Consider the following 57,671-nt stretch of genomic DNA (forward strand, 5'->3'; position numbering starts at 1 on the left):
TGGCGTGTTGCCCGATGTAGATCGGGATGCTGCCGGCGGGGAGCGCGGTGGGTCTATCACGCCACCGGAGGTGCGGGAAGTAATTTTGGCTACCGACCCCAACACCGAAGGGGAAGCGACGGCAAGCTATTTGGCGAGGCTGCTGCGGGATTTCCCCGGGTTGGTGATCTCCCGCCTGGCGAGTGGGATGCCGTTGGGCGGGGATTTGGAATTCGTGGATGAGCTCACGCTGTCCCGCGCATTGACTGGGCGGCTGCGGTTGTAGCGGAGGTCCGCCACCACAGCGGGGGTCGGCACCCACCCTGCCTCCGCGCTAGGCCAAGCGTTCCTTGCGGAGTTGCTCCACCACCGGAATGTCCAAGGGTTCGAGCTCTTCGATGCCGATGCCCATGGCTTTGGCTAGGAGGAGGTCGGCAAGCTCGGGGTTGCGGGCGAGGACGGGACCGTGCATATAGGTGGCGATCACACTGCCCTGCACCGCACCTTCGGCACGTTCTTGGCCGGCGGCTTCGGGGTTTTCGGCGACGGTGTGGGCGTCCAAATTGCCCACGCCGCGGGCGACTCGGCCTAGGGGTCGCGCATCGGGGCCGAGAATCGTGGCCCCCATATGGTTAGCAAAACCGGTAAGCGGGGCGGTCAGGCCGGGCAGGCCGGAAGGCGTTGTTTGCACTTCGCCGATGGTTCGCTGGGCAAGGCTGCCAGTCGTGGCGTCGATAAGCCCGAGCCCATCGACGACGCGCCCGCCCGCCCGGAAGGATTCGCCCAGTACCTGCAGGCCAGCGCAGATCGCCAGCACCGGCGTGCCTTGCGCTGCGGCGGTGCGAAGCCCAGCCCCAGCGGAACTGAGTAAATGGCTCGCCGCAAGGATCTGGGCGGTGTCCTCGCCGCCGCCGATGCAGTAAATATCCAGGGAGGCGGGGACTTCGGTGCCCAGCCGGGCAGGTACGATTTCGGCGTCGATGCCGCGCATGCGGGCGCGTTGCCGCAGGACAAGCGCGTTGCCATCGTCACCATAGGTGCCCAACACGTCGGGGAGAACCAGGCCGATTTTCAGTGTGCTCATTTTGCCAGCAGGCCTTTCTTCAGGTCACGGAACGCGGTGTAATTGGCCAGCACTTCGACCCGTCCCGGCTCGCAGGCACGGATTGCATCCACCAAACCCGGCACCAATTCGTGGCTGATACCGGCGTAGGTCAGGCGCACGGCGAGGTCTGTTCCGCGCTCCCCGGAAGCGACAACGTGCAGGTCATCAAACGATTCGAAGTATACGTCCCAGAGCCACGACAGGTCTTCGCCGTCCGCGACTTGCCCGTTGACCGCGATGACCAAGGAATCCGCCGTCCGATCCACCATGGAAAGAGCCTCTTGCCAGCCGGCCGGGTTTTTGGCTAGCAGCATGTGCACGTCGCGGCCCTCGAAGGGGATGGTGGAATAGCGTCCGGCAACGTCGGTCACGGAACCCACCGCTACTAGCGCGTCCGCAATGGGGATGTCAAAGGCCGCGGCCGCCGCGATGGCTTGCGTCGCATTGCCACGGTTCGCCCGCCCCGGTAGCGAAAGATGAAGCTCGTGGGAACCTTCTGGCGAAGACAGTGCGTCCTCGGTGACGGACCATGTGGGGGTGGGCCTGCGGAAGGGGCGGCCGTCGCTAAGCGGGACGGAAGAAAACCAATCATCCCCTTGGCGCACGATATGCCCGCCGGTGCGTGGGCAGGAGGCGGAATCCCCGGTCCAGCCGGCGCCGGCGGAAACCCACACAACATTGGGGGCGTCGAAGGCCACGGAGGTGACTAGTACGTCGTCGCAATTGGCAATCACCGTCATATCCGGATGCTTCTCCACGCAGGAGCGCAACGCACGTTCGAGCTTGTTAATCTCGCCCACCCGGTCGAGCTGGTCCCGCGTGAGGTTCAGCAGCACCAGCACCTTCGGGTTCAAGCGATCCGCCACGGCAGGCACGTGTAATTCGTCGCACTCCAGTACCACGTGGGAGGCATCCTTGCCTGCCATCAGGGCGGAAATAATGCCCGCATCCATATTGTCGCCGCCGTCGTTGGTAGCTACCGTGTGGTGGCTACGCAGCGCGGAGGCCAGCATGCGGGTGGTGGTGGACTTGCCGTTCGTGCCGGTCACTAAAGCAACGGGTCGGCCGCCGCCCAGGTGATTCATAATGTTCGGGTCGATCAAACCTGCGACGAGGCCGCCGATCATGCCGCCAGCGCCGCGCCCGGTGAGCCGAGATGCGCGGGTAGCTAGCGAGGCTGCAGCCTGAGCGGCTTTCGTCCGCAAGCGGGAGGGATTCAACTTCATTCCCAACATTGTAATGCCCTTGTGCAGCTGTCAGGAACGCCCAAGAATTAGGTTGCGGGCGTGCCTTTTGCCACGTCGCGGGCTAGCTGCAGAAATTCGGCATCCGAGACGAGGGGAATCCCTTTTCGTTGCGCGTGCATCGCCTTCCCCCGCAGGTTTTCGGAGTGATTGCACACAACGACGCTGGTGGTGCGCGTCAGCTTCTCCGAATACGCCAGGTTCGCATCCACCGCGGCGCTGATCACCGTGTTCGGGTCCATGCGGATCTCCGGCGTGACCACCACCTCCATGCCTTCTATCAGCTGGTTGCCAGGAATGTAGACGCCGGGGTTGGTAAAGCGCCGCGCAATATCCGGTGCATCGGTGCGAACGTTGCTGCGTTGCAGCCCAAAGCGATCCGCTCGCATTTCCGCGGGATCGCGTTCCGTAAGCTCCCCTTCGCGTAACAATAGAAATAGCCGCACCAACAGCAGCGTTTCCTCCCGCGCCACGCTCGCCGGATCCTGCTGTGCCCTGCTTATCGACGCCGCGGCATCGTCCGGGCCGCACCCCATCCGGTGCGCGACGGCACGCAGCCGAGTATCCGGCAATGCGATGTCTCGCCGACGCACGCTCGCCAACGTATCCACAATGCTCGCGGGTTTCGGGATGTGCCCAGTGTTTCGCCGCGGGCGGCGACCCCGGCGATTCCGGTTGCGGGAACGACCCCGGCTTCGCTGCTGCTTGAGGGCCCGCCGGGTTTCAGAAACCAAAAAACCCCAGGTCCGGGGCCCATGGTGCACCACCAGCGTGCGGCCATCCAGCAGGCGATCTAAGGCTCGAATCAGCTGCTCCATGCGCTTGCCCTCGGCCACATCCTCCGGGGTAAGCCCATGAAGATGCTTCGGTCCCGGATCCGAATCCGTGTTCACTACGGCGTGGAATTCGTCGACTGTGGTGCCATCTTCGCTGAACGTCACGGCGTCGATAGCCACGATGCGCGAGGTGGACGGGTGAATCCCCGAAGTTTGCACTGTCACCGCAACGTAAGGTGCCCGCGCGATTGCCCGAGCGCGCGCCGCCTCCCGAGCAGCGCGCCGCGCCTCACGCTCCTCAGGCGATAGCTGTGGTTTGCTCGCCTGAGGGGAGGTGTGTTCAGAAGTGCTCATTCCTTCAACTCTAATGCGCGCATTCTAAATTCAAAACGCGGGGCAAACGCGCTCCAGCCTGCAGCAAACCCAACACCACTAGTGCTGCTGCGAATGATACTGTGCCACCCGAAGCAGCTCCCCATACGCGCGTTTCAGCGTCACACACGCGGCATCCTCCGCCGCCGTCAACGCCGACAACGACTCCGAATGCGCCCACTGCATCCGCTGCTGAGCTGCATTCGCCACATCCCACATGTTCGCTTGCGGCGCCAACCCCAGCTTCTCCTGCAACGTATAACCCATGATCAGGCGCTTAATCTCGGGGATGAGCGTTGCCTTCGGATTCGCTTCCTGCACCGCCTTTAAATCCAACAATAGAAATGCGTTGAGCAGGCGGGGGTCCGAACGCATCGTAGACACTAGGTTCAAAATATGCTGCTTCGGTTGCATCCGAAACGCCAAACTCTCAATATCGCTGACAATACGGCCCGCGCGGTGCGTGGTGGCAAACTCCCCAAAACGAGTCACCAACAAGTTTCGCAATTGCGGCACCCCCGACTTTGCGGTCGCCCACTCGTTGAGCTCGCTGGCGCCCCGGCGTGCCACATTGCGGGCGCGGAACAAACCGTATTCGCCAATCAGGCGAATAATCCGTTGGCAGGACTCGCGCAGCCGCTCATCGTCCGCATCCGCCGAAATATGACGAATCAAATCGAATTCCGTGGCGTTTGCGAGGTGCGCCATTGCGCGAGCGTCATACTCCGTAATCGCTCCCGTGTGCGAAGTTTCCGCAAGGAGTCCAGCGACGGGCAGCACCGTCAGCACGGATTCCTCCAGCTGGCGCGCAAGCACCTGCGCATGTTCATAGGCATGCTCGAGAGGGTCTCGTTCCCCGAGCGCGCCTTCGCCAAACGAATCCGCGCGCGACAACACGCCCAATGTATTCAATGAGGTGAACCCTAAGTCCTTTAAGAACTTCACCTCGTCCATGCGGGGAGTCGCGTCGAAGAGGAATACCGCGGCGTCGGCATCCACCGACATGGTTTTCGTCTGCTCAAAACCATCAATCAAAATCCGGCGCGTGCGTTCCTCATTCTCCACAGTGAGCGTGGCCAACCCGGGGGTATCAATAAGCGAAAATTCCCGAATCGAGGCGGTGGGCATCCAGCGGTCAATGAAGCTAATTTTCTCCACCGGCGCCGGCAACTCAGCTGCTTTACCTCGCTGAATCGCGATAGGCAGCCGCGAACCATCCGTCAACACCGCCTCAGCCCGGTCCGGGGCGCCATACTGGAACACCGTCACCACGTTCGTAGCCTCAAGCGCGGCTGTTTCCGCGACGGGCGCCCCAATTAGCGCATTCACCAGCGTGGACTTACCCGACTTGAGGCGCCCCACCACCACAATCCGCGGCGGAGCCTGCAGGGTGGCCCGGATTCGCTGCGCTTGCTCCGACAACTCTGGGCTCAAGCTCCCCAAATAATCAAGCGCCTGATTCAGCGCGGTAGACATCACGTCCATGGCAACTCTAACTACGCCTTTCTTCCCAGGTGGAAGCCTGTTCCTTGTACACCTCGATCGTGGCGTGAGCGATCAGCTCTTTAATCATCGCCTCCGAAGTACCAATGTTCTTCTGGACGATCTGCAAGTTCTTTTCTAAAGTTGCGCAGCGCTTTTCGCGGCTCGCCTTATCCGCCCGCGCAACCTTCTCCGCTTCCTGGATTTGCTTCTGGGTGGCCTCCATCATTTCCTTGAGGTTTTCCCGATAGCGCAGCTGGATAGCCGGGCGGGCGTTTGCAATCGCCGCTTCCAAAATTTTCGAGGTGAGCACCTTGGCCGTGCCGGTGGTTTCCTTCAACCAATTCAGCAAGTTTGTTTTCCCGGAGCGCATGGCGCGGAAACCCACGTTAAACGCAACCCAGCCGACGCCAACGACGGCGCCGATACCGGCGAACGTCACCACGCTACCGATCAGCCCGCCAAGAACGGAGCCGCCAGATACGCCCATCATGAGCATCATGGGGTCCAGCAAACCCTGACTTTTGTGTTGTACCTCCTGGGTTTGCAATTGCTTGCCCACGAACGCGGAGCTGACCTCGTTGCGGATTTCCTCCCAGTCCATCTCGGAAGTAAACCGCGGGCGCACGATTTTGTGCTCCAACTCGTAGGAAAAGTAGTTCATTGATTCGGCGATGGCGACGTGAAAATCCCGTTCCATTTCGGAGGTGAAATACTGCGGGTTTTTTCGCAGCACCGCCATGCCTTGCTTCTGAATCCGCTCGGTCCAGTTTTTACGGATATCGTCCAGCCGTAGTTCGAGCTGCTCCATGGTCGCCTGGCGGATGAGCGTCAGGTCACGCCCCAAGTAGTAGTCCCACGTCTCGCCCTGTTTTTTCAGCTGGTTGAGCTCCTCGAGCCGTTCGGAAAGCTCCGGCACTGCGTTTTCACCGTCGCGCAGGATCTCGATGCGTTGCTTCAAATCCTCGGAGAGTTCGCGCAGGCCTTTCACCGCGATGCGCAAGCCGTTGGCGAGCGGTAAAAACTCGGCGATCTGGAACTTGCTTTGTATCAGCGAGTACAGCTCGTTCATCCCGGAAAGCTCGAGGACCTGCTGGCGGTGCGGGCCCGGTGTCATTTCCGCCGCGACCACGGCCAGCAGGCTGGACACACCAACCACCGGAATGTCTCGCCCGATGTGGGTGCGCAGCAGGCGCTTGTTTTCCGCGACGATTTCTTCCCAACGGATGAGGTGCTTATCCGTTTTGGTCACGGCAACGATAATCGCCTCGACGTTTGACCCGGTGTCTTTGATAAAGTCCATCTCCGGTTTGGTGATGGTAGTGGAGGCGTCGCACACCACGATCACCACGCACGCCTGATCGATGGATACTTTCGCTAACGCGGACAGTTTCGGATCAAGCCCACCCACACCGGGGGTATCAATGACGGTGACGTCTCCCAGCGGCATGGAGCGAATCGGGATCGTCGCGCGCGTGGGGAGTGATTCCGTCTGCTGGTCGGCGCTTTGCATATTTTCCGCGTTGATCCACGCGCCGAGCTCCGAGTGCGCGATGATTCGCTCACCGTCTGGGTAGAACAGGCATGCTTGGCCTTCCCGCAGACCGTCGGTTTCCGCAGTGAGCGCGATGGGGGTTGCGGTGGTGACGTTTACCCCCACGGGTGAGGCGTTACGCTTACCCACGATGGCGTTGACTAAAGAGCTTTTGCCACGTTTGACCTCACCGACCACAACAATGGACCGCGTTTGTTGCCTTGCCGACGCCCGCGTCATGGCAAGGTTGCTGAGTTCGTCGTAATCGTATTGCCGAAGGATCTTATTGGTGATCGCGGTGAGGAGCTGATTGGCGCGGTTTTCCACATCGCTGCGTTCAGCGCTCTGGCTTGGATTACTCGGTGGGTTCACAACTTTCACTTCCGGAGATGACGCAGTTCGTTCATTCACCATAGCGAAAACTCTGTAGGGGTGTAACCTTTCAACAACTAGTTGCATCCAATCCTTGTATGAGGCTCATGTTTGCCTAGAGTCCGTAAAAGTTTGGATTCCGAAAGAGGAGACGTAATGAACAAGCTGAAGTTCAGCATGGTGGCCGTTCTCAGCGCAACGATGCTGACCGCTTGCAGCTTGCCTGACAGCTTGACTGGGTTAGTGCCGGGGATGAGCAACAACACCAGTGAAGCCCCGGCAAGCACCGAAGAAACTGCCAAGAAACCAGAGTTCGATTACGGTGGTTACGACACAAAGCCGAAAAAGATTCTCAAAGACACTGACGCTGAGATCACTCGCTCCGTGGAATCATTCGTGCTGGGGGAGTACGTGCCGCTGCCCTATGAAATCGACGGGATTTTCACGGAAAGCAGAGGCGCTTACACCGTGTTCAGCGCCAAAAGCTTAGCGATTCACCTGAGCAGTAACTTCGTGAAAAAGCTGGAAGAATACCGACCCCTGTACGGGTATCTGGTGGCGGCGGGGTCGAAAACAGAGAAGATCCAAGACCCGAGCTTCGGCATCAACCATGCGGTGATCCGTTTCGAAGACCCCGACACCGCGCGGCAAGCCGCAGCGGCGCTTCACACCGAGGCCACCACGGTGGGCAGCGTGTTCCTAGAAAGCGACCCGCCGGCGCCACGTACTCAGGTGGAAATCCCGGGCTTGCCCAATACGCTCGCTTCCTCGTCGTTCAACGAGTACGACAGCACCACTTCCTACATGGCGTTTACCCCGCACGAGGAGTACGTTTTCTACACTTGGGCATCCGCCCCGCAGAGTGAGGAGGCACGGAACGGCGAGTTCGTGAAAAAGGCCTATGAGCTGCAGATCCCACTCCTGGAACAGTTTCCGTCAGTGAAAACGAGCGCAGGCTTCGGCAAAACCGAGGAGTTCCCCTCCATGGACCCAGGCGGGATGGTCATTTACGCGGTGCAACCACGGCCCGAAGACGACAAAAAGAACGTGCCGGGTTCGTTCGGCCCCCGCGGCATCGCCGGCCGGTTCAATAACTCAAAATTTATTCACGATACCCTCGTGCAATCCGGCTCCCAGCACAACGGCAAGGTGGAATCCTACGTCTTCCGGGCGGACAATGACTTCGGCGCCCGCGCCATCTTCAATGCCTTCGTTTCCGACAATCTGCAAAGCGGCAGCGTGGAATACGACGAACCGCAAGGTATTCCGGACACCCAGTGCACGGTGGAGGAATCCAACAGTGGCCCGCAATACTCGTGCTATGTGATCAACGGCCGTTACGTTGGGTACGTTTCCGAAAGCGCCGACACCACCAAGGAAAAGCAGGAGGAGGCGAAAAAGAAGACCTCGCAAAAACTCGCCGCCCAATACGAGATTTTGAAGCAGGCGGATCAAAACGCCGGCAAGCCCGAGCAGTAGCGCATCGCGCGCTGCCGTGGTGCTGCTCCCACACGAGATAGTCCGCACCCTACTCGTGGGGGAGCATTGCCGAGTTGTACTTTTGCGCATATATCTGGCTTTTCTAGGCAGCTGCGGGATCTGGTTTTCCACTCGAATTCATAAGCTTGGGTTGTAACAAAACTTGGAGCAGGTGCGTCTAATGTTGTGAAACGGGTGTCAAGCCCTAGAACAAACATGGGAAAGGCTACAACGATGTCGCGGAATCACTGGACAATCGGAATTGACTTTGGAACCTCAAATACGGCGGCGGCGCACACGAATCCGGTGAAGGGGACGGTCGAGGCCGTGAATTTGAGCCACGACCGCACGACGATGTCGTCCTCTGTGTACGTGGAGTCCCCCGAGCAGATAGACGTTGGTGACGTTGCCATTAATAAGGCTGAATCAAATCCCGCGGGGTTTGTGCCGGCACCGAAGCGCGTGATTCCGCAGCAGATGTTCCAAATTAATGGTTACGACGTCCCATCCTCCATGCCCGTAGCAGCAGTACTGTCCTCGGTAGTACAGCGCGTATCCCGCGAACATGGAAATGAGCAACCCTCCGAATTAGTACTTACGCATCCGGAAGCTTGGTCTTCCAATGAGATTAAAGTTCTGCTCGATGCTGCCGCCCAATTGGGTCTTTCGGCGGCGAAAATTACTACAATTTCTGAGCCGCAAGCGGCGGCGCATTATTATTCGCAGGCGAAAAGTCTTGACCCGGGCGAGCGCATTGCCGTGTTCGATTTCGGCGGGGGCACGCTGGACATTGCGGTGCTACAGGCCAACGACGGAGGCACGTTCGACGTCATTGCGGCCCGCGGCGATAACACCCTCGGCGGCAAGAATTTTGACGCGTTGATGCGCACCTGGCTCGACCGCCAGTTGGATGATAGAAACCCAGAGCTGTTGGACTATTTCCGCACCCAGGCGCCCCTGCAGGAACGCCACGCACTGGAGGATTCCATTCGCCGCGCTAAGGAGCTGCTCTCCGAGGCTTCCTACGCAACCATCGTGGCCAGTGGTCGTGCCGGCACGGAGCGATTCCAAATCACCCGCGCCGAATTCGAGGAGCTGATTTCCCCGGCGTTGAACAAGGCGGAGGAACTCACCGCAAACACCCTTGCAGACGCCGGGATTCACGGCCCAGAGGACCTCGTGGCGTTGTACCTCACAGGTGGATCCTCGCGCATCCCGATCGTTCAGGAGCGGTTGAAAAAGTTCGGCACCCTAGCCACCCTGGATGACCCCAAGACAGTCGTGGCCCAAGGAGCAATCTCCGCGCTCGGGCCGATCGTGCGCGGCATGACCCCGCAAAACATGGGCGCACCCGCCCCCACTGCCGCCGGGCCATTTACGGCGGCCCCAAACGCAGCACCAGCGTACGAAGTACCACAAGGTAGCGGTTGGATGGCGCCGCCCCCAGGCGCACCAACACCGCCCCCACCGCCGGCGCCGAATGCCGCGGCGCCGACGCGCAAAGGGCCGTCAGGCCGGACGCTGGGAATACTCGCGGCTGCCGTTATCGCGGTACTGGTTATTGCCGGCATCAGCGCTGTGCGTTACTTCGGTTCCGGCGACACAGCAACCACCGAAACCTCAGCAACCTCAGCAGGCGGAAACGAAGCCACCAGTGCTAACACCAGCGCCGAGCAAACAACACAAGCCGACGACGGCAAACTCAGCAGCCTCGAGGCAGTGATGGCCGCTCTGCCCGCCGAGCTCAAAACTTCAACCGAGAAATGCCAAATCGACGGCACCAGTGACAACGGCAACCTCAAAGCTCGTTGCGCAATTAAAACAATCAGCGACGATGACAAATACTTCGCGCGTGGAAACGAATACGACACGCCGTACATCACCTTTACCATCGACCCGCATGAGGCAAATTACGAAAAACGCAGAATCCTTGATGGCGTATTTGAAGATCGTGGGCAGGAAAACAAAACCGTGGAAAACGCCGATAAAACAGCAGCGTTGCACTCCACCGGGCCCGGCGTGAGCAACGACTTCACCGCCCACTACGCAAACACTGATTCCGGGCTGATGGTAGTAAGCTACGACTTTAAAGATATCGACTCTGCGGAGGCGTACTTCACCACCAAAGGTTTACTGTAGCCCCGCACGTATCGACGCCCAGCGAAGGTTGACGCAAGCAACCCGCTGGGCGTTTGTGTTGTTTCCGGCCTCGGGCAGGGGAGTTTCTCTGCCGCCATCCGTTGCAATCTCAAAAATGTGCCGTTGAACTGGTAAAACGAAGAATTTGATTATCGGGTGTAACTTTTCCGGGAGGCTGGGGGTCTAAGTAGTGTCAAGCAAACAGGGAAACCTGGAAATCGATAGCAAGGAAGGCATCATGACTAACCCATTCGAAGGCATTGCAAATAGGTTTGGATCCTCCGAAAACACCGGCTCCTCGGGCAATCCGGAGCCAGCCGCCCCGGCCCCCGCTCCAGAGGCGCCAGTTTCTGAAGCTGCAACTCCGGAAGCGCACGCCGAAGGTGCATCGGGCCAGCCGCAGGATGAAATCCGGGTGGAAGATCCTTCCGGCCGAGTGCAAAACCACGTGTCCAGCCGCGATGTGGACGCCGACGGCAGCATTGATGTGGTGCATTCTGTTGAAGACGGCACCCAGAACATCAACTATTTGAGTGCTGAAGGGGAAGTGATCCTCACCGATGTGGACGCCGACCATGACGGGACGTTTGAGACGGCGCGCATCACCACCGCCGACAATGTGATCGCATCCGGAACTGACCTCGACAATGATGGCGACGTGGACTTGGTGAGCTACGCGGACGGTCGTTCCGGGGTGATCTTCCAGGAAGACAGTATCGAAGACGGTGTGGTTACCTCCTCTCGCATCGATGTCGACGGTGACGGTATGACCGATATCGAACTAGTGGATGAGAACATGGATGGCCATTTCGAAAAAGCAGGTGCGGACTTCGACATGGATGGTGATGCGGACGTGGTGTACCGCGACGTCAATAATGACGGAAACTTCGATTACGCCTCGTATGACTCCAACAACGACGGAGTCATGGACACAAACCTAGATTCGAACGACTACGGCGGTACTGGCTTGGGCGACGCGGAAGACTTCGCCGAAATCGCCCACTATGAGAGTGACGAAAGCGCAAGTACCTTCGATTTCGGCGGCGACGACATGGGTGATCCCACCGTCGGCATTTAGTGCAGACTCGCGTCCTTCGGTTGAGAAATTAGGCAGGCGCTTCGCAAAGGCGCGGCCACACCGAAGGACGTTGATCTTCATTTATAAATAGATTTAGTATTGTGGCGAGCGAGAGTAGGCAAGGAACACCATGGACGAACACGTAGGGTACGACGACAATGACGGATTGAACTCACTTTTTACCTCCGGCGACACCGCTGAAGACCCGTTGTACGTAGACGAATACTCTGGCGATAATCCTGTAAGTCCCGGCATCGAACCCGGCATCGAATCTGGCATCGACCCAAGCGTGGATTATGCGGATGATTCGGCGGTGGATGTCCCAGACCTCGGCGACGTCCCGGATCTCGCCGAGGACGAAGAGGTGCAATTGACAGACCCCAGTGCGGAGTTAGACGCTCCGCCGCCCGCACCGGAATCCGATGCGCCTGAAGAAGACGGCGTGTACGGCAGTGCCCACGAGTGGAACTCGGATTGGTTTTACCAGCAGGTAGATGGCTATTGCGGCCCGACATCTGCGGCGATCATCATCAACGAATACCACGATGCTGGCATCGCCGACCCGGAGTATATGGTCAACCAGGCCTACGAGCTGGGCCTCACGGACGATATTTCGCAGGGCATGTACATGCGGGACGTGCAAACGTTGCTGGAGGCTTCGGGTGTGCCGTGTGAGAACGTCAATAGTTCCATGTCGGATTTGGCGCAGCGGCTGGAGGATGGTTACGGCGTGATCGCATTCGTTGACGCCGGCGAGGTCTGGGGCCTACCGGAAGATGCGACGACGGAGGATGATCGTTCGGACCACTTCCTCGTTGTAACTGAAATTAATACTAATACTGGTATGGTGACGCTTGCGGACCCCGGTAGCCCCGACGGCAACGGGATGCAGATTCCGATCAGCGAGTTTGAGGATGCTTGGGCCGACAGCAACTACGAGATGATCGCGACAACGGCGGCTGACCCAGAACTTGGCGGAGCTATCAATGAGAATCAGCAACTCGCCATCGCTAATGTCACACGCGGCGACGTTATCCAATAACGTTGCAAGAAAGTCTTCGTACACGAGTTTAAGTGGAGGCAATGATGTCAAGCGAAGATAAGGTTCCCCCGGAGCCTGATCTGTCGGTGCCTGAAGGCGCGCTCGACCCCGCGCTGTGGGGCCAGCTTCTTGAACAAGCCTTCGACATGTCGGTGGCTGATGTGGACGCATCCATCGTGCCCGAGTTCGACGAGTTTGCTGACGTCCAGCTCGCAGACGACTTCTTTGCCGACACCCTCGACTTCGACGAAGACTACACCGACGACGACACTCTCGACGACAGCCCCCTCGACACCCCGCTTCTCGACGACGCGTTCGACGACGCCGACGATACGTTTGACGCGGCAAGTAGCGACGTCGATACGTTCGCGATACCATACGACGATCCTGTCGAAGGTTTCGACGATTTCGCCTAAACCCCGGTGGTCCTGCAGCGGGAAAACGCGGCAGTACTACTGGCGTCGGCGCGAGGTGCGATAAGGTGGGTTGGTGCGGTAGTCAGTGTTGGTGTGGATGAAAGTTCTTGAACTATGAGCGATGCGGAACTGTTGAGTAGGGCACGCGCGGGGGACCAGCGCGCCTTCGCTGAACTGGTTACCCGCTACCGGCACATCGCATGGAGCGTGTGCGTACGCATCACCCAGCATCAACAAGACGCCGAAGACGCCCTGCAAATCGCCCTCGCATCCGCTTGGCAAAACCTGTCAAAATTCCGCGGCGAAGCCAAGTTCGGCACTTGGTTCTACCGCATTGCCAGCAACTCTGCCATGGCGTTGGTGCGCAAACGCAAACCAGTGCACTCCATCGACGACGCCACTGAAGACGGCTACGTTATCGAATTGGAGGACTTCTCCGCCGCCTTCGAAGACCGCCTCGCCGACCAAGATCGACTCACTGCCGCATTGCAACAACTCACCGACGAATCCCGCGAAGCCCTCGTCCTCGCGGAAGTCGCCGGGTTGTCCTACGCGGAAATTGCGGTGCACCAGCAAGCCTCGCTTTCGGCGATTAAAGTGCGGATTCACCGGGCGAAAAAGAAACTCGCTGACATGCTCTGACACGCCGCAGATACGCAAAAGCCTCCCGCAACGGGGTGATGTGCGGGAGGCGAGCGAGTGGTTAGGACAGAGCGCGATTGACGGCCGAGGTGACGGCCTTCAAGGACGCGTAGGTGATGGAACCAGCGATGCCAATGCCCCAGTGATTCTTGCCATTGATGCTGGCCAGGACGTAGGCGGCGGCTTCGGCATCATCACCGGCAGTGCGGGCATGCTGGGTGTATTCCTGCACCTCAACATCAATGCCCAACGATTCCAACGCATTTGCGTAGGCCGCGATGGGGCCGTTCCCGCGGCCGTGAATGGTGATTTCTTCGCCGTTGAAGTCGAGATGGGCGGCGATGCTGGCGTGGTCGTTTTCGGTTTGCGCGGCGTCGACACGCATGGAGATTTGCTCCACAGGTGCAATGCGGTCCAAGTACTCGGTGGCGAAAATATCCCACATGTGCTTCGAGCTCACCTCGCCGCCCTCGGAATCGGTAACGGCCTGGACCACGGAAGAAAACTCAACCTGCAAGGGGCGCGGCAAATGAATGCCATGGTCGGTCTTCATAATGTACGCCACACCGCCCTTGCCGGACTGGCTGTTCACGCGGATCACAGCCTCGTAGTCGCGGCCGACGTCCTTTGGGTCGATGGGCAGGTACGGAACCTCCCACTGCTCGCCACGCAACTCTTCCCACGCCACATCCGTGTGCGTGCCGCCAGGGGTCACCCGGGCCGCCATGGCGTCCAAACCCTTGTTCACGGCGTCCTGGTGGGATCCGGAGAACGCGGTAAACACCAAGTCGCCGCCGTAGGGGTGGCGCTCCGGAACGCGCAGCTGATTGCAATACTCAACAGTGCTGCGAATTTTACGGATGTCGGAGAAGTCGATCTGCGGGTCCACGCCTTGGGTCAGCATGTTCAAACCTAAGGTGACCAGGCAAACATTGCCGGTGCGTTCACCATTGCCAAACAAGCAACCCTCAATGCGGTCCGCACCTGCCATGTAGCCCAGCTCCGCAGCAGCCACGCCTGTACCCCGGTCGTTGTGGGGGTGCAAGGAGAGGATAATGCTGTCACGGCGCTTCAAATTCCGGTGCATCCACTCGATGGAATCCGCGTACACGTTCGGGGTAATCATTTCTACCGTGGAGGGCAGGTTAATGATGATCGGATTCTCTGGGGTCGGATCCATTACCTCAACGACAGCGTCGCACACCTGCTTGGCAAACTCCAGCTCCGTGCCCGTGTAGGACTCCGGGGAGTATTCCCAGCGCCAATTCGTATCCGGGTAGTCCTTGGCGATGGTCTTGATCAGCTCGGCGGCGTCCGTGGCCAGCTTCTGAATCGCGGGCTTGTCCTTCCGGAACACCACGTTGCGCTGCAGGATCGAGGTGGAATTGTAGAAGTGCACAATGACGTTCTTCGCCCCCTCGCAAGCCTCAAACGTACGGCGAATCAAATGCTCGCGCGCCTGTACCAATACCTGAATGGTTACATCGTCCGGAATGCGGTTTTGTTCAATGATCTCGCGGACGAAGTCAAAATCCGTTTGGGAGGCCGAAGGGAACCCTACCTCAATTTCCTTGTACCCCATGCGGACCAACAGGTCGAACATGCGGCGCTTGCGCTCCGGGCTCATGGGATCAATCAGCGCCTGGTTGCCGTCGCGGAGGTCCACCGCGCACCACTGCGGGGCGCGATCGATGACCTTATTCGGCCACGTCCGATCCGGCAGCTCAATCCGTTCAACTTCGGTGAAGAATGGTTGGTAGCGGTGGACCGCCATGTCGGATCCGCGTTGCTTATTCCACGGGGCTTGGCCTTCTGCTCGGGGCCCGGCCGGGGTGCTGATTTCGGTGGGCGCGGAGATAAAGGATTCATTCAGAGCCATTTTGGGGGAGTCCTCACATGTAGGTGGAGCAGTGCACGGTCGGCATCAGTGAACTCCGCGACGGGATGCCGGCCGTATTACATGAGGCTCGCCCCGCCGCGGCACAGAAGAAGGAGATTGTGTGCACGCTGCATGTGTCGAAGCATACACTAGCCGACCGCTAGGTGAGACATTGTGTCCCAAAAACTTTTGTGAGCCTGGTTGCCCAAGGCCGCGACCAGCGTCGATTCGGGAATGCTAGGCGGCGCAGTGGCGGGACAGGGCAACCGCCGCCGCCAACATGGCGATCAACGACGCGGCAATCCAGATCCAGGACCATCCGGTAGCTTGGAACTTTTCGCCCAGCACCAAATAACCCAAGATAAACGCAACGATCGGGCCCGAAATGGTCATTGCGGGAAGGGAGTTCTCCAACGCATCCGCGTGAAACGAGGACTGTTGGATTGCGGTGGCTAACGTGGCGCCGATGATTACCGCGAGCGGCTCCCAGTTGGTGACCAGCCCGATGGCACCTTGCTCGCCAACAATATTGATGGCCGCCTTGGAAAACACCGCGACATAGCCGAACAGGGCGCTGGTGACAACGCCGAGGAGCACCGCGCGCCATTGGTTATTGCAGAAAAACGACAGGCGGTAGAGCACGGTGAGTACGACAGCGCCGGTGAGGATCGCTGGAATCCATACGGAAAGCGGTGGTTGGGTGATGCCGGGAGCCGGGCGACCGAGAATCACGAGCGTGGCGACCGCCACGGATAACACCCCGCACCACATGAGTTCCCTGGCGTTGCTGCGGCGGCCGTCGTAATACGCGGAGAGGGGAAGAGTGAACATTAACGACAGCACGAGTACGGGCTGCACGATCAATAGCGCGCCAAAGCTTAATGCCGCGACCTGCAGGCCGTAACCAACGAAAGCGGTGACGGTGCCAGCCCACCACAGGGGGCGTTTCACCACTGTAAATATGGGGATATCTTTCAGCGGGCTGGTGTTCTCCGGTGCTTGGCCAGCGATGCGGTGCCGCACCACAGTCCCCCAGGCGAGGGTCATCGCGGAGGCTAAGGCAAACAGCACAGCAAGGAAATTGCTTTGCATTCCCATAAGCGTAGTTCACTACCGGATAAGTTGGGTGCTGCGATCTGCGGCGTGCTGCCGAGCAGACGCTACGGGGGCTGTTGTATTCCCGTCGGGTCTGGGCAAGCTACCATGTCGGTACATAATATTTGTCGACGGACCGAAAGGTGGCAGCCAAGTGGCATTGGTTGTACAAAAATATGGTGGGTCCTCGCTGGAAAGCGCGGAACGAATTCGCTCGGTAGCGGAACGAATCGTGGCCACCAAGAAGCAGGGCCACGACGTAGTGGTCGTCTGCTCGGCGATGGGCGACACCACTGACGAGCTGCTTGATCTTGCGGCGCAGGTAAATCCTGTGCCCCCAGCGCGCGAAATGGACATGCTGCTCACCGCTGGCGAGCGCATTTCCAATGCGCTGGTGGCCATGGCGATTGAATCCTTTGGTGCAGAGGCGCAGTCTTTTACTGGGTCTCAGGCCGGCGTGCTCACCACCGAGCGGCACGGCAATGCCCGCATCGTTGATGTCACGCCCGCTCGCGTGCGCGAAGCGCTAGACAACGGCAAGATTTGTCTGGTGGCCGGGTTTCAAGGCGTCAATAAGGATACGAGGGATGTGACCACCTTAGGGCGCGGTGGTTCCGACACCACAGCCGTGGCCCTCGCCGCAGCGCTCGGCGCCGATGTGTGCGAAATCTACTCCGATGTGGATGGCGTGTACACCGCCGACCCCCGTATCGTGCCCAACGCGCAAAAGCTGGAGAAGCTGTCCTTCGAGGAGATGCTTGAGCTGGCTGCGGTGGGATCGAAAATTCTGGTGTTGCGCAGCGTGGAGTATGCGCGCGCCTTTAACGTCCCACTTCGCGTTCGTTCGTCATACAGCAATGACCCCGGTACGTTGGTTGCCGGTTCAATGGAGGATATTCCCGTGGAAGAAGCAGTACTTGCAGGTGTGGCCACTGATGTTTCCGAGGCGAAAGTCACCGTCTTGGGCATCCCGGATGTGCCGGGAGAGGCTGCGAAGGTGTTCCGCGTGATCGCCGACGCCGAAATCAATATCGACATGGTGTTGCAGAACATTTCCTCCCTCGAGGACGGGCGCACCGACATTACGTTTACCTGCCCACGCGCAGACGGCCCCCGCGCGATGGAGCTGCTGAAGAAGCTTCAGCAGGACGGCACCTGCAACAACGTGCTTTACGACGACCAGATCGGCAAGGTTTCGCTCGTGGGTGCGGGCATGAAATCCCATCCCGGCGTTACCGCCGTTTTCTGCGAGGCGCTTCGCGACGCCGGCGTCAACATCGAACTAATTTCCACCTCCGAGATCCGTATTTCGGTGCTGATCCGGGAGGGGGAAGTGGAGAAATCCGTGCGTGCGTTGCATGACGCCTTTGAGCTCGGCGGCGACGAACAAGCCACCGTGTACGCAGGCACCGGACGCTAGGTGCGATAGGTATTGCCATGAGTCCCCCAGCGCGGCAAGGGGTTGCTGGCTGGGGGCATATCGGGGGTTGGGGGCCTGCGGCTGAATACTTTCATTCAGGGGAACAATTAATAACTAAGAAATTGCTCATAGTGGGTATTGAGGACCGCAGTTTTAAGTTGGGGGAAACGAATTAGTTTGATTGCTGATTGACGCTGCCTCAGGTTGGCATTCATCGTGTTGATCGGGCATTGGGCGGCCTTTTGGCGAATGTGCGCATTCCGTAATTCGTGAGTATTGTATGTGGCGCACATAAGCTCACAGCAAGTGATATCCTTCTGTTTATTATGTCCCGTTAATTCGCCACTCAGGATTGGTAAGGTGCCCTGATGGCAAAGAAAGGAAAAAGCAATGAACCTTAGATCTCAAAGTTGCGGGGGTGAATCCAGCTTGGCCGCTAAAGCGAGGCAGCGCGCAGCCATAATCGCAGCTATTCTCGCGGTGGTAGCGGTAGTGCTGTCAATGCTGGCGTCAACCCCAACCGCGCTTGCGCAGCCCATAGAGGGTGCGGATGAAACAAACATAACCGCTGACAATAATTCCACTGCGAACAGTGAAGACGATTCTGCCGGGGGGGATACTGATAGTAAGCCAGATGAAGGCTTAGAGGCATCGCCTACGACCAATTCTTCTCCCGCCGCCGTGCAACAGGTGCAGCCTGAGGGTGCCGCCGGTTTGGATCAAAAAGATCCTGGGCTGCGAGAAGGCGGCGCTGTAAAAAACTGGGCTCATGAATACATAGAGTCCATAAAGGTCTTTAAGCATGGTAGTTCTGTTCCGCTCACGGATCCGCCAGATAAGGAAACCGACCTGTTCGAGGGTACCTCGATTTATCTCCAGTTTGATTGGAGTGCATTAGGCAAGCCACAGGCTCAACCCAACGATGTGCTTGAGGTTGAACTTCCTGAGTGGCTCAAGCTCAACGCAGACGTCAAAGGGCCCATGGGTGATGTGGGAACTTGCTTTGGTGCAGCTCATTCCCGAAAGATTACTTGCACATTTGGTGAACGCCCCGAAGGTGTGCACATTAAAGATGGATATCTGAAGTTTAATGCGGTTACCGTGAAAACGGAAAGTGCGGAAAAGATCGTTTTTGGCAACGTTGAAGTTGACGCCTATTACCTCTTAACAAAACGCCATAACGGTCCCGTTGTCGTCGGTGTGGTAAAGCCGGACAGCGTCGGGAATTCCGTAATTAAGGGCGGCCAATATTCGTATGAGTATGAATTTAAGGGCCGGAAGTATGTTCAGGTAATCTGGAATATCATTATTCCGCCAAGCAAGGTCAATGAAATCCTTGACAACAATGGCGCAATTGAAATCACCGATCATTTACAAACCGTAAAAGTTGTCGACCCGGACACTGGCAAAGAGGTCGAGCTTCCCCAGTATATTGCGCCCATGGCTAAAGGGCCATTTTATGTTCTTCGCAGGTCGGGGGATTCTCTCAACAACGGAACTTGGTCAAATAACCAGGATGAGCCCAAGTGTAAAGCGGGCGGTGAATTTGAAGCCAAAGGGATCAAATGTGCCGATAAGGTCTACGGAAATGAAAAGGATACCCTCAAATACTTTGCTGGCCGCAAAGATGAGAACGTCGAGCTAAGCGGTGTGACCCCTTCCACCGATTGGAAAGAAAACACAACGTTCACGGCAAGGATTGAAAACCCCGTGCGGGATTCCGCGTACCGTGTCTCGGTCCTTTCGGTAGTGCCCGCTGACCTCCTAAAAGCGTTTAGTGACGGAAAAGACGGTAAAGAACCAAGCCCGCGGATCCAGAACTCCGTAGAGGTGAATGGTGCAACGACCGTTGCTACGAACGGTGCTGCTCTGTATGTTCGAAGTGAAATCGGTGCGACCACCTACAAAGACTCGACGAACTTCGTAATCAAAAAGGAAGTTTTGCCAGACCTTCAAGGGTCGGACATCAAGGAATTTACGCTGCGTTACACAGTTGGTGACAAAACCTCCGAGTGTAAGATTGCGCCTGGGTCGGATTGCCGAATCGAAAAGGTTGCGCCGGACACCAAAGTGACGATCGAGGAACCTGCCGTAGCCGGTTCCAAGCTTGAGTGGAAGCCTGGCGTTTTTACCTATGTGAATGCTGATGCTAACAAGACGCAGGTGACCATCGAGGGGAATAAGGCAACAATTGCGAAACCCGTACCAGGCGAACGCGTCGTACTTACGGTGACCAATTCGTACGCAAATCCAACCGGTAGCTTGTTCATCAAGAAGGATGTTACGGGGCTGGCTGACAAGAATTTGCTTGCTCGCGAAATCGAGGTTGACTACATCTGTGTGCCCGCAGGCCAACCAACAGAGAATGAAAACCCTGTCCGAGTAAAAGTTCCTACGAACGGTGAAGTCAAAGAGATCAAAGATATCCCCGTTGGTCACGAGTGCCATGTGCAGGAGAACGTGAGCTCTGCCGAGGTGGATAAGCACGGGATTAACGTGACTTATTCGCCCGAAGGGGGCAAGGTTACGATCAAACGTGACCAAGGTGAACATGACAGCAACCTCGTCAAGATTACGAACAAGTATTCGCTTAATACTGCGCCGATTTTTATTCGGAAGGTCGTAGCAGGTGAGCGCCCTGCTGGTTTGAATGACGATACCGAGTTCACGGTGAAGTATCGGTGTAACAACGACAGCGCCGATGGGAAAGTCAAGGCCGAGCAGCCCGCGGAGTTGAAGCTGAAGGCTAAGGGCGATCCTGTCACTGGGCCGGAATTCCCGCTGGATACGAAGTGCTCCATTGTTGAGGAAAAGGAGGACGAGCCGAAGTTTGAAGACTTCGCCTTCACTGCCGAGCTCGGCGGGGAGATCACTGTCTCGAACGATGCTGATGCAAGCACGTTGGTAGTGACCAACACCTTTAAAAAGAATGAAGCTAAGCTGCGCGTGACCAAGGCCGTGTCGGGTGACGCGGGTACCGAGGCAAGCACTAAGGAATTCGAATTCGAATACACATGTGGCGCAGATACTGGCGTGTTAAAGGTGAAGGGCAATGGGTTTGCCGAAACTGAGCAAACATTCCCGGTTGGTACCGAGTGCACCGTGAAGGAGCTTGGGGTAGAACCGGATGGCAGTGCGCAAATCCACAACCATATTCTGACCGTAACCCCTGAGGTTGTGCAGCAGGTTGTTGTTGGAAAGGACGAGGGCGCGAAGTACACCAATAACTACACGGTGAAGAAGGGCAAGTTCGGCGTCGCAAAGAAGGCTGACGGTGAGAACGGGAAAGCAGCTGAACAAGAGTTCGTGTTTGACTACACCTGTGGCGTCGAAACAGGCCAGGTCCGTGCCCGTGGCAATGGTCTGGTGATTGAGGCTCCGGTCGAGCTTGCCGTGGGTACGGAATGCACCGTGACCGAGCGTAAGGAAGCTGTTGCCATTGCGGACTATGATTTCCTGACCCCGGATGATCAGCTGACTAAGACTGTTACTGTTCGTGAAGGTGAGACTGCGGTTGCTGAGTTTGTGAACACCTATGCGCGCCAAGTCAACAAGTTTAAGGTCGAGAAGGTCGTAAAGACTCTTGGTGGTGCTGTTGCGCCGGCGACCTTCGACTTTGATTACAAGTGTGTGCTGGGCGATGACGTTATCACCGGCGAAATCCTCGGTGTGCCTGCAAATGGTTCCGGTGAATCGGCAGAGATTCCGACGAAGTACGTTTGTACTGTCACCGAACGTGATGCGAAGGTTGTTGGTACAACGTTGGTTAACCAAATTGGCGACCCCGTGATTATCCCCGCCAAGCAGGCCAACGCGACGCCGCCGGTGATCAAGGTGGATAACTTGTACATCGCCCTTGGCGAGTTCACTATCACGAAGAAATTGGTTGACCCGGACGGCATCGCCGCTGGAAAGACCTTTGATTTCACCTATGTGTGTACCCCGCCGGCAGATCGTGCTGGGGAGGCTCCAGTAGAAGGCGTTCTTACTGTCGCCGCTGGTGCGAGCGCCACTTCACCAAAGATCCCCGCTGGTTTCAACTGCGAAATCAAGGAGGTCGGTGCGGAGATCGTGGATTCTAACCTGGTTACCACGGGCCTTGATTCCACGCTGGTGATCACCAAGGATAAACAGCCACCACTGGAAGTAACCAATGCGTACTCCCAGTGGAAGGGGGCACTGAAGATCTCCAAACTGATCCTCGGTGTTCAGCCGGATTCAAAGCTGTTGAAGGGACACGAGTTCGAAGCCGCGTACAAGTGTGTAAAGAACGAGAAGACCACCAACGAAGGCAGCGTGAAGGTTAAGGCTGGGGAAACCGTGACGGTGGAAAACATCGTGGCGAACTCCCTATGTACTGTGACCGAGAAGCTGGACTCCACCAAGGTAAGCAGCCTGCGCTTCCAGCCGGAGCTTTCTACCACCGAGGCGACCGCTGAGAAGATCACCGCCAACGGTGGCTCCACGGAGGCCAAGCTGCTGAACTCCTATGTCGAGTTGGGTAACTTCGCCATCACCAAGGAACTCGGTGGTTTGACTGGTGAGGCGGCTGGCAAGGACCGCGAATTCCAAATGATTGCAATTTGGACCGATAACGGTGTGGAGGTAGAAAAGGAATTCACCATCCGCGCTGGTCAGGTATACAGCGAATTCCCAGAGCTGCCCGTTGGTACCAAGGTAGTGCTGAAGGAACGTCACCCAGGCAATGGCGTGTTCGTCCAGTGGCACACCCCTGGCTTTACCAGTGACCGCGCAGGTGCGATCGTTGATCACCATGATGGCACCGCAGAGCTCACCATTGTGGCTGATAGCCCAGTGGATAGGCCGCAACTGGTGACGCTGACCAATACCGGTAACCCGCCGTGGTGGTGGGCACTCGTGCCGCTGGCAATCCTTGGCGGCGGTGGCGGATCCAGCGATGGTTCCAGTAATGGATCCAGTGCTGCTTCCAGTACCCCTGCTCCGCACAGTGCTGCTCCGCAAGCCCCCGCGAAGGGCCTCAGTGCTCCGGCGTCGTTGGCACGCACGGGTGCCTCGGTGCTCGGCGTGGTAGCGCTCGCAGGTTTGGTCACCGCAGCTGGCATATTCCTTGTGCGCCGTGGGCGTAACAAGAGCTAACCAGCTTCACCTTTTGTGACCTGCAACCCGGTTCATCGGATACTGATGAGCCGGGTTGTGTGCGTTTCGGCCAAATTCTTCGCCAGTACATGAGGGGAGGGGGCAACCTAGCTGCGAGGTGAAACCCTGAACAATGTGAAATATATTCAACATGGATTGGGTTTCGCATAGCGCTTCGGGGGTGATTTTGGGGGATGTGAGTGGCGCAAAATACAGAGCGTCTCTTGTTCGCGGAAACTCACTGAAACCTTAATAAAAGCTCAAAATCCTGCAGCTTTGCACGGCATATGGGGTATGAATTTAATTGCTGTTCACAAAGGTCGTCTCTTGGGTGAAGCTGCAGGTAGTAAAGGGAATTATATTCATATCTGGTGGGCTATGCGTCTCGAATGAACTTTAAGTAAAGTGTCCAATACACTTACAGTTCTGCCCAGCTATGCCTATGCCGCACTTATGCGGCATTTAGTCATTTATTAGGCATATAGGTGGGATCGATCGCATAGAAAAGGAAGGCTAATGAGTTTTCAATCGAGTAATGGAAGGGGTGAATTCTTGGTCCCGATTACGGTCAAGCGGGCAGTGATTTTCGTTGCTTCGTTGGTTGCTGTGGTTACGCTAGCGTTCTCTTTGCTTGTTTTGCCGCCTAGCGCGCACGCGCAGGATCAAGCTGCTGATAGTAATCCCGCTGCTCTCACCCAAGACGACTCCGACGGGGGCGTAGCACAAACCGGAAATCAGACTCCAAACACGGACGGCGAAACAGACTCCGGGGCTTCTGATCTCGGAGCGACGCCTACTTCTTCGTCGAAGCCCCAGGCGGCGCAACAGGATACTCAGGACGGCAAGGCCCAAAAGGATGCCGGCAAAGAACCTGCGGCGCTGAAAAGTACCGGAAAAAACTGGGCGGACGAATACATCGAATCCGTCAAGGTGTATCGTGCCGGAGCCGATGATCCGCTGACCGGCCCGCCGAGCAAGGAGACCCCGTTGTTTTCTGGTACGCCGGTGGTGTTTCAAGTTGACTGGAGTGCGCTCGGCAAGGACCAAGCCGCACCTGGCGATATTTTGGAATTTGAACTTCCTGAATGGTTGAAGCTGAATGTTAAACTCGACCAGCCCATGAGTGACGTGGGGCAGTGTAAAGGTACCCTCGGCTCGCGAACGATTACGTGTACCTTTGGCGATCGTCCGGAGGATGTGCGTATTGAAAAGGGCTATCTTAAGTTCACTGCTGTCGCGGTTGAGCATAAGAACGCTACGAAGTTCTCCTTCGGAAACGTCGAGGTAGATGCGTATTATTACCTCACTGGCAAGAAGGAAGGCCCGATCGGGGTCGCAGATCTCAAGCCGGAACCGGTTGCGGGCAAGCTGGTTAAGGGCGGCCAATACTCATTTGAGTATGATTTTGGCGGCGCGAAGTACACCCAGATTTATTGGACCATTTCCATTCCGAAGGAGAAGGTCAACGAAATCGTTGACGCTGGTGGTGCCATTGAGGTGACGGATCATCTGGAGACGCTCAAGGTGATCGATCCTGATACCGGTAAAGAAGTAGAGCTTCCCCATTATGTGGCTCCCATGGCTAAGGGGCCGTTTACTGTGCTGCGTCGGTCGGGCGAGGCTTTGACTCAGGGGGTTTGGGCGAGTAACCAAGATGATCAAAGGTGCAAGCCAGGCGGAGCATACGAACAATCTGGCATCAAATGTTCCGAGAAGGTGTATGGCAATTCCGGCGACAATTTGAAAGACTTCGCTGGGGCACAAGGTGAGAAAGTAACGTTTACCGGTGTTACGCCAAGCACTGCGTGGGAAAAAGGCACTACGTTTACCGCGCGGATTGAGAACCCAGTGCGGGATTCGGCTTACCGCGTGAACTTCCTGTCGGTTGTTCCGGCCGATTCGTTGAAGCTTCAAAATTCGAGCTCGCCCAAGGTGAAGAACGTGGCTGAGGTGAGCGGTAGTCGGGTGGAACAACAAGGTGGCGTTGCTGTGTACGTGAAGTCCGAAATAGGTGCTTCTACCTATAAGGATTCCACCAACTTCGTCATCAAAAAGGAGGTGCTGCCGGACTTCCGAGGTTCTGACGTTAAGGAATTCACCGTCCGCTACACGGTGGGCGGAAAGGCTGGTGAATGTAAGGTTGCCCCCGGCACCGATTGCCGGGTTGAAAAGGTTGCCCTTGGCACCGAAGTGGTGTTTGAGGAAGTTGATGTGCAAGGCTCCAAGCTGAAATGGCAGCCTGGCGAGTTCACCTACCCCAATCCAAACGGCAACAAGACTGCGGTTGAAATTGACGGTAAGCGAGCCACCATCAAAAAGCCCGTGCCGGGCGAGCGCGTGGTGCTGGTGCTCACCAACAATTACTCCGAGAAGACCGGCGCGTTGCAGCTGAAAAAGAAGGTCGAGGGGCTGAATTCGCCGAACCAGGTTCCGGCGGAAATTGAGGTGGACTATACCTGCGTTCCCGCCGGCCAACCGGAGGATTCGGGCACGACTGTTCGTGAACGGGTTCGTACGAATGGCGAGGTTACAACCATTCCGAATATCCCCGTAGGGCATGAATGCTACGTGCGGGAAAACGTCAGCTCAGGCGAGATTCCTGCTCATTTGATCAAGGTGAAGTACCAGCCGGAAAGTCGCAAGGTCACCATCAAGGAAGGTGACGGCGATAACGGCAGCAATCTGGTCACCATCACCAACACGTACACGCCGCGCACCGCGCCGTTGTTTGTGAAGAAGGCGATTGCGGGTGAGCGTCCGCAGGGCCTGAACGATGACACCGAGTTCACCGTGAAGTACCGCTGCGATGCGGATAGCAAGGATGGCAAGGTTCGTGCGAACCAGCCTGCTGAGCTGAAGTTGAAGGCGAATGGTGACGCCGTGAAGGGGCCGGAATTCCCGCTCGGTACCCGTTGCGCCGTGACGGAAGAGGACACGACCGTACCGAAGTTCGATGATTTTGGCGTTACTGCTGATCTCGGCGGTGAAGTTGTGATCAGCGAGGCTGCCGAGGAAGCGACCATTACGGTCACTAATACGTTTGCCAAGGAAGAAGCGAAGTTCCGCATTGCCAAGGCGATTAGCGGGGACGCTCGAGACACGGCCGTCGCGAAGACCTACGATTTCGAATACGTTTGCGGCACGGAGACTGGTCGTTTGCAGGTGACTGGTGCCGGTGTTGTGGAATCCGATAAGGCGTTCCCTGTCGGCACGGAGTGCACGGTGACTGAGCTGGGTACTGAGGCGCAGGGCAGCGCGCAGATTGCGCATCACACCTTGCGCGTGACGCCAGCGGTTTCGCAGCGCATTGTTGTTGGCCGCGCTGAGGAATTGGCGTTTACCAATAATTACACCGTCAACACCGCCAAGTTCGCCGTGGCAAAGACCGCCGAGGGCGAGGACGGCCATGCGCGCAACCAGACCTACCGCTTCAATTACAACTGCGGCGGCGTCACCGGGGTTATCGACGCCCAGGGCGACGGCGTTGCCGTGGAATCTGACCGTGAGTTCCCCGTGGGCACCCAGTGCCAGGTGACCGAGGCGTTCACGCCGGGCGTCAACGTGATTGATGGCTACGAGGACGTCACTGATCCGGCCGCCCGAGTCAAGGAAATCACGATCGCCCAAGACGAGGTCGTTACCGCCGAGTTTAAGAATTCGTACGTTCGTGAGTTGGGTCGGTTCCGTGTCAGCAAGCGTGTCGTCGGAGACGCTGGTTTGGATATTCCCGGTTCGTTTGAAGTGGCGTATCGGTGTTCTAAGGATGGAGAGCCTGTTCGGGACGGCCGACTTGTAGTTCCGGCGAATGGTTCCGTGGATTCTGAGGAGTTGCCGACCGGTTACGCCTGTGCGGTTGTTGACGAACTTGATGGTGTGGTCCCAGGTGCGTCGCTGGTGACGGATCTTGGTTCCGGCGTGGTGATCGCTCGTGGTGGTGTACCTACGATTGAGGTGACCAATACGTATAGCAAGAACTATGGCGATTTCACGCTGACCAAGCATGTGGTGGATCCGGACGGGGTTGCTGCGGGCAAGGTGTTTGAGTTTGACTTCGTATGTACGCCGCCAGCTCATCGTGCGTCGGAGCAACCGGTGACGGGGACATTGCGGGTTGCCGCCGGTCAGAGTGCCACGTCGCCGAAGATCCCGGCGGAGTTTAGTTGTACGGTGACGGAGCGTGGGGCGGAGGTCGCGGACGCGAATTTGGTGACCACCGGTTTGGACACCAAGTTGGTGATCGAGACTGATCGCAATGGCAAGGTCGAGGTGACTAACGAATACTCCCAGTGGAAGGGTACCCTGAACATTTCCAAGCACATCGTCGGTGCGGCGGGCGTCGAAAAGCTCGTCGGGGATCGCGAGTTCGAAGTTTCGCTGAAGTGTGTGAAGGACGGCAAGACCACCAACCAGGGCAACTTCAAGGTGAAGGCAGGCCAGGTAATCACCGTGGACAACGTGGTGGCAAACGCGCAGTGCACCGTCGAGGAGAAGACTGACACGGCTGAAGTCAAGGACCTGCGCTTCCTCAAGGAACAGTCCACCACGCGTGTCGACGCCCCGAAGATTACCGCTCACGGTGGTGTTACCGAGGCTCCGTTGCACAACGCTTATGTGGAATTGGGTCACTTTACGGTGACCAAGAAGGTTGCTGGGCTTACCGGCGACGCCGGCCGTGCCGACCGTAAATTCGACATCGTGGCGAGCTGGACGGACAACGGCGAGACCGTGGAAAAGGAATTCACGATCCAAGCCGGTGAGGAAGTAAAAGACTTCCCCGCACTGCCCGTTGGTACCAAGGTGACCTTGCGTGAAAAGCACCCGGGCAATAACGCCGTGCAGCAATGGAATACGCCGGGCTTTAGCAGCGACCGCGCGGACGCGATCGTCGATAATGGCGATGGCACTGCGGTACTCACAATCGTCAGCGGTGCGCCTGCCAATAACCCGGTGAAAGTTACGTTGACGAACACGGCAAACCCGCCGTGGTGGTGGCTCGCAATCCCCGGGGCCTTGGCCTTGACGCCTCACTCGTCCGGTTCCTCGGACTCCGCGGGCTCCAGCAGCAGCCAGTCAGTTGCACCAGGATCCGTGCAGAGCAACGGTGCGCAACCTGGTGACACCGGGGCGAAGCCGGCGAAACCCGGCGCCTCGTCTGCGACGACGCTGGCACGAACCGGCGCGTCGGTGCTGGGCATCTTGGCGCTCGCCGGAATAGCGGTTGCATTCGGTATTGCTATGGTCCGACGTGGACGCCAGCAATAGCCTAGCCCGCTAATCGGCTAAATATTCGAAAAGGAGGTAGGGAAACCTACCTCCTTTCGTTATGTCCGCTGGGGGTAATGGAGCGAATAACCCCATCAAAACGAACGAGGCACACGCTTTGATTGGGCGTTGATCAGTTTCTCTGATGCATTAATGTTCTTTGTAGGAGAATAGGTTAGTTGCGTTTTGTACAGCCGTTTGTGGATCGGTCAACACCGGTCTCGGCAGCTAGGAAAGGTGTTTGAATGAGCTCGCAATCTCGTGGCCGAGGGCAGGTGCCCGCCGGCCAAGAGCAACGCGGCATCATCCGGTGGTGGCCATTCGTGCTCGCAATACTGCTCACGGTGGCGGTCACACCGACACTTACCCCTCTAGCACGCGCTGACGACAGCATGGCAGCACATTGGGCGGATACCTACGGTACGAAAATTCTATTGAAACGGGACGGGGAACCAGACGTAGATATCTCCGGGGGAAACCTTGAACTCCAGGACGGCGACCACGCCGAACTGGAGTTTCATTGGGAAGTGGGGAAGAATCCGCTGCCCGCCCCTCACGACGTCCTTTCCGTTGCATTGCCGGACTGGGTGCGGGTAGCGCGCTCCGAGCCGATAGCGGCGGGCGAATATACGTCCTGCCACTCTAACGCCAGCAACAATTCCATACAGTGCGAGTTCACGCCTGCCGTGCAGCACCGCGAAGCGGCGGACCTCCGTGGGCATTTCGCCGTCAACGTTGTAGCAACTGCTGACGGCCACGGAGGTGAACTCGCCTGGGGCACCACCCAACGCGCGCGCACCACAATGGATCGAGCACATCACTCGGAGGTGGCTACCGGTCCGGTCACTCTCAGCGGGGTCCGGACAGTAGAACACCAGGTCCCCTTGGGGTCCGGGCAGCGCATGGTGCAGGTGCTGTGGAACCTAGCGATCCCAGCCTCCCACGTTACGGGGGCTGGCACCATTAACATTCAAGATTCGTTGGCGAGTGTGAACACCACCGATCCGGACACCGGCCAGACGGTGGCCGTTCCGCAATACCTTGCACCCGCAGACAGCGGCCCGCTCACTGTCTCGCGCATCGAAAACGGAGATGAACAGGTGGTGGCTCACGTGAACGGGCCTGCTGGTACCGTGCTCGAAGGTCCGGGGAGACACGCCGAAACCGTCACCGTGGAGGGCCTCACTGGAGGTGCCCAATGGAAACCGCAAGAGCATTTGAATGTTCGGATCGATAGCCCAACCCCAGACGCTTCCTACCTTGTGACCTTCCATACGGTAGTACCGTCTCTCGCGTTGCCCGCCGAAGGAGACGACAATCCGGTGGTCACGCAGTACGCTATGGTGGACGACCGTCCAGTCTCCGGCGAGGTGCGACTGCACACGGACCTAGCCGACGAGCACGCGCTGAATTCGCAGAAGACGGACGTGGTGCTCAAGGCGCGGCCAGAAACCGAACAAGACGTCGAGTTTGCCAATCAGGCTGTAACCGTGAATTACCGCAGCGGTAGCCGCTCTGGAACGTGCGCTGTAACCCCCGCCCAGCCTTGTTACCTCGCCGGATTCGCGCCGGGTGAACCGATCGAACTTTCGGAAGTTGAACCGGCGGGGGTGAAAGACTGGAAGCCAGGGCGCTTCGACACGGCAGCGAAGACCGAAGGTGATGAACGGGCTACCAGCATCGTGAACACAACCGCGGGCGAGCGCATCGTGGTCACCCTCACCCGCCCCGCTACAGTGCCGCCATCCGCACTGATCGTACGCAAAGAACTGGTCGGGGAGCTGCCCGCCGACTTTGATGATCGAAAAGAATTTCCCGTGCACTACCAGTGCGATCTCCCGAGTATTGACGGCCGCGTCCGCCCCAACACCCCAACCCCAATCAAGGTCCGCGCCGGCGGCGAAGGCACCGTGGCAGCCGCGTTTCCGCAAGGCACCAAATGCCACATCGTCTCCGAAGACCAAGCCGCCGTGCAGCACAACGGGTACACCTTGACGGACGCCGACCTCGGCGGCGACATCACCATCGCGGAGGATTCGAACAAAAATAAGATCACCATCAAAGGCACCTACGCCAAAGACGAAGACCACCTTCGCGTTGCACTGTCCGTGGCGGGTGATGGGCAGGACGTCGCAAAGCGCGCGCACGAAACCCTTCCCTTTACGTTTACCTGTTCGGACGGGCAGCGGGGGACTATCGACGTCCCGCACGACGGGCGCGTCATCAGCACACCGCAACGCTTCCCCGCCGGCACCGAATGCACCGTCGAAGCCGACGAACCCGCAGCACACGTAGACAACCTCCAGCTGAGCATCACCCCGGAAATCGCGCAACGCAGCACCATCGGCAACGCCGAACCCCTCAAGTTCACCGCCAGCTACGCCACCACCAAAGCCACACTCCACATCAAGAAAAGCCACCACGGCGACGGCCCAGCGCCGGGTACCGTCGACTCCCGTTTTCGCTACCGGTGCGGCAGCGAAACCGGCCGCGTCCTCGTGCCCAACAACGGACAGCCAGTAGAAGCTCTTACCGGCATCCCAGTGGGCACACAGTGCACCATCGAAGAAGACCCCATCGCGCAACCGCCAGCAGGATTCGCTGACATCACCCCCGCAGAAGAACGAACCAAGGAAATCACCCTCGACAACGACGGAGTGACCACCGCGGAATTCGCCAGTACCTATACCCGGGAGCGTGGCACATTCGAAATCAGCCGAACGGCGGTGGAACGCGGCGGTGACAAGCTAGCCGACACCACAGATTTTGATTACACCTGCACACACCCGGCCGACAACGAAATCAACGGACAAGTCCGTGGGGTGCGCATCGGCGAGGCGAAACAATCGGAAGAAATACCCACCGGTTACACCTGCCGAGTAACCACCAACGACCAAGAAGCGTTGGTTACCGACGTGGGTGCGGGAGTGCGCATCGCCAAAGACAACACCCCACGCATCTCCGTCACCGAACTCTACGCCCCCGCGGATCAACCATTCACCCTGACCAAAATCCTGGCTGAACGCGAAGGCGCACCCGCAGGACACAACTACGAATACCAATGCCGCGGGGCCGACGACGCCGAAGTCACCGGTATGCTCGGGCCGATCGGGCCAGGGCAACGAGCCAGTTCCGAACCCATCCCAGCCGGGCACAATTGCGTAGTCAACGAACAACCGGGTGGCGACGGTAGCGTCACCCAAGCAACCCTCGGACAAGATTCCACCACAGAGATCGCACGTTCTGGCGAAATCCTCGCAAACCTTGCAGGCACGTACTCCGACTGGCGCGGCAGCCTCGAAATCACCGCAGACACCCGCGGAGTAGACAACCTCGTACCACAACTGCAACCCAGCGAACTCACGGGGCACTACAGCTGCGTACGAGCCGACACCATTGTCAGTGAAGGGAAATTGCAGCTCAAGCCAGGTGAAACCGCCCGCATCGAAGGAATCCCGGCCTACGCAGATTGTAGCGTCGACCTTGATCCGCGGGGCATGGAAAACCGCAACAGTAACCGGGTGCGGTTGGATCCCGCGGCGTCGATAATCAAAGCGGGGAGCGCAAACATCACCAGTAACGGCGGGAATGCGCGAGTAGCACTCCACGCAGCATACGTGGAACTCGGGCACTTCAAGGTCACCAAACACAACGACGGGCAACGCTGCGACTTCGACATGGTGGCCACCTGGAACGACAATGGAATCGAATACTCGAAAGAATTCACCCTGCAAACCGGGGCGAGCTTCGACGACTTCCCCGCAATACCCGTCGGCACCAAAATACAACTTAAACAGCAACACCCCGCCGGCGACAACTACCAGCGTTGGTGCACGCCCGCATACAACAGCTCACACGCAGGATCCGTCAAAGACGAGCGAAACGGCATCGCCGAATTCAGCATCGTACCCAATACCCCCGAGAATGACCCGCAACGCATCACGCTGAATGAAACAAAGGAAATCCCCTGGTGGTGGCTCATCGTGCCGCTGGCGTTGCTGCCCGGCGGGGAGGGTCCCAATGCGGATGCGTCTGACCGGGATGCTGCGGCTACCGCCACGCTAGGGCCAAGCGGCATAGGCAATCAGCAAGCACTTCGCGGGCTCGACACCGGGGCGAAGGAAGGATCGGGTGATGGGTCGAACGGTGGGGGAGCGGTTGCCGATGACCAGGAAACCGGTACATTCGGCCAGCGATTGGTCGGACCTATTAGAGATAGCTCACTTGCCAAGACAGGAGCATCAATTCTTGGCATACTAGCAGTATCGGCCTTGGCAGTCGGAGCGGGATTTTGGTTGATCCGTCGGCGCCGCTAGTTCACGGCCAGAATGCCCCCAGTTGCTCTTGTGAGGAAGGTCAACTGGGGGCGTTTTATGATGTGAGGCGAGGTGGCGCGGGTTCTTGCGCGCAAGCTACTGCGTGGGGCCTGCCGCGTGTCCGCGGGAGGTATATCTCTCGTTGAGAAATTACTACTGTAAAACTTTTTACACCTGTAATTTTCTATAGCGACTATATGTCCGGCAAGGTAGGATAAGACACCGCCCCAGGAGGTTGAGGGGTGAAGAATTTGAAAGGACGCCATGACTACCGTCGCTGTTGTAGGCGCTACCGGCCAAGTTGGCCGCGTGATGCGCGCAATCCTGGAAGAGCGCAATTTTCCTCTTGATTCAATTCGTTTTTTTGCTTCGGCGCGTTCCGCAGGTACGACTCTGAAGTTCCGCGGCGAGGATGTGCTCGTCGAGGACCTTGCCGCGGTGACGGTCGATGACTTGCGCGGCATCGATATCGCCTTGTTCTCCGCGGGCGGCGGCACTTCCAAGGAGTTCGCTCCTGTGTTTGCGGAAGCTGGCGCCGTGGTTGTGGATAATTCGTCGGCGTGGCGTAAAGACCCGGATGTGCCGTTGATTGTGTCTGAGGTAAACCCGGGTGCGAAAGCGTCGTTGCCGAAGGGGATTATTGCGAATCCGAACTGCACGACCATGGCAGCGATGCCCGTGCTGAAGCCGCTGCATGATTTCGCTGGTTTGCAGCGTTTGCATGTGGCTTCGTACCAGGCGGTTTCTGGCTCTGGTTTGGCTGGTGTGGAGACGTTGGCTCGCCAGACTGCGGAGGTTGGGGAGCGGAACGTGGAGCTCACGCATGATGGTTCCGTGTTGGCTCCGGCGGATTTGGGCCCGTATGTTGCGCCGATTGCGTTCAACGCGTTGCCGCTGGCTGGCGCGCTTGTGGACGACGGGTCGTTGGAAACCGACGAGGAGCAGAAGCTGCGCAATGAGTCCCGTAAGATTTTGGGGATTCCGGAGCTGCGGGTTGCTGGTACGTGTGTGCGGGTGCCGGTGTTTACTGGGCATACGATGGTTGTGCACGCGGAGTTTGAGCGCCCGATTACGGTGGAGCAGGCCCAGCAATTGCTTGACGACGCCCCGGGTGTAACTCTTGTGGACGTTCCTACGCCGTTGCAGGCAGCTGGCCGCGATGATTCGTTGGTGGGTCGTATCCGCCAGGACCAGTCGGTGGACGACAATAAGGGCTTGGTGTTCGTGGTTTCTGGCGACAACCTGCGTAAGGGCGCCGCGCTGAATACGGTGCAGATCGCGGAGCTGCTGGTCGCTGACTAGTGTTTCGAGGGGATTGATGTGCGCGCCTGATTCGGGCGCGCACTCGGGGTTTCGGGGGTTTGTAACAAATGCCAGAGGCGCCGTGTATTTGCTGAAATGTGCGATTAGTTCTCGAACTATTATGCGACAGGGATAAGTGCGGCAAAACCTAAATGTAGCTCTTAGAATATTCACTTCCGGGCCGCAAACATAAGATGTTTATAGCTGAAACCTGTGCGAGTGGCCGCCGAACTCTCGTTTCCTGTGGTGCGCACTTTGACAGTCCACGATACATCGTGTAGCCCGTGTGAGCCCCGTCGATCGTTCGCGCCGCACGCTTTGTACTCGGCTTTTTCGGGTTGCCCCGGTTGGTGAGAGGTTCGCCGCGGTGCCGATTGCAGACATGTGCGACGGTCGCATTTTTGACTTACCACCCCCAACCTTACCCCCGCATAAGTAACGATAATATTACGCGTTCAGGTTGATAGCGGGTGTGCAATCCGTCGGGTTTGTTTTCTTCGCGGAACGGTGTCGGAAGCGGGCAGGTGAAGTGCTATATATGCGTCAAAGGGCCCGTCCATGCTGCGACTTCGGCAGCGGCTGGCCTTTAATGCGCCCTGCAAGATCCTTAACAAAACCTTTAGATTTGACGCAATGCATTAAAAGTGGGCTTAGCAACTTATACACTTCCTGAGTTTATAGTTAATTTTGGGGATAAAAGGAGTGGTGGAATGTGGCGCTTCCGGACGTGCTAGCTTCAGCCGTAGCGGAGCCGCGGGCGTCGATAGGTCGCTACGTTGTTCGAGCTCACGCCCACTTTTGTTGAACATTAATTGTTGGAGGAAACGCATGTACAACGGCCAACTCGGCGTTTCTGCATTCCGCGGTCTTTCGCGGGTGTGGAGTCTTCGTCTGGCCGTTGTGCTGCCGATTGTGGCGGCCGTTTTCCTCGGCGTCGCGAGTGCGGCGGCGGTGACCGTGACGGAAACCCAGCAGGCGCCAGTCACAACTGTGGAGCAACCCGAACCGCAGAATCTGCCGATCGCCACAGAGGATCAGGGCGATCAGGATCCCCAAGAGCAGCCCGCGGAGGCCGACTCGCAGCCTCGCAGCACTGCTCCGGCCAGCGGATTTGGCGGATTCGTCGTTGGTACTACGCTCATGGGCTCCGGCGCACACCTGCTCAAAGATGATGTGACATTCCGGATTCGGGTGAACTACACCTTGCCTGGAAACACCACTGCGGCGGACTTTCCGGAGTGGTCAGCTCCCGGCAAGCTTGAGCGGGATCAGCGGAAAGGCTCCGGCGAACTCGAAATTTCTCTGGAAAGCGAGGCGGACGGGCCGCACTTTCCCGCAGGGACGAAGGTCACGCTGGAGCGAGTGGCGAATGGGGCGTCGATAACTCCAGCGAATACGTCCTGGGGTGCGGGACAGTTCGAGCCGGCGTCGTTCACCGTGGCGGACCAAGAGCTACAGGAAGTCGCGTACACCGCGGTGCTGAACGAAGGCAATCTTCCGTTCACGCTTGCGAAAGTTGCTGGCGGCGTCGACGGAGCTGACGAACACGAGTACGTGTTCAAATACACGTGCAATGTCGCCGGTGTGAAGCACGAGGGCACCATGGTTGTGCGCGGCGACGGGCAGCCGGTGGAATCGCCGGAAACGTTTCCCGCTGGCACATGCTGCAAGGTGGTGGAGTTGCTGGACCATGCAGAAATCGAAGGTGCTGATCTGGTCACGCCGAAGGAGCAGCTGACAAAAAACCTGGTCGTGGGCGATAAGGCGGTCGCTCCTGACGTGTTGTTCGACAACATGTATGAAAGCGCGAACCGTGTGAAGGTTGCCAAACGGCCGTTTGATCGAAACGGTGCGCTGGTGCAGGTTGCCCCCGATGGCACCGGTGAGTTTACCGCTCGCTATCGCCTTGAGTTCACCAATGTTCGTGAACGCACCCTGCTCATCGACGGTGATGTGTTCGATGAGGTGGCGTTCCCCGCGGGCGCTGACATTCTGGACGTCGATATCCGCGAGGAAGGCAGTGACGTGCCGCTTGCCGGCGTTGTGGTGGAGCCGCAGATTTCGGACGGTGAGGTGGTCCGGCGTCGCAGTGTCATTCCTGGCGCGGCGATCGGCGAGATCCCACCAAAGCGAACGAAAACGCTGCTGGTTTCGGTTCGTGCGCAGGCGCACCGCGAGCTCATTGAACATGTGGGTGAACATCGGTGCGTCGCCGCGGACCCGACCGAACTGGAGGCGGGTACCCCGCGCGGCCTGCAAAATTCCATCATTGTAGGCGAGCAGCTCAAGGATTTGGACGGGCCAGATAACAACCATGCGTGCGTGGAATTGGTCCTGCCGCGGGTGACCGTGGAAAAGGCGCCGCGCCCAGCGAAAGCCATGCACGTCCGCCCGAACGGTACCGCTGACCTTGAGTATCGTATTCGTGTTCGAAACCACGAGGCGCGCGCGGAAGCTGCCGTTGTTGCCTTGCGGGATGAGCCGCTTCTGGGTGCAGCGGAACCTGTGGGCGACGCTAAGGTCACCGTCGCGGCCGACCACGGGGTGACTTTGGAACAGGTGGCAACGACAGTGCCGCAGGCCGAATTGGGCGCCCCCTTCACGCTGGCCGAAAACATCGTGTTGCCTGCGAAAACCTCGCTGGAGTTTACGGTAGTAATTCCGGTGAAGGTGTCCGCTCCTCAGGAGGACACTGAAGCGTGGAAGCAGCTGGGCGAGTGCTACCGAAACGAGGATGGTGAGTTCGTCGGCGGAGTGCGCAACCGTGTGCTGGCGCCGTACGACGCTGACGGTCCGGAAAATAATACCGCGTGTATCCCTCTGCAATTCCCAGAGCGACCATTAGTTCGATTAAGCAAGGTGGATTTTGGGGGTACGCCGCTTCAAGGTGCGGAATTTACGATCTACCCGGACCATGACGGCGTGGCAGCAGCCGTGCCCATCACCGGTGCGGCACCCGTACCTGCGGACCCAAACGATCCCAACGTGGCAACGATCGCGCTGTCGCCCGGCGTGTATCACCTCGTGGAAAGCAAGGCGCCGAAATCGCATAGTTTGCTGGCGCGGCCCGTGAAATTCAAGGTGACGCCCAACGCTGACGGCACCGCCTATGAAATCAGGCTGGTGTCCCACGACGAGTACGTCGCCAGCACGGACGGGCTCAGCCTGCGGGTGGCTAACACCCTCGCCGGTGAGCTGCCCAAATCGGGCGGACCCGGGCAGCTGTGGCAGCTGCTTGTGGGGCTGCTCGTGATCCTGGGCGGCGCCCACACAATGCGCAACAGAATTCACCATCAGAAAGCGAAGTAACCCGATGAAACAGTTTCAAACCAAGTTTCGGCATCGAGCCGGACCGGTGCGGTAGCGCCCTCACCCGCGGCGTCTCACCGACTCCGTACAACCTTCAAAATTCACTCCCACTCCCTCATTGTTCAGAAAGGTATGCGATTCCCATGCGTACTCCTCGCCTGTTGGCCCACGCCGCCATCTGCGGCCTCATTCTGTCCGCCAGCGTGACGGGCACTCCGGTAGCCCTCGCCCAGACCGCGCCCCAAGCTGTGTCCAATGTTTCCACCATTTCCCAGGACCAGGGCAGCTTGACCATCCACAAGCGCCTCAACCCGGAGTCCTACGGCACCAACCCGACCGGTACCTTGGCGGACGTTGAGTCCGCGAAGGGCGATCCAGTGCAGGGCGTGCCCTTCCAGGTCCGGAAGGTGACCAGTTTCCGTCTCGACGGCGCGGACGTCACCGCCGACCTGACCAGCAACGAAGGTTATGCGCAGGCCAACAAGTGGGCCATGGAGTTCTCCAAGGCTGCGAATAAGGCTGAATTCCTGGCACAGAACGCTACGCTCGATGACCCCGGGCAGACGAAGCTGACCGGCCCGAACGGTGACGCGGTCTTCGACGCCCTGCCGCTTGGCCTGTACATCGTGGAAGAACTGTCCAGCGCGGACTATCCCGATGGGCTCAAGGTCAACGGTGAGCAATTCAACGGTGTGGTTGCACCGTCCGCCCCGTTTGCTCTGTTCCTGCCCATGACTGATCCAGTCGACGGTTCCAAGTGGAACTACGACGTGCACTCCGTGCCGAAGAACAGCAGTGTGAGCATCGATAAGAAGGTTGAGGACTTCAAAGACAACCGCGGTTACAACGCCGGCGATGTGCTCAACTACACCATCACCACGGACATTCCTCGCGTGGAACCGAACCAGACGATCCGCGACTACGCGATTACCGATACCCTGCCCAAGGAAGTTGCGTTCACCGATGACAACAAGGCGAACGTTGTGGTCAAGGTTGGAGACACCCAAGCCACCGCTGATGTTGATTACATCATTGAGGGCGTCAACACCCCGCATGTCCGTATCGCATTCACCGACCAGGGCTTTGCCAAGCTGAAGGAAAACGGCGGCAAGAAGGTCACGGTAACGCTGCCCGCCACCATCACCGCTCCGGTTGTTGCGGACGTGGACCCTGACGACGCCGCGCAGCCGCTGGGCAACGACGGCAACGATGTCAACGACGGTGTGGCCGTCAACCGCGCGGTGCTGAGTTTCACCAACGACGCCGGGTTCAAGGTGGAGACGGAATCCAACGCTGTGAAGTCCCGCTGGGGCAACCTGCGCGTGCTCAAGACTGATCCCCAGAAGGCCAACGCTGGCGAAGCCGCCCTCGACGGCGCGAAGTTCGAACTGTACCGCTGCTCTGATGCTGACACCAAGATTGGGGACAAGATCACCGTCGGCGGCAAGAGCGAGTGGACTTCCGGTGAGGATGGCACGAAAGGCCTGATCACCATCAGCGGCCTTCAGGTTACTGACCTGCTGAACAACGAGAGCGTTCCCAATGGTGAGGAAGCAAAGTACTGCCTGCAGGAAACCAAGGCGCCCGAGGGTTACGAGCTGAGCCCGAAGATGCACGTCATCGAGTTCAAGGAAGAAAACCTGGACAACGCTGATCCGGTCACCATTGCGGGCGTGACCGTGCAAAACGATCGCATCAGCCAGACCGCCGAGGTGGTCAACGTGACCAAGAGCTCCAGCTTCCTGCCCAACACCGGTGGCGCGGGTATCGGCATCCTCATGGCAATCGGTGCGGCCATTATCGGTGCCGGGCTGTGGGCTGCAAAGCGCATGAGCCGCAAAGCATAGCTCGCAGGTGAGCTAGCACGCTGGGGCCACGCGGGCGTCGAAACGCGGGTGGTAGGCCCGCGGGGAGCCTTTGAAAATCCCCGCACGGTGAACGTACGAACGCAACAATTGGAGCAGCAGTGGGGCAACACACAATCGTGACACAACAACCGCAGCCGGAGCCCGCCCCGGATGCGGCCACGCAACGCCCCCGGTTGCGCCAAATACTCCTCCCAATTTGCATCATCTTGGTGGGAATGTGTGTGCTGCTGTACCCAGTGATAGCTACCCAGTGGAATAACATCCAACAGCAGTACGTCACCGAAGAATACGCGAAGTTCGTCGAGGAACAACCCGAAGAACTGCGCAATGAAATGTTCGAATCGGCGCTGCGCTATAATCTTGAAAACACTGGGACGCCCATCCTGGATCCGTGGTTAGCGCAAGTCGCCGAAGACAACGGCGACTACCAGGAATACCTCGCGCAGCTGAAAACCAATGGGCCGATGGCGCAAATCATCGTCCCTGCGGCCAAAGTAAAACTGCCGGTATACCACGGTAGCGATGAAAAAACCCTGGAAAAGGGCGTCGGCCACCTCTTTGGCACGAGCCTGCCGGTGGGCGGGGAATCGACGCACTCCGTGCTCACCGGGCATACCGGTCTGACGAACGCCACGCTGTTTGACAATCTGACGGACGTTCGCGTCGGTGACGCGATTTACCTCAATGTTCTAGGAAACAGGCTGAAGTACGAGGTTGATCAGCTCAACGTCGTGCTGCCGAGCGAGGTTGAACAGCTAGCCGTGGTGGAGGGCGAAGACCTAGTCACGCTGATTACCTGCACGCCTTATGGCATCAACTCGCACCGCCTGTTAGTGCGGGGGCATCGGGTGCCCATGGAACCCGAAGACGAAAAACTCTTGGACGAGCAGGGCGGACTCACCTGGCAATGGTGGATGCTGGCGGCTATCGGCGCGTGCGCTTTGGTACTCCTCCTCGTAGTGATTTGGTTGCTCCGGGCGCTGCGGCGCGGCCGCGTGGTTGCCGCACCCGATAGCGAGGTTGGTAGCGATGCCCAAGGCGAGTAGCCCCCTCAAACGCGTAGTGCGGGCGGCGGCAGCCACGGTTGCAGTTGTAGCCTTTGTGACATTGCCGAGCGCGCACGCGGATTCGCACACCGTGATGGGAAATTCGGCGAACCTTGAGGTGGCTTCCATTGACACCACTCGTGCCGGCGCGCTTACGCTGGTGAAAGCGGTGGGTGAGCGGCCGCAGCCCGCGCGTGAGGCGAGGTTTACGGCGAAGCGCATCCAGGGGATTGACCTCACGCACCCAGCGGGCTGGGAGTCTGCGCGGAGCATGACCGTGGCGCAGGCCGTGGACGCGAAAAGTGACTACATTGATAGCGCGTATACCGACGCCGCGGGCGAGGCCAAGCTGTCCGACCTGCCGCTCGGGCTGTACCTGGTGACTGAAACTGTTCCGGGGAACACCACCGCCCGGGTGGAGCCTTTCTTGCTGACTATCCCAAGCGGCAGCGTGGACGGTCGCTTGTGGGAATACCACGTACGCGTAGCCGCGAAAGCCGTGCAGCACGCTGGCGCTGACTCCGATAGTGCGTCAAACTTTGGGTTGCGGAAGCGCGAGCGGAGTTTGGCGTCGACGGGCGCGCAGGTATTGGGAGTGCTGGCTGTTGGCGTTGGTCTGGTGTTGGGTGGTTTGGTGCTGCGGCGGATTCGATAGTTAATCGTTATCACTGGTGGCGGCGATGATGTCGGCGCGGGCGCGCGCGACCCGCGAGCGGATCGTGCCCACGCGCACCCCGGCAATTTTCGCCGCTTCGTCGTAGGTATAGCCCAACACTTGCGTGAGGATCAGCGCTTCGCGGCGCTCATCCGAAAGCTGGTCGATGAGCATTCGGGCGTCAACCCAATCTGCCCAAGAGTTTGAACTTTCGGCGCTCGCGTGGGCGTCTTCGTACTCGGTTGCGGATTTGCGGGGGCGCGCGAGGTCGTGTCGAATATTGTCCACCCACACCCGGCGTGCCAGTGACAATATCCAAGTACGTGCGGAGGAGCGTGCCGCAAAGCGGGGGAGTGCGCCGATCACCCTGAGGTAGGTTTCCTGGGTTAGGTCGTCGGCGATGTCGCGACCCCCCAAATGAGCAAGCAGCCTCCAAACATCTGTTTGGGTCGCTTGGATGAATCCTGTGAGTGCTTCCTTGTCGCCGCGGCCAGCTTTGATGGCTAGCTCAGTGACGCGCGCGTCGTCGCGCTCAAGGTATGAACTCACACCTGATAAGACTACCAGCGCCTGCCTGCGGTTTGAGGCTCCGCGCGCCGCCGCGTATGCCGTTGTCGTTCGCATTCGCACTGTTCAGCCTAGGTAACTGCATTAATAAGTGATTGCCTATTAAAAAAGAAAATGCTTGCAGGTTTTACGTATCAGTTGTATGGTGGAGTCACCAGCCCCCTTGAAAGGAATCACCTATGTCTGATGTGTCTGACATCGCCTCGCGCGGCAAGTGCCCGGTCGCGCACGGCCCGTCCACAGGTTTGAACGGCGCCCCCGTTGCCAGTGAAAACCACTCCATTACTCAGGGACAACAGGGCACCGTTGCACTGCACGATTTCCACTTGCTGGAAAAGCTCGCCCACTTCAACCGGGAGCGTGTCCCGGAGCGCGTTGTGCACGCGAAAGGTTCCGGCGCGTTCGGCGAATTCCACGTCACCGAGGATGTTTCGGCTTATACCTGTGCGGCGCTGTTTCAGCCCGGTGTGACCACCCCGATGTTGGTGCGTTTCTCCACGGTCGCCGGGGAGCAAGGCAGCCCCGACTCCTGGCGCGACGTCCGCGGATTCGCCTGCAAGTTCTATACCACTGAGGGAAATTACGACATTGTGGGTAATAACACCCCAGTGTTCTTTATCCGCGACGGTATTAAGTTCCCCGATTTCATCCACTCACAGAAGCGCCTGCCGCACACCGGCCTGCGCGATGCGAATATGCAGTGGGATTTCTGGACCCGCAGCCCCGAGACCGCGCACCAGGTGACATACCTGATGGGTGATCGTGGCATCCCGAAGACCTTCCGCCACATGGACGGTTTCGGTTCCCACACCTACCAGTGGGTGAATGAGGCCGGCGAGCGGTTCTGGGTGAAGTACCACTTTAAGACCCGCCAAGGCTGGGAGTACTACACGGATGAAGAGGCCGCTAAGGTCACGGGTGCCGACGCCGACTCCTCCCGCACCGACCTGTGGGAAGCTATCGAGCGTGGCGACTACCCCGCGTGGGACTTCTACGTGCAGATCATGCCGGTCGCCGAGGCTGAAAACTACCGCTGGAACCCCTTCGACCTCACCAAGACTTGGTCGCACAAGGACTATCCATTGGTGAAGGTTGGCTACTTTGAGCTCAACCGTAACCCGGAGAACTTCTTCGCCCAGATCGAGCAGGCCGCATTCGCGCCCTCGAACTTGGTGCGCGGCGTCGGTTTCTCCCCGGATAAAATGCTGATCGCGCGTGGTTTCGCCTACGCGGATGCGCACCGCTATCGCATCGGCGCAAACCACGAGCAGGTTCCGGTGAACCAGCCGGTGTGCCCGGTGAACTCCTACGCTCATGACGGCGCGATGACCTATCAGTTCCGTGGCGCGGAACCCGTGTACTCCCCGAATGGGTACGGCCGCGAGGCTGGGTACAACGATTCCGGCAACACTGTCACCGTAGGCACCGCCGGGGACATGGGCTTGTGGGACGTGCACGGCACTGACTTCACCCGCGGCGCATACGTGCAGCACCCCGAGGACGACGATTTCATCCAGGCGGGTCAGCTTGTGCGCAACGTGCTTGACGACGCCGCCCGCGAGCGCCTCGCCGGTAACATCGCCCGCGCCATGAGCGGCGTATCCCCCGAGGTTGAGCAGCGCGTGTACGAGTATTGGACCAACGTGGATTCCTGGCTCGGCGGACGCGTCCGCGAGCTGTACACCGCTCACAAGTAGGTGCTCACAAACTTTCGGTAGTTATCTTTCGGTCGCGCTAACGCCGCCCCGTGCATTCAGACAATGTCTGTAGCGGGGGCGGCGTTAGCGTTTTCATACGCACCGAGCGCATTCTCATTACAATGGCGGGAGCTACTCACTGAGACGAAAGGGCTTGCGAGAATGTCAGAAACTTTGTATACCGCCACCGTTGCTTCGACCGGCGGCGGCCGTGACGGGCGTGTCGAATCCGCTTGCGGAGACCTCGCCCTCGATGTGCGCCCCCCGAAGGCCCTCGGTGGGGCGGGTGGTGCCGCCAACCCAGAGCTGCTATTCGCTGCCGCTTGGGCATCGTGTTTCAACGGTGCGTTGCAGCTCATGATGAAAAACGAGGGCGTGGACGTGGCACAGCACCAACCCACCGTCACCGCTGAGACGAGTCTGCACCGCGATCCCAGCGACAGCGGCTTCCGGCTTTCCGGCAAGATCACCGTCGAGTTCGAAAACCAGGAGGCACTTGCCGACGCCGCGGGCCTCGTCGCCAAGGCCCACGCGTTCTGCCCCTACTCCAAGGCCGTTGCTGGCAACTTCGATGCGGAAGCTGTCCTCGGGTAACCGCATTATTTTTCGGCGCGTAACCGTCAGGTGCCGCCGGTGTAGAAATCGTTGACGTAACCCGTGGCGCCAAACGCGCCAAACCCTAGCTTTTCCAGCTTTTCGGGCGGGGGGCGGAGGGCGTCAGCATCCTCGAAGTCTTCGCGCACGAACTCGAAATACTCGGCGTCGGTCATGCGGTCAAAATCGGGGATGTAGAAGCCATCGTCGTCGGCCTGGTCGGTCGGCGGGCAGTATGGCTCAAGGAAAATCGTGCGCAGCCGCTCCTTGGCCTGGGTGGGGGATTGTCGTACTTCCATAAGAAGTCGCCGCGCAGCCTGCATTTTATTGGCGCAGATCATGAAAATAATCTCGCCAGCCTCCAGCAGAAAATGCGTGGCATGTGCCAGTTCCGCCCGCTGCAGTGTTGAACGCACGCCTGCGACCATGCGTTCCAATTCCCTGTGTGGAACTACCGGGTGCTGTTTGTTTAACGTGAGGCAGGAATCCATAAACCCCTCGGCGCAGTCCCGGCCACCTGCGAAATCCGCGAGAATTGCGATGGGTTCTTCGGCGTCGCCGTTGGCAAAGATTCGCGTGGCAACTTGCGTCGGGGCCACGCTGCACATCAGCAAAAACAATAAGGGGGATTCGTATCGGGCTTGGGCTACTAGCACGTGGCGGAGTTGTCCGTCCGCCGTTGGCCCGACCGCAAAAAGGTATGAACTATTTGACACGGCGAATCCTCCTCAACAATGGTGCCTTGAACACCGCTTTACGCGCCAAGCCACCCGAAGGTAGCTACTGTGCAGCTTCTGTAGGTAGGTTACCTTGTGCAATCTGTTTATCTTCAACCGCGACCCCGTGAATGCATCGGCCCATGTAGAAACTGGACACACTGGCAACCACAAGCACGCCAACAATGGCAATAATCGCGCGGACGAGGTTGTTGGGGTCAAAACCCACGGTGGCCCAATCATGGATCAGGTGAGCCAGCAACAGGAACGGCAACGCCACGCCCGTGGTAGGTCCCATGACATTTGCTCTAGTCAACGCGTCCGGGGAACGCCACATCGCCACCGCGGTGAGTGCCACCAATACGGTGGAAAATACGGCAATGATGGCAACAATAATTTCGACGATGGACATGTTAACGGCGCCCCTTCGACAAAATGCGGGCAGTGGACACGGTAGTAATCAAGCCGAGCAGGCCCGCAAGTAGCGCCACCTCGTAGGTAATAAACGTACGGTTCAGCAGCGACCATAATAGATACGTGGCCACCATTGTGTAAAACACCATATCGGCAAGGACGGCGCGGCTGGACATCTTCTTTACCTTCAAAATCAGCACCAGGTTTGCCAGCAACGCAAGCCCAGACACCGCTATGCACGCGGAAATAATCAACTCAAATGGGGTCACTGGTGCTCCTCTGGGTAATCGCGAACATCTGCGGTGGTGGGGTGCGGGTCTGTGCTCACAGGGCCGTAATTCGTATCCGAATGACCCGCCACAAACGTTGACCGCAGCGGATTGCCAGCGCCTTGGCCGGGGGCGCCGTGGTCGATGTCGGCGACGTGCGGGGCAAGACGCTCCTCCATATCCGCCAGACCCGCCAATACCTCAGCCGGATCCGCACCATACACCGCCTGAACGAGCAACACTCGTGGGTCGCCTTCCTTCGCAGGATTGCGGAACCCCAACGATAGGGTGCCGGGCGTCATGGTCACCGAGGTAGAAAACAGCATCAATTCCTGATCCGTGGTCACCCGCAACGGGTACGCAACAATGATCGGGCACATCCGGGTCCGCCTGCGCAAAACATCCCGGCAAATCATCATCGCGCCTACAAACACTTGCGTAAACAGCCAATACGTGTACTTAATGGCGTGGATCATCGTGGAACTCCAATCGCGTCGGAGACGTTGCCGAGCACCGCGGTGGTGTAGCTCGGGACGTCGAGAAGCCCGGCGGCGGCGTCCAAGGTAACGGCTGCAAGCGGTCCCGCGAAGGCAAACATTGCCAGGCTCAACACCGCCAACGTCGCACCCGGCAGCCCCAGCCACAATGGAACAACCAAATCCGCAGGCTTTTGGTGCATCGGCTTGCCCCAAAACGCTAACCGCCACGCGCGCAGCATCGACAGCAGCGCGCCGCAGCTAGCAACCACAATTACAGCGATGACCAGCCAGGACTGCCACGTCGCCTCCCGCGCCACGGCGCTGACCACAAACACCTTGCCCCACAAGCCGGAAAACGGTGGGAACCCCACCACGGAAAACGACCCCGCAACAAACACTGCGGCAATGAGCGGGTCGCGTCGCGCCAAGCCAGAAAGCCGCGCCAACCGTCCAGTGCCGTAGGTCTCTTCAATGGCGCCGGCAGTGAGCACGAGGGAACCGACCGTAATCATGTGGTGCAGCATGTAGAACATACCGGCGGCAAGCGAACGTTGCGGGTCCCCACCCAAGAACGCGAGTGTGACCAGGATAAACGGCATGCCGTTGACCATCTGGTAGGCGATGACGCGACGCAGCGTATGCTCGCCGAGGCCCGCAAACCCGCCCACCAGCATCGACGCAATCATCACCACCATGATCAGCGTGGACCAGCGGGTATCCATATCAAAAATCACCACATACATGCGGAACAACGCGTACACCGCAACCTTGGTGTGCAGCCCCGAGAACAACCCCATCACGGCGGCGGACGTGCCGGGGTAGGTGCGCGGCAACCACGTGTGCACTGGGAACACGCCAGCTTTCACACACAAGGCGATGACCACCAACCCCATGGCCACAGTGACCGGTCCGTTGCCCGCCGCCGCCCCGGCGAGGGCGGCAACGTTGACCGTGCCGATAATGCCGTACACCAACACCACGCCAATGAGCAGCACCGTTGAGGTGGTCAGGTTTACTAGCACGAACATTCGCCCGCTGGCCAGGCGGGACCAGGTGCCCGTCATGGCTAGCAAGCCATACGAGGGCAGCAACATCACCTCAATAAACACGAACAGGTTAAACAGGTCCGCGGTGAGCAAGGCGCCGTTGACACCGGCGGTGAGCATGAGCGCCAACGCGGGGTAAAACCTGGCCCGTGTCTCATCGGCCAAGGTGGCAAACCAGTTCGCCGCCACCGCCACAATGCTGGTAGTAATGATCATCACCGCAGAAAACGCGTCCGCAGCAAACGGGATGGAAATCCCGCCGGGGAACAAGCCAACGTTGTGGGCGATCGTGCCGCCTAACGTTTCCTCCAACAGGAAGCCGCCAGCCACAATGCCAAACGCCGGGACGAGGAAGTGCAGCGCGTCACGCACTATCCGCCACGGGGCGATCACTGCCACGGCCGCCGCGGCCAACGGCACCGCAACAAAGAGGGGGAGTAACGCTTCCATTAGTGTTTGCCTTCCTCAGCGTCGGACGCGGAATTGCGTTCCCGCACGCGGGCGGCCCGCGGCGATGAAGGATGAAGTTGGGACGCGCCTCGGGCGAGCGTCTCCAAGGGGGACAATTCCTCGGGGTCTTCCCAACTGCGGGTATCGTCGGAACGCCCCAGCGCTGCCAACGCCAGCATGAACGCCGTGGTGGCCATCGTGATCACAATCGCCGTAAGCACAAACGCCTGCGGCAATGGGTCCGCAGCCTCCTCGAGCGGGGTACCCGCAAACGGTTGCCCCCGCCATGCGCCGATGCCGGCGGTGAGAATAATCAGGTTGGCGGCGTGGCTGATCAGCCCCATGCCGAGCACGATACGAACCATACCGCGCTGCAGGATCAAAAAGACGCCACCGCCCATCAACGTGGCAATAGTCAAGGCGATGATCACAATTCGTCCTTCCCGCTGGCAGTGTTTGTGGTGGTATACAGGTCCCACGTGGCGGTGCGGGCTTGCGGCCAGTCCGGGTCATCGTCGTCCCTGGTGGGCACCGGCGGGTGGGACCTCAGCGGATGGTCCCCGCCGCGACTAAACGGCAACAATTCCGAATCCGTGCCCGGTCGCAGGTAGCCGCCTAAATGATTGATCGCCACCGTCAGCATGCCCAATACGGCGAGGAACACACCAACATCAAAAATCATGGATGTGGTGACGTGCTCGCCGAACACATGGCCGTGCAACGGCGCCAAAAATGAATGGTGGAAATACCCCAACACGCCGGAGCCGATTGCGGTAAGCACACCCACCCCGGTCAACACGTATGGAACATTTTGCCCAACGGTGGCTTCGTCGCGGCCGCGGGCCAAGTACGACAGCATCAGCGCCCCACCGGCAACCAGCGCCGCGATAAAGCCGCCACCGGGTGCGTTGTGGCCGCGCATAAAGATCAGGAAACTCAAGATCCACAGCGCCGGAATCAACCATTTGGCCAGCACTTTCATGGGGATTGCGTTGAGCTGGGAGGCGCCGAACGGCTCCGGGTGGGTGCCCTTGTGGAACGGGTGGCGTGGAATGCTGCCTACCACAGCCGCAATGACCACGCCGGCCATGCCCAGTACCGCCAATTCGCCCATGGTATCCAGCGCGCGGAACTCTACCAGGATGGTGTTTACCACGTTTGCACCGCCGGAAATCTCGGGCGCCTCCCGCAAGTACCACAATGCGATTTCGGGGCGTTCGTGCCTGCCCAACAATTCCCACACGGCGGCAAACGTTGCCACACCGGTGAGCACAGCCAACACTCCCGCGGATAGCGCCCGCCGCGGTGCGATCTCGTGGAAATTCGTAGGCTGCTGGCGGATCACCATCATCATGATCACCACGACCAGGATTTCCACCAAGAACTGGGTGAGAGCCACATCCGGCGCGCCTAAAATCAGCACCTGGAGGGTGACGCCCACACCGGCGGTGCCCAAGAGGATTACGCCACTGATTCGGGTACGGGCCCGCGCCAAACCGAACACACTGCCAATGACAATGAGCAGCGGGAGAAGATCCAAAGGCTGGTCCGTCCCCGGCACGCGCGGCGCGGGGGACACCCCATCCACACCGGGGAACAGCAGCGTCACATACGCCAGCGCTAAAATCACCAGAATTGGATACGTCAAATGGCGGGAAGGGCTGTACGAATCCGCCATGCGGCCCGTCCAAGTGCCCCACGCGCTGGCGGCTTCCGTAATGCGATGCAAGAGGGAGTTTCCGCTGAAGGGGAGCAAATCGCGGCCGTCGATACGCGGTAGGAGCGTGCGGCGAGCAGCCACCAGCCCTGCGCCGGCCACCATCACAGCCACAGAAATACCCAGCGGCAAGGTCACCCCGTGCCACAACGCCAAGTGCACGTGTGTACCAGCAATTTCGCTAACCGGGGCGTCCAACAAGCCCACGGTAAACGCCAACGGCAACGATAACGCCCCTGGCAACGCGGCAGGCAGCCACAGTAACACCGGCGCCTCCTGCACCTTGGACATGTCGCGCGGGCCGTCCACAAACGCGCCGAGCACCAAGCGCGCCGAATAACTCAAGGTAAACAACGCGCCCACCGTCGCCGCCAGCAGCAACACAATCACCCCAGTGCTGCCCAGCGGCGCGTGCACAAACGCCTCCAGCATGCCTTCCTTGGAAATAAACCCAAGCGTGGGAGGAATCGCCGCCATGGACAACGCGCCGATCAGCACCCCGCCGAACGTCCACGGCATGCGGTGATACAGCTTGCCCAAACGCCGCACGTCGCGCGAGCCAGTTTGGTGGTCGATCACGCCAATCAGCATGAACAAACTTGACTTAAACAACGCGTGCGCCAGCGTGTGCACCAGCGCGGCAGCCAACGCAACATGCGTGCCGACGCCGATCGTGGCAACAATCCAACCCAACTGGCTCACCGTGGAATACGCCGTCAGCTTCTTCAAATCCGTCTTCTGGATGGCAAAAAACGCCGCCATCACCGCGGTGGACATACCCGTGACAATCAGCAACAAATTCCACACGTACACGTCGTGGAACACGGCGGAAAAGCGCATGAGCAGGTAAATGCCGGCCTTCACCACCGCAGCCGCGTGCAGAAACGCGCTCACCGGCGTGGCAGCGGCCATCGCCTCCGGAAGCCAAAAGTGGAACGGTAACTGGGCGGCCTTCGTAAACCCGGATAGGGCCACCAGTACCGCAACAACGGCCGTGAGTGTTGGTTTCTCCGCCCAGAACGGTGCCCGCAAAATCTCGTGCAGGTTGGTCGTCCCCGCCTGGGTCGCCATAATCGCCACCGCCACCAGCAGGGTGAGCCCGCCCGTGAACGTCAGCATCAGCGTGCGCATGGCGCCAGCTTGCCCCCCAGAGCCCGCGCGCGCGATGAGCAAAAACGAGGCAATAGAGACGAGTTCCCAAGAAATAAACAGCAAAATCACATCATCGGAAAGCACTAATAGGAGCACCGATAACATAAAGCCCGTCATAATCACATAAAACGAGCCATTGCCGGATTTATTATGTAGGTATTCGGCGGAATAAATGAATACCACCGCGCCAATAGACAACGCCAACAAAGCGAAAAATAACCCCAGCCCGTCGCCCCGCAACGCGAAATCAACCGAGCTGCCGGAAGTAAGAACCTCCGGCACCCACGGGACACGAACCCCGAGGTGAGGGCCCTGTGTGGCCACCTCGCGGGCGAGGTAACCGGCCGTGGCAAAATACAGCACGCCTAAGGGCCAACCAGAGCGCCGGTCCAACACCTTTACCAACACGGGCGACGCCGCGAACGCTACCGCCGCGAGTATAAGTACAGTAATGAGGGCCACGAAGACATCACACCTGAGTTCAGTGGGAACAAAAAGATGTTTATAGGTTACCAGCAGCGATCTCGGGTCCCCCAAAGGCAAGTCTCTCTACTATACTTTGGTAGTCATGCGACGCCACATCCGCCCAATCTTGCTCGTCTTCCTCTTAGTTATTCCTGTAGTAATTGGAATCATTTGGTCAGCTTTTGCCCCCAGCGCAGGGCAAACGCAAACCGCTGACGCGTCGAAGGAAACTCCCATCACAACTGCCGCGACCGCAGACCGAGGTGCGGACGGTGCTGCAGGCGCGGACGGCGCTGCTGGAACTGACAGCGCGGCGTTATCGCAAGACCTAGTGAACACGCGGCGCGCGGCGGGCGAGGCGACGACGCAGGCTGGCTTCCTCGTCACCGGCACCACCGAACTCGCGGACGGGTCCGGGAAGCTCAACGACGCCACCACGCAGCTTTCTGATGGTTCCAAACGAGCTGCCGACGCCGCGCAACAGCTCGCGAGCGGCATGACCGAGCTGCAGGCGGCAACCGGTCAACTCGGGGATGGTGCAACCAAAGTCGCAGACGGCGTGGCACAAACTGTCGAACAGCTGCAGGGCGTGGCGGCGATGCAAGGGCAACTGTTGGTGTTTATTGACGAAGCCGACAAACAGCTCAGCAAATACCCACTCCAGGACGCCAAAGATATGCGCGCGCAACTTGGGGAATTGCGCGTCCAACTCAACAACATCAAGTTTGACGGGGAAACCGCAGACCAGCTCAACCAGCTGCGTGACGGGTCACGGGAGCTTGCCAACCAAATCGGCAAACCCGGTGGGGCGTTCCACGACGGTATGTTCGCGGCAACCGACGGCGCCAAACAACTCAGCGCCGGGCTCGTGGAATTGCGTGACGGCGCAAACCAGATCAATGGAGCGACCGGCGAACTCAAAGCTGGCGCCGATCGCGTCAAAGGCATGGCTGATCAGAACAAAACCAAAGTTCAAGCCGTGCAACAAACGCTGCCCACCGGGGTGGCTGCCGCGGGGACTCCTGACGCCACGCAATCCCAAGACGTGCGCGGGCTTGGCAGCATCGGGCTCGTCATCGGCATTTTTGTCATGATGGCTGCGTCCGCATTGTGGCTGGTTGCTCGACCAAACAGTGGGATCTGGACGCCAGTGGTGGCCGTCGCTACCATCGCCGCCATCGGCGCGATCCTCCTGCTTGCCTTCGGAAGCACGGGGAAAACCTTGATCGCCCAAGCCGGAGTCATTGCACTCACCGCCGCCGCGGGTGCATTCCTCGGGCGTGCCATGCTTGCCCTGTTCGGCGAAAAGATCGGCCGCGGCGTACTCCTCGCCACCATGCTCCTCCAAACCGCGGTGATCGCCGCAATGTTCGGCAGCGACCGCATCATTCTGGGCATCTTCCCCCTCTACTACTCCATGCGCGGGCTTCTCGCCCCAGCAATCTCCGAACTGCTCATGTCCTACGTCGTGCTTCTGTTGCTGTCCGCCGCAGGTTACGCGGTTATTCGGCTGATGGAAAAAGGCCGCCCCGAAGAGCCCGAAGAATTCACCGAAGACGAACTGTTTGAGGAACTCCAACCGGCGGGAGCCAGCGCACACTAGGCGCCTGGGAGGCGGACAATACCCGCTCTGAGGTAGCCACGGTACAACCCGCCTCTGTTGACCGGCCCCAGTAAGCACCAAACTTGGAGTTGGGGAAACGCAAAACCCGCACCGAAGCGGTGCGGGTTGATGTGAGTCGGGATAACAGGATTTGAACCTGCGACCTCTTCGTCCCGAACGAAGCGCGCTACCAAACTGCGCCATATCCCGGGGTGCAAGACGTGCTTGCTACTGGATTTACTATAGTGGCCGCCGTCTTCACCGACAAAACCCCAGGTGAGGTGGGTTAGCGGATATCGATAATGGTGGCGGATGGGCGGCAGAAGAGGCGGAATGGCGCGTACTTTGAGGTGCCGAGCCCGTTGCTTACATGCATCCACATGTTGTTGAATTTGTGCAGCCCGTGGGCTCGGCGCCGGTCGATACCGCAGTTGGTGACGATGGTGTAGCCGCCGGGCAGGCAAATCTGCCCGCCATGGGTGTGGCCATGGAGGCTGAGTTGGTATCCATCGGCGGCGAATCGTTCCAGCACTCGAGGTTCCGGGGAGTGCGCGAGTCCAATGCTGAGGTCGGCGTCGATGTTCGGCGCCCCGGCAATGAGGTCGTAGTTGTCTAGGTCGTGGTGGGGGTCATCCACACCCGCGATGGCGAGCCGCACGCCGGAAGCTTTGAATTCGATGCGCTGGTGCGTGGCGTCGTGCCAGCCGTGTTCCTTGAACGCCGCCCGCATGCCCTCCCACGGTAATGCTTGATTACTCACCTTGCGCTTCTTGCCCAGCAAATATCCGAACGGGTTCACGGGTTTCGGGCCGAAGTAGTCGTTAGACCCGAAGACGAAAACGCCAGGATATTTCAATAGCGGGTCGAGGGCGCGCAGCACGTGGGGGACGGCGGCGGCGTCGCCAAGATTGTCGCCGGTGTTTACCACGAGGTCAGGTTTGGCCAACGCCAGCGAGTTCAACCACTGAATTTTTCGGTCTTGCCCGGGCAGCATGTGAAGGTCGGAAATGTGCAGGATACGGAAGTTTCCCACCTCTTCGGCCACGTCTGGCGGCAGGAGCGGAACGGTGATGCGTTTGATGGTGAAGTTGCTGGTGTCTCGGTAGGCTTTCCATGCAGTGAGGCCGCCGAGGGCTGCGCCGCCGAGTATGCTGAGGATTTTCGCTGGTGTTCGCACAGCTTATGAGCGTACATGTATCGTCGGCAACTATGAGCGAGTTGCACGATCAGATTCGAAAAGACTTAACGGCGGCGATGCGGGCGAAAGAAAAACGCAAGGTTGCGGCGTTGCGGATGCTGCGCTCGGCGATTGTGTATGAGGAGCGGGAGGGCGCGCGCCACGAACTCAGCGACGCGGAGGTGCGCCGTTTGATTGCCCGCGAGATAAAGAAGCGCCGTGAGTCTGCGGCGATTTACGCTGATGCGGGGCGCGCGGAGTTAGCCGAGGTGGAGTCCGCCGAGGCTGACGTGCTTGCACAGTACTTGCCTACCCAGCTTGACGACGCCGCCCTCGCCTCCCTCGTTCGCACCACCATCGCCGACCTCGGTGCCCAAGGCATGGGGGACATGGGTCGAGTGATGAAGGCCGTGCTGGCGGAGGCTAACGGCCAGGCTGACGGGAAGCGGGTATCGGACGAGGTGAAAGCCCAACTAGGGGCGTGACGCCTGCTCGATGAGCTGCTGAATCACACCGGTGATTTCATTCACGGCGTCCTGAACTTCTTGGTTTGGGGGCGGCGGGCCGCCGGTGCCGTCGGACACCTGCAGGGTGACCTTTTTCTCGCCTTGCAGCATGGCCCCGTCCGGCACCACCGCGAGCACGCGGCCCGCGGGTGCCCCATCTCCGGGGACCTTGGTGACAGCGACGGTATAGCCATCCTGGGCAAGGCGCTTCTTCGCAGCATCCTCGGTCAGGCCGGTCACTGAGGGCAGTGAGGCTGCCGCTAAACCTTGGACGTACTCGGCGTCGATAGGCGCGAGGTTGCCGTTATATGCAGCGGGGGTGGCGGAGGCGGCGGAGAACCACGTGCGCGCAGTCTCCATACCGCCATACAAATCCCCATATCCGCATTGGCGCAGCGGCGCGGTGCACAACGGGCTAATTTCCGTGCCGTCGTTGTACGCGTAGGCCACAGCGGCGAACGTGGAATTGTAACCCAAGAACGCGCTGGACTGGTGTGATTCCGTGGTACCCGTCTTCGCCGCAGTCGGAACACCCCACCCAAACGCCCCAGCGGCCGGGGCGGCGGTGCCGGTTTTAATATCGTCGCTCAAGCCGATCGACAACGCGTGCGCAATCTCGGGGGATACGGCTTCCTCACATGCTGGGCGCTCAATAGCCACTTCTTCGCCCTTGCGGTCCACAATTTTGGCCACCGGGTTCGGCTCACACCACCGGCCATTCGAAGCCAACGTCGCCGCCACATTAGACAACTCCAGCGGATTCACCGCAGTGGGGCCCAGGGTGTAGGAGCCCAAATTGTTGTCGCGCATGTAATCCGCGATAGACGATTCGCCATCAAAGCTGCCCTCCTCCTCATAGGAACGCAGCCCCAGCTTTACCGACATATCCACCACGTCCTTCACGCCCACCTCTTCGATGAGCTTGACAAAGGTGGTGTTCGGCGATTGCGCGAGGGCCTCCTTCAGGGACATCGTCGGCTTATACGTGCCGGCGTTCTCCACGCAATACGTTCCGGGCGGGCAATTCTTTGCGCCGCCGGAACCCAGCCCCCGCGCCTCATAGCGCGGCGGAACCGCAAGGGGAGACTCCACACCGAGGCCCTTTTCCAGCGCGACAGCCGCGGTGAAAATCTTGAAAATTGAGCCAGCGCCGTTGCCCACACGGGTGGACGTTTGCGGCAACACGGTTTCCCCGGCTTCCAAATCCAACCCGTAGTTGCGGGACGAGGTCATCGCCAAAATATTGCGAGTCTCCGTGCCCGGCTCGATGATGTTCATGACATTGGCCACGCCGATCGCCCCCGGATCCGCCTGCCCAATCACCGCCTGATGGGCGGCGTCCTGCACAGCCGGGTCTAACGTGGTGTGCACCGTGTACCCCCCGCGGGTGAGCTCCTCCGCAGAAATACCCTTTTCCGCGAGGTACTTGATCACATAGTCGCAGAAAAACCCGCGGTCGCCGGCGGCGATGCAGCCATTGGGCAACGATTGCGGCTGCTCCAACACCCCGAGCGGCTCATCCTTGAACTCCTTCGCCTCCGCTTCCGTGATCTTGCCCTCGCGCACCATGGTGTCCAGCACGAGGCTGCGACGGTCAATCACCGCCTGCTCGTTGGTGTACGGGTTCAAATACGAAGACGATTGCACAATGCCTGCCAGCATTGCAGCTTGTGGCACCGTGAGTTCCGCAGCGGAAGTATCAAAATAGGTGCGTGCCGCGGCTTCCACGCCGAATGCGCCATTGCCGAAGGGGACGATATTGAGATAACGGGTGAGAATCTCGTCTTTGCTCAAGACTTTTTCTAGATCCGACGCCATTTTCATTTCCCGCAGTTTGCGGGCATAACTGGTTTCGGTGGCGGCAATTTGTTCCGCTTCCGTGTCAGCATTCACAAGCAATAGGTAGTTTTTTACATATTGCTGATCCAGTGTCGAAGCGCCTTGTTGCACGGACCCAGAGAACAGGTTCGTAACCATTGCACGAATTGTGCCTTGCCAGTCGACGCCGTCGTGCTCATAAAAACGATGGTCTTCAATGCTCACAATGGCGTCCTTCATGGGCTTCGAAATCTGATCACTGGGAACGTCGAAGCGGCGCTGGGTATAAAGCCACGCCATGGGCTGTTCTTGGGCGTCCAAAATGGTGGTTACCGTAGGGGACGTGCCGTCGGTGAGATCCGCAAGATTCGACTCCATCGCTTCTTGCGCACGCGTAATGGCCACGCTTGAAAACCCAACGACTGGGGTTAAGGCTAAGGCTCCGATGAGGCTCATTGTAAAAACGACAACGAGAATCCGGCCGATAGACTGAAGCTTGGTCACATCTTTACCCTACGTGGAGTGTGGCGGAGTGGGGAAGCGGCAAACTCCCCCCGCATTGTGATAAGTTCGACAAATTGAAGGTCCTGTGAATAAACTTACAGCAGAATAGAAGTTTTAGCAGGTAGGAGGCTCACCGTATGACCACCTCACTGGTCCGAAATCGTCGCCGAAATCCCTACTTCTTGGGGAATCCCACAGAGATTGCCACAGCGGAACGTGCAAAAACACGGAGCGATTGGGTTTCTCTAGCCAAATGCCGCGATGGTGATCCAGACGCGTTGTTTGTTCGGGGCGCAGCCCAGCGTAGCGCAGCCGTGATTTGCCGGCACTGCCCAGTGTTGCAGGAATGCCGTGCGGATGCGCTGGACAATCGTGTTGAGTTTGGGGTTTGGGGCGGATTGACAGAACGGCAGCGTCGCGCTTTGCTTCGGAAGAATCCCCACGTAGCTAACTGGGCGGAGTATCTTTCCTCTGGGGGTGAACTCATCGGAATCTAGCGATACAGTGGTTCCCATGACGAAATGGGAATACGCCACTGTGCCGTTGCTCACTCACGCGACCAAGCAGATCCTAGACACCTGGGGTGAGGACGGCTGGGAGCTCGTATCCGTGCTTCCCGGCCCGAACCCGGAAAACCATGTTGCCTACTTGAAGAGGGAACTGCAGTGAACCGGCCGGAAAAGCTCAACAGATTAGAAAAACTTGGAATCAAACTTCCGGCCGTGGCGGCACCAGTCGCATCCTATGTGCCGGCGGTCCGCGTGGGCAATCAAGTGTGGACTTCGGGCCAGCTGCCATTCGTGGATGGGAAATTACCTGCGGTTGGCAAAGTAGGCGACAAGATCTCGGTTGAAAAAGCCGCAGAGTACGCACAAATCGCGGTAATGAACGCGTTAGCGGCCGTGCATGCGTTGGTGGGCATTGAAAAAGTCACCCGCGTGCTGAAGATCACTGGCTATGTTGCCTCTGCGGAGGGTTTTATTAATCAACCGGCGGTGATCAACGGAGCGTCGAATATAATCGGCGAGATTTTCGGTGAAGCTGGGGCGCATGCGAGGTCTGCAATTGGGGTATCTGAGCTGCCCCTAGGATCCCCCGTAGAGGTCGAGGTGATAGTAGAAATCACCGACTAATCGTCGGATGCGACTTCAGGGGTCTAAACTAACAAGCATGGAGCATCCTGCTTACAGCCAACTGCGTCCAGTGACGCCATCAGCTGCCGTCGTATTGTGCCCCAATCCGGGGTATGCCTCACTCGAAGGAACGAACTCTTGGGTGATTCGCGCCCCGGGAGATCCTCGTAGCATTGTGATTGACCCTGGCCCCGAAGAAGAAGGCCACCTCAATGTATTGAACGCCCGTGCGGAAGAAGTGGCGTTGGTGTTGCTGACCCACCGTCACCACGATCATGCTGACTCCGCGATGCGGTTTCGGCAGCTGACTGGTGCGCCGGTGCGTGGTTGGCACCCCGCCTATTGCCGTGGGGCGGAAAAACTGGAAGATGGAGAAATCATTCAGGTTGAAGGTGTCACCCCGCAGATTGAGGTCGTGCATACCCCCGGCCACA

General features: G+C 58.8%; 42 protein-coding genes and 1 tRNA gene (2 of these 43 cut by a window edge). 25 read left to right on the forward strand and 18 right to left on the reverse strand.

The annotated features are described in order from the left end of the window. A protein-coding gene (locus Q4D83_RS10625) for a recombination mediator RecR (RefSeq protein WP_303175276.1) crosses the window boundary here: on the forward strand, nucleotides 1-265 show its end. It extends 392 nt beyond the left edge of the window; the window shows 265 of its 657 coding nt (coding positions 393-657); its start codon lies off the left edge, out of view; the stop codon is at nucleotides 263-265. Between the two features lie 48 nt (nucleotides 266-313). Here Q4D83_RS10625 and Q4D83_RS10630 read toward each other — a convergent pair whose 3' ends face one another. The 5 genes from Q4D83_RS10630 to Q4D83_RS10650 all read right to left on the reverse strand — a co-directional run bounded on the left by Q4D83_RS10630 (nucleotide 314) and on the right by Q4D83_RS10650 (nucleotide 6,906). Next, entirely contained in the window at nucleotides 314-1,063 is a 750-nt protein-coding gene (locus tag Q4D83_RS10630; RefSeq protein WP_303175277.1) for a type 1 glutamine amidotransferase, read from the reverse strand. Further along, nucleotides 1,060-2,310 (reverse strand): MurT ligase domain-containing protein, encoded by a 1,251-nt coding sequence (locus tag Q4D83_RS10635; RefSeq protein ID WP_303175278.1) that lies wholly within the window; start codon nucleotides 2,308-2,310, stop codon nucleotides 1,060-1,062. The genes Q4D83_RS10630 and Q4D83_RS10635 overlap by 4 nt, the downstream gene beginning before the upstream one ends. 47 nt (nucleotides 2,311-2,357) lie before the next feature. Continuing rightward, nucleotides 2,358-3,458 carry an exonuclease domain-containing protein gene (locus Q4D83_RS10640; RefSeq protein WP_303175279.1) on the reverse strand — a complete coding sequence of 367 codons (1,101 nt, stop codon included), beginning with the start codon at nucleotides 3,456-3,458 and terminating at the stop codon, nucleotides 2,358-2,360. A gap of 78 nt (nucleotides 3,459-3,536) precedes the next feature. Then, nucleotides 3,537-4,961 (reverse strand): dynamin family protein, encoded by a 1,425-nt coding sequence (locus tag Q4D83_RS10645; RefSeq protein WP_303175280.1) that lies wholly within the window; start codon nucleotides 4,959-4,961, stop codon nucleotides 3,537-3,539. 7 nt (nucleotides 4,962-4,968) lie between these two features. Next, a complete protein-coding gene (locus Q4D83_RS10650; RefSeq protein ID WP_303175281.1) occupies nucleotides 4,969-6,906 on the reverse strand; it encodes a dynamin family protein in 1,938 nt (645 codons plus the stop codon). 114 nt (nucleotides 6,907-7,020) lie between these two features. Here Q4D83_RS10650 and Q4D83_RS10655 point away from each other — a divergent pair, with 114 nt between their 5' ends. The 6 genes from Q4D83_RS10655 to Q4D83_RS10680 all read left to right on the forward strand — a co-directional run bounded on the left by Q4D83_RS10655 (nucleotide 7,021) and on the right by Q4D83_RS10680 (nucleotide 13,660). Beyond that, nucleotides 7,021-8,343, forward strand: coding sequence for a hypothetical protein (locus Q4D83_RS10655; protein WP_303175282.1), 1,323 nt, complete (start codon nucleotides 7,021-7,023; stop codon nucleotides 8,341-8,343). Between the two features lie 234 nt (nucleotides 8,344-8,577). Continuing rightward, nucleotides 8,578-10,482, forward strand: coding sequence for an Hsp70 family protein (locus Q4D83_RS10660; protein ID WP_303175283.1), 1,905 nt, complete (start codon nucleotides 8,578-8,580; stop codon nucleotides 10,480-10,482). A 238-nt stretch (nucleotides 10,483-10,720) separates the two neighbouring features. Next, nucleotides 10,721-11,560, forward strand: coding sequence for a hypothetical protein (locus Q4D83_RS10665; protein WP_303175284.1), 840 nt, complete (start codon nucleotides 10,721-10,723; stop codon nucleotides 11,558-11,560). Nucleotides 11,561-11,690: 130 nt separating this feature from the next. Then, entirely contained in the window at nucleotides 11,691-12,602 is a 912-nt protein-coding gene (locus Q4D83_RS10670; RefSeq protein WP_303175285.1) for a C39 family peptidase, read from the forward strand. A 41-nt stretch (nucleotides 12,603-12,643) separates the two neighbouring features. Next, a complete protein-coding gene (locus tag Q4D83_RS10675) occupies nucleotides 12,644-13,018 on the forward strand; it encodes a hypothetical protein (protein ID WP_303175286.1) in 375 nt (124 codons plus the stop codon). A 114-nt stretch (nucleotides 13,019-13,132) separates the two neighbouring features. Next, nucleotides 13,133-13,660, forward strand: coding sequence for an RNA polymerase sigma factor (locus Q4D83_RS10680; RefSeq protein ID WP_303175287.1), 528 nt, complete (start codon nucleotides 13,133-13,135; stop codon nucleotides 13,658-13,660). A gap of 61 nt (nucleotides 13,661-13,721) precedes the next feature. Here the strand turns inward: Q4D83_RS10680 and leuA are convergent, their stop codons facing one another. After that, nucleotides 13,722-15,539, reverse strand: a complete 1,818-nt coding sequence (gene leuA, locus Q4D83_RS10685; protein ID WP_303175288.1) for a 2-isopropylmalate synthase — start codon at nucleotides 15,537-15,539, stop codon at nucleotides 13,722-13,724. 23 nt (nucleotides 15,540-15,562) lie between these two features. Here leuA and Q4D83_RS10690 point away from each other — a divergent pair, with 23 nt between their 5' ends. Further along, nucleotides 15,563-15,703: a hypothetical protein gene (locus Q4D83_RS10690; RefSeq protein ID WP_303175289.1), complete on the forward strand. Its 141-nt coding sequence runs from the start codon at nucleotides 15,563-15,565 to the stop codon at nucleotides 15,701-15,703. 73 nt (nucleotides 15,704-15,776) lie between these two features. Here the strand turns inward: Q4D83_RS10690 and Q4D83_RS10695 are convergent, their stop codons facing one another. Continuing rightward, nucleotides 15,777-16,631, reverse strand: coding sequence for a DMT family transporter (locus Q4D83_RS10695; RefSeq protein ID WP_303175290.1), 855 nt, complete (start codon nucleotides 16,629-16,631; stop codon nucleotides 15,777-15,779). Nucleotides 16,632-16,788: 157 nt separating this feature from the next. Here Q4D83_RS10695 and Q4D83_RS10700 point away from each other — a divergent pair, with 157 nt between their 5' ends. The 9 genes from Q4D83_RS10700 to Q4D83_RS10740 all read left to right on the forward strand — a co-directional run bounded on the left by Q4D83_RS10700 (nucleotide 16,789) and on the right by Q4D83_RS10740 (nucleotide 40,930). Next, complete coding sequence (locus tag Q4D83_RS10700) at nucleotides 16,789-18,054, forward strand: aspartate kinase (RefSeq protein WP_303175291.1); 1,266 nt, start codon at nucleotides 16,789-16,791, stop codon at nucleotides 18,052-18,054. A gap of 501 nt (nucleotides 18,055-18,555) precedes the next feature. Continuing rightward, entirely contained in the window at nucleotides 18,556-23,172 is a 4,617-nt protein-coding gene (locus Q4D83_RS10705; RefSeq protein WP_303175367.1) for a DUF5979 domain-containing protein, read from the forward strand. A gap of 516 nt (nucleotides 23,173-23,688) precedes the next feature. Beyond that, nucleotides 23,689-28,434 carry a DUF5979 domain-containing protein gene (locus Q4D83_RS10710; RefSeq protein WP_303175292.1) on the forward strand — a complete coding sequence of 1,582 codons (4,746 nt, stop codon included), beginning with the start codon at nucleotides 23,689-23,691 and terminating at the stop codon, nucleotides 28,432-28,434. A gap of 245 nt (nucleotides 28,435-28,679) precedes the next feature. Further along, on the forward strand, nucleotides 28,680-32,750 hold the full coding sequence (locus tag Q4D83_RS10715) for a DUF5979 domain-containing protein (RefSeq protein WP_303175293.1): 4,071 nt from the start codon (nucleotides 28,680-28,682) through the stop codon (nucleotides 32,748-32,750). Between the two features lie 264 nt (nucleotides 32,751-33,014). Continuing rightward, nucleotides 33,015-34,052: an aspartate-semialdehyde dehydrogenase gene (locus tag Q4D83_RS10720; protein WP_303175294.1), complete on the forward strand. Its 1,038-nt coding sequence runs from the start codon at nucleotides 33,015-33,017 to the stop codon at nucleotides 34,050-34,052. Nucleotides 34,053-34,880: 828 nt separating this feature from the next. After that, nucleotides 34,881-37,361: a DUF5979 domain-containing protein gene (locus Q4D83_RS10725; RefSeq protein ID WP_303175295.1), complete on the forward strand. Its 2,481-nt coding sequence runs from the start codon at nucleotides 34,881-34,883 to the stop codon at nucleotides 37,359-37,361. A gap of 143 nt (nucleotides 37,362-37,504) precedes the next feature. Further along, on the forward strand, nucleotides 37,505-39,208 hold the full coding sequence (locus tag Q4D83_RS10730; protein WP_303175296.1) for a SpaH/EbpB family LPXTG-anchored major pilin: 1,704 nt from the start codon (nucleotides 37,505-37,507) through the stop codon (nucleotides 39,206-39,208). Nucleotides 39,209-39,345: 137 nt separating this feature from the next. Beyond that, on the forward strand, nucleotides 39,346-40,275 hold the full coding sequence (locus Q4D83_RS10735; protein ID WP_303175297.1) for a class C sortase: 930 nt from the start codon (nucleotides 39,346-39,348) through the stop codon (nucleotides 40,273-40,275). Then, complete coding sequence (locus Q4D83_RS10740) at nucleotides 40,259-40,930, forward strand: SpaA isopeptide-forming pilin-related protein (RefSeq protein ID WP_303175298.1); 672 nt, start codon at nucleotides 40,259-40,261, stop codon at nucleotides 40,928-40,930. The genes Q4D83_RS10735 and Q4D83_RS10740 overlap by 17 nt, the downstream gene beginning before the upstream one ends. Here the strand turns inward: Q4D83_RS10740 and Q4D83_RS10745 are convergent, their stop codons facing one another. After that, nucleotides 40,931-41,479 carry an RNA polymerase sigma factor gene (locus Q4D83_RS10745; protein ID WP_303175299.1) on the reverse strand — a complete coding sequence of 183 codons (549 nt, stop codon included), beginning with the start codon at nucleotides 41,477-41,479 and terminating at the stop codon, nucleotides 40,931-40,933. A gap of 197 nt (nucleotides 41,480-41,676) precedes the next feature. On the opposite strand from Q4D83_RS10745, the gene Q4D83_RS10750 reads away from it, so the two are divergent. Together Q4D83_RS10750 and Q4D83_RS10755 are read left to right on the forward strand one after the other, a co-directional pair. Beyond that, complete coding sequence (locus Q4D83_RS10750) at nucleotides 41,677-43,194, forward strand: catalase (RefSeq protein ID WP_303175300.1); 1,518 nt, start codon at nucleotides 41,677-41,679, stop codon at nucleotides 43,192-43,194. 162 nt (nucleotides 43,195-43,356) lie between these two features. Beyond that, nucleotides 43,357-43,788, forward strand: a complete 432-nt coding sequence (locus tag Q4D83_RS10755; RefSeq protein WP_303175301.1) for an Ohr family peroxiredoxin — start codon at nucleotides 43,357-43,359, stop codon at nucleotides 43,786-43,788. Nucleotides 43,789-43,814: 26 nt separating this feature from the next. On the opposite strand, the gene Q4D83_RS10760 is transcribed toward Q4D83_RS10755, so the two are convergent. From Q4D83_RS10760 to Q4D83_RS10790, 7 genes are all read right to left on the reverse strand, one after another. After that, entirely contained in the window at nucleotides 43,815-44,504 is a 690-nt protein-coding gene (locus Q4D83_RS10760) for a hypothetical protein (RefSeq protein WP_303175302.1), read from the reverse strand. A gap of 64 nt (nucleotides 44,505-44,568) precedes the next feature. Beyond that, complete coding sequence (locus Q4D83_RS10765; RefSeq protein WP_303175303.1) at nucleotides 44,569-44,916, reverse strand: Na+/H+ antiporter subunit G; 348 nt, start codon at nucleotides 44,914-44,916, stop codon at nucleotides 44,569-44,571. A 1-nt stretch (nucleotide 44,917) separates the two neighbouring features. After that, nucleotides 44,918-45,187, reverse strand: coding sequence for a monovalent cation/H+ antiporter complex subunit F (locus tag Q4D83_RS10770; protein ID WP_303175304.1), 270 nt, complete (start codon nucleotides 45,185-45,187; stop codon nucleotides 44,918-44,920). Then, complete coding sequence (locus tag Q4D83_RS10775; RefSeq protein ID WP_303175305.1) at nucleotides 45,184-45,663, reverse strand: monovalent cation/H+ antiporter subunit E; 480 nt, start codon at nucleotides 45,661-45,663, stop codon at nucleotides 45,184-45,186. The genes Q4D83_RS10770 and Q4D83_RS10775 overlap by 4 nt, the downstream gene beginning before the upstream one ends. Next, on the reverse strand, nucleotides 45,660-47,162 hold the full coding sequence (locus tag Q4D83_RS10780) for a monovalent cation/H+ antiporter subunit D family protein (protein WP_303175306.1): 1,503 nt from the start codon (nucleotides 47,160-47,162) through the stop codon (nucleotides 45,660-45,662). The genes Q4D83_RS10775 and Q4D83_RS10780 overlap by 4 nt, the downstream gene beginning before the upstream one ends. Further along, nucleotides 47,162-47,593, reverse strand: coding sequence for a cation:proton antiporter subunit C (locus Q4D83_RS10785; protein WP_303175307.1), 432 nt, complete (start codon nucleotides 47,591-47,593; stop codon nucleotides 47,162-47,164). The genes Q4D83_RS10780 and Q4D83_RS10785 overlap by 1 nt, the downstream gene beginning before the upstream one ends. Continuing rightward, nucleotides 47,590-50,493, reverse strand: coding sequence for a DUF4040 family protein (locus tag Q4D83_RS10790; protein ID WP_303175308.1), 2,904 nt, complete (start codon nucleotides 50,491-50,493; stop codon nucleotides 47,590-47,592). Before Q4D83_RS10790 ends, Q4D83_RS10785 begins: the two co-directional genes overlap by 4 nt. A 106-nt stretch (nucleotides 50,494-50,599) precedes the next feature. Between Q4D83_RS10790 and Q4D83_RS10795 the strand changes: the two genes are divergently transcribed. Continuing rightward, on the forward strand, nucleotides 50,600-52,099 hold the full coding sequence (locus tag Q4D83_RS10795) for a hypothetical protein (RefSeq protein ID WP_303175309.1): 1,500 nt from the start codon (nucleotides 50,600-50,602) through the stop codon (nucleotides 52,097-52,099). Nucleotides 52,100-52,235: 136 nt separating this feature from the next. On the opposite strand, the gene Q4D83_RS10800 is transcribed toward Q4D83_RS10795, so the two are convergent. Both Q4D83_RS10800 and Q4D83_RS10805 read right to left on the reverse strand, forming a co-directional pair. Further along, nucleotides 52,236-52,309 (reverse strand) — tRNA-Pro (locus tag Q4D83_RS10800). A 76-nt stretch (nucleotides 52,310-52,385) separates the two neighbouring features. Then, a complete protein-coding gene (locus Q4D83_RS10805) occupies nucleotides 52,386-53,276 on the reverse strand; it encodes a metallophosphoesterase (RefSeq protein WP_303175310.1) in 891 nt (296 codons plus the stop codon). Between the two features lie 32 nt (nucleotides 53,277-53,308). Here Q4D83_RS10805 and Q4D83_RS10810 point away from each other — a divergent pair, with 32 nt between their 5' ends. Then, the gene (locus Q4D83_RS10810; protein WP_303175311.1) at nucleotides 53,309-53,761 is read left to right on the forward strand and encodes a GatB/YqeY domain-containing protein; all 453 of its coding nucleotides are present in this window, start codon (nucleotides 53,309-53,311) and stop codon (nucleotides 53,759-53,761) included. On the opposite strand, the gene Q4D83_RS10815 is transcribed toward Q4D83_RS10810, so the two are convergent. Continuing rightward, nucleotides 53,750-56,056, reverse strand: a complete 2,307-nt coding sequence (locus Q4D83_RS10815; RefSeq protein WP_303175368.1) for a transglycosylase domain-containing protein — start codon at nucleotides 56,054-56,056, stop codon at nucleotides 53,750-53,752. The two genes, Q4D83_RS10810 and Q4D83_RS10815, sit on opposite strands and share 12 nt — an antisense overlap. A 185-nt stretch (nucleotides 56,057-56,241) precedes the next feature. On the opposite strand from Q4D83_RS10815, the gene Q4D83_RS10820 reads away from it, so the two are divergent. The 4 genes in view from Q4D83_RS10820 to Q4D83_RS10835 are tightly spaced (at most 37 nt apart) and all read left to right on the forward strand, a layout consistent with a single transcriptional unit that may run on beyond the window. Then, a complete protein-coding gene (locus Q4D83_RS10820; protein ID WP_303175312.1) occupies nucleotides 56,242-56,601 on the forward strand; it encodes a WhiB family transcriptional regulator in 360 nt (119 codons plus the stop codon). 16 nt (nucleotides 56,602-56,617) lie between these two features. Next, nucleotides 56,618-56,773 carry a DUF4177 domain-containing protein gene (locus tag Q4D83_RS10825; RefSeq protein ID WP_303175313.1) on the forward strand — a complete coding sequence of 52 codons (156 nt, stop codon included), beginning with the start codon at nucleotides 56,618-56,620 and terminating at the stop codon, nucleotides 56,771-56,773. Continuing rightward, nucleotides 56,770-57,237 (forward strand): RidA family protein, encoded by a 468-nt coding sequence (locus tag Q4D83_RS10830; protein ID WP_303175314.1) that lies wholly within the window; start codon nucleotides 56,770-56,772, stop codon nucleotides 57,235-57,237. The genes Q4D83_RS10825 and Q4D83_RS10830 overlap by 4 nt, the downstream gene beginning before the upstream one ends. Before the next feature lie 37 nt (nucleotides 57,238-57,274). Continuing rightward, on the forward strand, nucleotides 57,275-57,671 hold the 5' end (the start) of the coding sequence (locus Q4D83_RS10835) for an MBL fold metallo-hydrolase (protein ID WP_303175315.1). 419 nt of this gene lie beyond the right edge of the window; 397 of the gene's 816 nt are visible here — the first part of the coding sequence; its start codon is at nucleotides 57,275-57,277; the stop codon falls past the right edge of the window.

The organism is Corynebacterium sp., from assembly GCF_030532715.1.
In the GTDB taxonomy this organism is placed as follows: domain Bacteria; phylum Actinomycetota; class Actinomycetes; order Mycobacteriales; family Mycobacteriaceae; genus Corynebacterium.

Bases quoted from the DNA above. Each gene is read 5' to 3' on its own strand.
- Q4D83_RS10630 (WP_303175277.1), bottom strand. From the start codon at position 1,063: ATGAGCACACTGAAAATCGGCCTGGTTCTCCCCGACGTGTTGGGCACC.
- Q4D83_RS10635 (WP_303175278.1), bottom strand. From the start codon at position 2,310: ATGAAGTTGAATCCCTCCCGCTTGCGGACGAAAGCCGCTCAGGCTGCA.
- Q4D83_RS10640 (WP_303175279.1), bottom strand. From the start codon at position 3,458: ATGAGCACTTCTGAACACACCTCCCCTCAGGCGAGCAAACCACAGCTA.
- Q4D83_RS10645 (WP_303175280.1), bottom strand. From the start codon at position 4,961: ATGGACGTGATGTCTACCGCGCTGAATCAGGCGCTTGATTATTTGGGG.
- Q4D83_RS10650 (WP_303175281.1), bottom strand. From the start codon at position 6,906: ATGGTGAATGAACGAACTGCGTCATCTCCGGAAGTGAAAGTTGTGAAC.
- Q4D83_RS10655 (WP_303175282.1), top strand. From the start codon at position 7,021: ATGAACAAGCTGAAGTTCAGCATGGTGGCCGTTCTCAGCGCAACGATG.
- Q4D83_RS10660 (WP_303175283.1), top strand. From the start codon at position 8,578: ATGTCGCGGAATCACTGGACAATCGGAATTGACTTTGGAACCTCAAAT.
- Q4D83_RS10665 (WP_303175284.1), top strand. From the start codon at position 10,721: ATGACTAACCCATTCGAAGGCATTGCAAATAGGTTTGGATCCTCCGAA.
- Q4D83_RS10670 (WP_303175285.1), top strand. From the start codon at position 11,691: ATGGACGAACACGTAGGGTACGACGACAATGACGGATTGAACTCACTT.
- Q4D83_RS10675 (WP_303175286.1), top strand. From the start codon at position 12,644: ATGATGTCAAGCGAAGATAAGGTTCCCCCGGAGCCTGATCTGTCGGTG.
- Q4D83_RS10680 (WP_303175287.1), top strand. From the start codon at position 13,133: ATGAGCGATGCGGAACTGTTGAGTAGGGCACGCGCGGGGGACCAGCGC.
- leuA (WP_303175288.1), bottom strand. From the start codon at position 15,539: ATGGCTCTGAATGAATCCTTTATCTCCGCGCCCACCGAAATCAGCACC.
- Q4D83_RS10695 (WP_303175290.1), bottom strand. From the start codon at position 16,631: ATGCAAAGCAATTTCCTTGCTGTGCTGTTTGCCTTAGCCTCCGCGATG.
- Q4D83_RS10705 (WP_303175367.1), top strand. From the start codon at position 18,556: ATGCTGGCGTCAACCCCAACCGCGCTTGCGCAGCCCATAGAGGGTGCG.
- Q4D83_RS10710 (WP_303175292.1), top strand. From the start codon at position 23,689: ATGAGTTTTCAATCGAGTAATGGAAGGGGTGAATTCTTGGTCCCGATT.
- Q4D83_RS10715 (WP_303175293.1), top strand. From the start codon at position 28,680: ATGAGCTCGCAATCTCGTGGCCGAGGGCAGGTGCCCGCCGGCCAAGAG.
- Q4D83_RS10720 (WP_303175294.1), top strand. From the start codon at position 33,015: ATGACTACCGTCGCTGTTGTAGGCGCTACCGGCCAAGTTGGCCGCGTG.
- Q4D83_RS10725 (WP_303175295.1), top strand. From the start codon at position 34,881: ATGTACAACGGCCAACTCGGCGTTTCTGCATTCCGCGGTCTTTCGCGG.
- Q4D83_RS10730 (WP_303175296.1), top strand. From the start codon at position 37,505: ATGCGTACTCCTCGCCTGTTGGCCCACGCCGCCATCTGCGGCCTCATT.
- Q4D83_RS10740 (WP_303175298.1), top strand. From the start codon at position 40,259: ATGCCCAAGGCGAGTAGCCCCCTCAAACGCGTAGTGCGGGCGGCGGCA.
- Q4D83_RS10750 (WP_303175300.1), top strand. From the start codon at position 41,677: ATGTCTGATGTGTCTGACATCGCCTCGCGCGGCAAGTGCCCGGTCGCG.
- Q4D83_RS10755 (WP_303175301.1), top strand. From the start codon at position 43,357: ATGTCAGAAACTTTGTATACCGCCACCGTTGCTTCGACCGGCGGCGGC.
- Q4D83_RS10765 (WP_303175303.1), bottom strand. From the start codon at position 44,916: ATGTCCATCGTCGAAATTATTGTTGCCATCATTGCCGTATTTTCCACC.
- Q4D83_RS10775 (WP_303175305.1), bottom strand. From the start codon at position 45,663: ATGATCCACGCCATTAAGTACACGTATTGGCTGTTTACGCAAGTGTTT.
- Q4D83_RS10780 (WP_303175306.1), bottom strand. From the start codon at position 47,162: ATGGAAGCGTTACTCCCCCTCTTTGTTGCGGTGCCGTTGGCCGCGGCG.
- Q4D83_RS10795 (WP_303175309.1), top strand. From the start codon at position 50,600: ATGCGACGCCACATCCGCCCAATCTTGCTCGTCTTCCTCTTAGTTATT.
- Q4D83_RS10810 (WP_303175311.1), top strand. From the start codon at position 53,309: ATGAGCGAGTTGCACGATCAGATTCGAAAAGACTTAACGGCGGCGATG.
- Q4D83_RS10815 (WP_303175368.1), bottom strand. From the start codon at position 56,056: ATGAGCCTCATCGGAGCCTTAGCCTTAACCCCAGTCGTTGGGTTTTCA.
- Q4D83_RS10820 (WP_303175312.1), top strand. From the start codon at position 56,242: ATGACCACCTCACTGGTCCGAAATCGTCGCCGAAATCCCTACTTCTTG.
- Q4D83_RS10825 (WP_303175313.1), top strand. From the start codon at position 56,618: ATGACGAAATGGGAATACGCCACTGTGCCGTTGCTCACTCACGCGACC.